Raw genomic sequence first — 56,549 nt, 5'->3', positions numbered from 1 at the left:
CGGCAGGAAGCGGCCGGGCAGGATCAGCCCCTCCTCCGGGTGGCGCCAGCGGATCAGCGCCTCCAGCCCGACGATCCGGCCGGTCAGGGTATCGACCTGCGGCTGATAGACCAGGAACAGCTGCCCCTCGCGGATGGCGTCGCGCAGGCTTCCCTCCAAATCCATGCGCTCGCGCGACCTGGCGCCCATCTCCTTGGTGACGAAGCGGAAGCCGTTCCGGCCATTTTCCTTGGCGTGGTACATGGCGATGTCGGCGCAGCGGATCAGCCCTTCCGGGTCGTCGGCGTCGTCGGGATACAGGCTGATGCCGATGCTGGGCGTCACCACGAAATTCTGGCCGCCGACGGTGAAGGGGCTGGCCAGATGCGCCACCACCTTCTCCGCCACGCGCGCCGCATCCTCCGGTTCGATCACCCGGCGCAGCACGATCAGGAACTCGTCGCCGCCCAGCCGGCCGACCGTGTCGGATTCGCGCAATCCCGACTGCAGCCGCCGCGCCACCGACCGCAGCACCTCGTCGCCGAAGCTGTGGCCCAGGCTGTCGTTGATCACCTTGAAGCGGTCGAGGTCGATGAACAGCACCGCCACCTTGCTGCCCTCGCGCCGCGCCTCGCGCAGGGCCTGGGAGATGCGGTCGAACAGCAGGACGCGGTTGGGCAGGCCGGTCAGCGCATCGAAATGCGCCAGATACTGGATGTGCTGTTCCGCCCGGCGCTTCTCGCCGATGTCCTCGGCGAAGGCCAGGACGAATTTCAGCTCTTCCGTCAGGGTGACGGGCTGGAAATGCAGGCTGAAATGGCTGCGCCGCCCGCCCAGCACCAGCGGCTGGTCGGACTCCAGCTTGCCGCTTTCCCCCTGCAGCGCCGCTTCCAGCGCGAAGACGGATGCCTGGTCGCCGAAGCGCAGCCGCAAGTCGGCGCCCAACAGTTCCTCCCGCACCAGCCCCGCGGCCGCGGCGAAGGCCGGGTTGCAGTCGGTCAGGAGGCCATTCGTGCCGACCAGCGCAATCCCCAGCGGCGCCTGGGTGAACAGCTGCTGCCGTTCCGCTTCCTGCAGGCGGAGCGAGGCCGTCATCTCCCCCGCCAGTTCAACCGCACGGGAATGGGTCGCCAGCATCATGCGCAGGACCAGCGACAGCGCGATGCTCAGCGCGATCCCGCCGGCCAGCAGCGCCCCCGGCACCCATTCATGGGCGGTCAGCACGCCATCGGGCAGGCTGTCGTAGCGCACGGTCCAGACCCGGCCGCCCACCGGCAGTTCCCGCATCAGGCTGATGGCGGCCGTGGTTTCCAGCGGACGCCGGCTGCGGTAGAGCGGGAATTCCGCCTCGGCCGGCGGCACGTCGTAGATCTCGATGCCGGTGTCCGGCCGCTTTTCGTCGACCAGCCCCTCCACCAGCGGACCGATCCGCACCGGGACCAGAACCACGCCGGTGAAGGAGGCCTGCCGCGCTTCCAGCGACGGCGGCAGCGGATCGCCGCGATAGGTCGCCTGATAAAGGATGAAGGCAGGCTTCGCCCCCGCCGCCTCGTCGATCTTCAGCGTGATCGCGCGGGTGGCGGCCGGCTCGCCGCCGTCGCGCGCCCGCTCGATGGTGGAGCGCCGCGTCGCTTCCGACATCATGTCGAAGCCGATCGCCCGCACATTCGCCTCGTCGACCGGGGCGGTGAAGATGTTGACCACCCGCTCCGCCCCCGCGCTCTCGGGCCAGATGCGGAAATTCGTCAGGCCGGCCGCCCGCATCGCCGCCACCAGTTCGCCGGAACGGGTCGCCGGAACGGCGCGGGCATAGGCGACGGAAATGATGCCGGGATAGCGCCGCGGCATGTCCAGCGCTTCGACGAAGCGGTTCCACTGCGTCCAATGCAGGTCGGGGAAGGTCATCACCAGCGACGCGGCGCTGCGGGCGACCTGCTGGTAGACCTGCAGCCGGTCGGCCAGCTGGCCGTGAATCTCCTCGGCCCGCGCGGCGAAGCGGTGCTCCTCCTCGCGGGTCAGCAGGCGGTCGGACTGGAGCATCGCCAGCACGGACAGGCCGCAGCCGGCAATCAATGCCAGAACGGGTATGACGGCCGGCAATGGCAGATTGCGCAGGAAGCGCCGGAAGGAGGGTTCCGGGCGGGAGGCCGGCGGGCGGTCCGCAGGTTGATCGACTGCGGGATCGGCTGCCGGTTCCGCCATCAGAACTCCTCTAGGATCTTGGGGCTGGTCAGCAGCAGCGTTTCGATCATGCCCAGGATCTGCTCGATCTTGGTGCGGGTCGCGTCGAGTTCGTCGGCGGTCTTGTCGTCGATGCCCGCTTCCATCAGCATCGTGTCGAAGGTGTGCAGGGTCTCGTTGAAGGCCTTCTGCTCCGCCACCAGCACGTCGAAGGCACCCAGCGAGGAGGTCAGCGCCAGCGGCGGATCGCTGACGAAGGAATGGCTGATGTCGGTGAAGATGGCGATGGCGCTCAGCTTCTGCCGGAGAACCCATTGCGGGAAATTCGGCGGCAGCTCCTTCCCGGCGGCCTCCAGCCTTTCCTGGATCGAGAAGATCAGCCCCTGGATGTCCAGATAGGCCGCGCGGATCTCGCGGAAGCGCGGAAAGGTCTTCGGCTTTCCCGCGGCGCGCAGCCGGCCCAGGGCGGCGATGTCTTCCGTCAGCTTCCGGGACATCCGAAGCACGACGTCCGTCACCTTCGACATCACACCCCTCCGCTCAACGGCCCGCCCTCGCGCATCCTTGCCGGGCCGCCCTTGCTCGCCCCGCCTATGGCGGCCAGCCTACACCAGAACCTGCCCCGATCGTTAGTGTTACCCGCCGGTCGGAAGCCGCCTTCAGAACCCGACCGCGGCGGCCGGCGTCGGGGCGTTCCCCAGCCCGGCCTTGTCGAGCGTGTCGAGCAGGTCGATGACGTCCTTGGACGCCCGCTCCACCTCCGCCACCTCGGCGAGGGCGCGGTCGATGTCGCCGGCCAGGAAGGCGCGGGCGGCGGCCTTGCCGTGGTCGTGGACCAGCCGGTGCGGGGTTTCCAGCCGGACGAAGGCGGAATGGGCGCGATAGGCCATCGAGGACGGGCCGTAGTACCATTTGCCCAGCCGGCAGGCCTCGTGGCTCGCCAGTTCATCCGGACGCAGGGTTTCCAGCCCGACCAGCATGTCGGCCAGCCGCTTCTTCCAGATGACGTGGTCGACCTTGGCGATCTTCACGATCTTGCCGGGGATGTCCTGCTCCATCAGCTGGGTCAACTGGTTGCCCAGCAGCGTCTCCACGCCGCGCGTCGCCTGGACGCTGCGCAGGATGGCGGCGCTGTTGGTCGCGCTGCTTTCGGCGATGCGTGCGGTTCCGGAAGCCACCTGGTTGGCGGCGGCGGACTGCTGGGTCAGGATGCTGGCGATGTCGGACATGCGCTGTTCGGTGCGGCCGATATGGTCGCCGATGTCGGCCATGCGCTCGCTGACTTCGCGGATCGCCTGCTGGCCGGCGGCGACGGCGCGGGTGCCATCCTCCATCGACGCGACGATGGCGCCCATTTCCGCCTTCAGCGCGTCGATGCGCAGGCGGATGTCCTCGGTCGCGCGGGCGGTCTGGTTGGACAGGTTCTTCACCTCGCTCGCCACCACGGCGAAGCCCTTGCCGGCCTCCCCCGCCCGCGCCGCCTCGATGGTCGCGTTCAGGGCCAGAAGGTTGGTCTGCTTGGCGATCGCCTCGATGGTGGAGACGATCTCCGCGATGCGTTCGGAGGCGACCGACAGCTCCCCGACCCGCGTCGCCGCCCCGTCCACCGCGGTGGCGATCTGTTCCATGCGGGCGACCGCCTGCTGAACGGTGTGGCCGCCGTCGGCGGTCACCGACCGCGCCTCCCCGGCAAGCGCCGCGACGTCGCGGCTGCGCGCCCAGATCTCCTGGATGCCGGTCACCGTCTCCTCGGTCGCGGCGGCGATGCCCTGGGACTCGTGATCGACCGCGCGCAACTGGCCCACCATCTGGGCGTTGGCGACTGCCGATTCGTTGATGGCCATCGCCACGTCGATGGTGCGGTCCATCAGCGCCGCGGCGAAGTCGCCCAGCGGCCGCCCGCATCCGGCACCACCGGCGGTTCCGGCCGTCGACAGGCCGTAGCCTGCCAGGGTCCGGTCCATGTCGAAGGACACCGCGCGGGCAACCGCCGCCACCGCCCGCCGCGCCGTGGCCGGGCGCCAGCGAAGCGCGCCCTGCACCAGGGCCAGCAGGTCGCTCAGCACAACGCCATAGGCGCCGATGTACCAGGACGGCTCCAGCCCGATGCGCAGATGCGCCTCCCCGGCAGCTCGGCAGCGGGCCTCGTGCGCCGGCGAACCGGCATCCTGGAACATCAGGCGCCAGTGATCGGCCTGCTGCCGCTTCAGCCGGGTGAGGTCGCCATGGGCGTCCAGCAGCTTGCGGGTCTCCGGCCATCGCGAGAGGTGGGCGTAGAAGCGCTCGGACAGGTCGGGCAGGCTGCGGTCGATCAGCCGCCCCATGCTCGCCAGCAGTCCGCGTTCCTCCGCCTCAAGTCCGAAGAAGCCCGCGTCCGCCCCAAGTCCCCGCCCATCAGCCGCCATGTCGCCCATCCACACCATTGATGCGGCATACGCACAATCAGCGCGAAGCCGCGATGCATCCGGCGACAGTTATATGACAATTATCGTAAATCGCAACCCAAGGCCGGCCTTAATGGATCAAAGGATCGGCAATGGGCTGCGCATAATGGTCGCACCTGCCTTCTCATCAGGCATCTATGCCACACCGGACCGTCTACAGAGGCCGCGTTCCGGGAGCCATCATTTGTCTGCGAATGATTGAATGGCTTCTGCGATCAGGCCGCTGAGGGACAAAGCGTTCGACGGATGCGGCACGCCATCGCAGGACAGCGGGTGGCCGAGCCCTTCCGCCGCGAAGCGTGCGGCGACGGTGTCGTTGAACAGGGCATGGACGCCGTACACCCGGACCGTGTCGGCCCCCAGCACACGCGCGGCCCGCGCGCAGGAGAAGATCGTCTCGCCTGAGCTGATGACATCGTCGACGATCACCACCGGGCGGCCATGGATCGGCGCATCGGGCGGCAGCGCCACCGTCACGTCGCGGTCGCCGCGTCGTTCCTTGCGCCCGACCACGCCGGTCAGGCCGAGCGGGCCGGCCACCGCCTCCACCAACGGGGCGGACTCCTCGTCGGGGCCGACGATCACCGTGCCGGGCACCACGCCGGCGGCGCGCAGGTGGTCGGCAATGGGCGCCGCCCCGCTCAGCGCGATGGAGGGGCGGCCGACGAACACCTCGTCCAGCGTGTTGGTGCGGTGCAGGTGCGGCTCGACGCAGACGAACCGGTCGAAGCAGCGGCCGAGCCACTCCCCGACCACCGTCTGGCTGACCGGCTCGCCCGGCCTGAAGATGGCGTCCTGGCGCATGTAGGCCATGTAGGGCGCCACCAGACAGAGGTCGGTCGCCCCCTGGCGCCGCAGCACGGAGGAGGCGAGCGTCAGTTCCACCAGCTTGTCGTTCGGGCGGTCGAGCGAGCGGTAGACGATGGCGCGCTCGACCGGCTCGGGCAGGCGGACGAGGCTCTCGCCGTCGGGAAAGCGGTGCAACTCGGCGATGTGGCAGGGAATGTCCAGTGCCTGGGCCAGCCGGCGCGCCGCGTCCGCCGACTCCGGAAACCCGTAGACGGCCGTGTAGTTGCCCGTATCGCGGGGCATGCCCCTTCTCCCTCTACCACCTTGGATGCCGGCAAGCTTGGCGCAGGCGGCATGGCCGGGTCAATGATGGCAAAAGGCGGACGCTCCGGCTTCGGCGTCCTGTCTTGTCGGCCTATGCCTTGGCGGTTTCGTCCTCTTCGCTTTGTTTGCCGTCCTCCGCCGCGTCCGCTTCGGAGGCGGCGGGATCGACATGGATGCTCTCGGCCTTGCGCGCCAGCCATTGGAAAGCACCAAGCCCGACCACCAGCAGCGTGACCACCCCCAGCAGCATCACCGGATAGACGATGGCGGAGATCTCGCTGGTGCGCGCTTCGAACACCAGGACAAGGCCCTCCAGGCTGGCGGCGATGATGATGGTGGTCAGGAACTTGGTCAGGGTGCGGCGGGCCTCGTCGGCGCGGCGCAGTTCGCGTTCGCGGACGATCTCCTCCTCGTAGAGGTATTTGGCGATCTCGAAGACGGCGATGGCCAGCACGATCATCCCGACCCCTTCCAGCATCGCCGAGGTCAGCGCGTGACTGTCCAGCGCCACCATCCCCTCCACGACGGTCAGGGCCGACAGGCCGATGAACAGCAGGGCGAACAGGCTGAGCGTCACCGCCGCCAGCAGATACATGCCGCGCGCCGCCGTTTGGAACATTACCTTTTCCTTCCCGATCCGAACTGGTCCTTGGCAGTGACAACGCGCGGGACGCCCGGTCCGCCCGGCCGGCACCATCGGAGTCGTCGACGCTGCCGGGGAACCTCTTTAGAGTGCGGCCACTCCGCCGCCCGCAGTCCGGTTTTCCGCACCATGACCTTGCCGCCCTCCCCCGTTCCCACCCACGACCCCGTCATGGCCAGCGCCGCCTATTGCGACGGCCGGCGCATCGCCGACGTGCCGATCGCGGAGGCGGGATCCTGGGCCGCGAAGGACGGGCATTTCGTCTGGATCGGCCTGTGGGAACCGGACGAGGCGCTGCTGATGGAGGTGAAGCGCCAGTTCGGCCTGCACGAGCTGGCGGTGGAGGACGCGCTGCACGCCCACCAGCGCCCGAAGGTGGAGGTCTATGGCGACAGCCTGTTCATGGTCCTGCGCACCGCCCGGCTGGAACAGGGGGAACTGGTGCTGGGCGAAACCCATGTCTTCGCCGGGCGCGGCTATGTCGTCACCGTGCGGCACGGTGCATCGACCAGCTATTCGCCGGTGCGCGTGCGGGCCGAAAGCGCGCCGCATCTGCTGAAGCATGGCGAGGACTTCGTCGTCTACACCGTGATGGACTATGTGGTGGACTGCTATGCTCCCGTCCTCGACCAGATGGCGGCGATGGTGGAGGAGCTGGACGCCCAGCTGATCGCCCGTCCGCCCGGAACGGCGGAGATCGAGCGCATCCACCAGCTGCGCCGCGACCTGGAGCGGATGCGCCGCAACGCCTCGCCCCTGCTGGAGGTCTGTTCGCGGCTGGAGCGCTTCGACCTGCCGATGATCGACCCGGCGATCCGCCCCTATTACCGCGACGTGCAGGACCATGTCATCCGCGTCAACGAACAGATCGGATCGATGCGCGAGGTGCTGTCCTTCGCCTTCGAAACCAGTATGATCCTGGCTGCCGCACGGCAGAACGACGTGACGCGCAAGCTGGCCGCCTGGGCCGCCATCCTCGCCGTGCCGACGGCCATCGCCGGCCTCTACGGCATGAACTTCGAGCATATGCCGGAGCTTCACTGGCGGTACGGCTACCCGGCGGTGCTCGCCGTGATCGCCGCCGTCTGCGCCGGCCTGTATATCCGTTTCCGGCGGACGGGTTGGCTTTGACGCTGCCGCGGCGGGGAACTTCCCGGCCAAGCTGCCCTTTAGGGATATTCGGACCATGAGCGACGCAAAGAACACGCTGCACGCCCTGCTGGACGCCTATCTGCGCTGCCCGGTGGATGCGGCGCGGAGCGAACTGGAGCAGGCGCTCCGCAGCTACCAGACCGACTGGATCCGCGCCCATGCCGGGGCCGACGCCCCACCTCTGCCGGCAGCCGTTCCCGCTTCGGCGGCGAAACCGCTGACGCCCAAGCCGCGCTTCCCCATCGCGTCGGCCGATCTCGAAGTGCTGAAGCGCCTTGCCGACGGCTGGCCCGGCACCACCGCCGAGGTGGCGCGCTGGGCGTGGTTCGAGAATCGGGAACTGGTGGCGCTGGAGACCAATCCGGCCGGCGAGGGACCGGAGATGCTGCGCCTGACCCCGCTGGGCTGGGCCGCCATCGGCCGCCTGCCGCCGGACTGAGCCGGCGGCCCCCGGTCGGTTCACCAGTCAGTTCACAGATCAATTCACCTGGGGCAGCGAGAAGATCTGGCCGGGATAGATCAGGTCCGGGTCGCGGATCTGCTCGCGGTTGGCGGTGTAGATGGTGGTGTAGAGCATGCCGTCGCCATAGGTGCGGCGGGCCAGCCGCCACAGGCTGTTGCCGGGCTGCACGACGATGCTGCGTCCGTCGGTGGCCCCGGTAGGCATGGCGGAAACCTGGACCGGCAGTTCGGCCCGCGCCACCACCTTGCCGGACTGGGTGACCTGATCGGCGCGCAGGGTGTAGACGCCGGGATCGATCAGCTTTTCCGGAATCAGGCGCCAGCCGCCCTTGGGATCGGTGTGGGCGCTGCCGACCAGGATGTTGTTGAGATAGAGCTGCACCGCGCTGTTGGGCGCCGCCCGCCCGCCCAGCGCCACGCGGCCGGCGGGATCATAGTCCATCGTCTCCACCGACACGCCGCCCGGCGGCGGCGGCGCCCCGTTGGCCGGGACCGGCGGAGCCTGCAGAACCGAACTGCCGCCCATGGATGCCGGCGCGCCGGACAGCCCGTCGCGCGGAACCGCCACGGCCACCGCCGTTCCTTGCGACACCGAGTCGGTCGCGGTGCCCTGGGTCGCAGTGATCTGTTCGGCCGTGGGCTTGGCCGCCGGTTCGGGCACCATCACCACGACCACCTTGTCGGCCGGCACCGGCGTGTCGGTCCCGGGACGGGCCTCCGTCAGGTTCAGTTCGCGCGTGCCGGGGGCCAGCGGCTTGTCAGGCAGCATCACCCATTCGCCGCGCTGGTCGGCCTTGGCGGTAGCGACCGGGGTGCCGCCGTCGGTGACCGTCACCTGCGATCCCGGCGCCGCGCGGCCGGCCATCACCGTCGCCCCGTCGGGCGCCACCCGCACCACGTCGAAGCTGGGCGCCGCGGGTGCTGCGGGAGCCGGTGCCGCCGCAGCTTTCGCGGGCGCCGCCGGCTGGCTCGTCGCCGGCAAGGCGGCGGGAGCCGACACCGCCGGGACCGGTGCCTGCACAGGACCCCCGGCCGGCCACAGGGCAACCGCCGACGCCCCACCCGTCAGGGCCACGCCCAAAGCTGCGAACAACGCGTTTCGTTTCACTGAGCACCCATCCGGCGGCCCGCCACCACGGCAGGATGAGCAATTATAGCAGAAGGACAGGTGCCAAAAGAATGGCGCCGTTGGAGCATTTCCATCGGCCAATCGGCATCGATTGCCCCATAAGATCACGATTCGGCCGGGAATCGGGTGGAGTCACTCCTTCGCCGGGACCGTCTTCAGATAGGCGGCGATGGCGGCGCGGTCCTCGGCCGTCAGTTTGGAGGTGCTGTTGCGCACGACCTCCCCCATCGCGCCGCCGACGACGTCGCCCTCCGGGGTCAGTCCGGTCTCCAGCAGCAGTGTCAGATCGCCGTCGGACCAGTCGCCGATCCCCTTGCCCTGGACGCCGGTGATTCCCGGCACCTTGTCGCCGTCCGGGCCGTCCGGGTTGCCGGCCAGATAGCGGTCGGCGTCCATGCCGCCCATCAGGGTGCGCGGGCTGTGGCATTCGCCGCAATGGCCGAGCGCGTCGACCAGATAGCGCCCGCGGTTCCAGGCGGGCGGCCTTGCCGGATCGTCGGGCACCGGGCCGGGGGTCAGGTACATCCACTGCCAGACCGGCAGCAGGAAGCGCCAGGAGAAGGGCGGCGTCAGGTCGTGCGGCTTGTTCGGGGCGGCGACCGCCGGCCGGCTGAACAGGTAGGCCTTCAGGTCCAGCAGGTCGCGGTCGGTCATCCGCGTGTAGCTGGCATAAGGAAAGGCGGGGAACAGCGCGGCGCCATCTGGCCGCACGCCCTCGCGGAAGGCGCGGATGAAGTCGGCATCGCTCCAGCGGCCGATGCCGGTCTCCGGATCCGGCGTGATGTTGGGGGTGTGGAAGGTGCCGAAGGGGGTCGCCAGCGCCCGCCCGCCGGCCAGCGGCGCACCGCCCTCCTTCTCGTTGCTGTGGCAGCCGAGGCAGCCCGCGGCATGGAAGATGTAGGCGCCCCGGGTCACCGAATCGCCGGTGGCCGCATCGCCCGCCGACGTCCCGTCCGCGGCCAGCGCACCGCCGCCCGCGACGGCGAGCGGCAACAGAATCGCGGCGGCGGTCGGGATGCGCCGCATCGGTCAGTTCTTCTTGACGCGGAAGTCCTCGTGGCAGCTTCCGCAGGCCTTGGAGGTCGCGCCCAGCGCCTGGGCGATCTGGGTGCGGTCACCGCTCTTCACCGCGGCGTCCAGCTTCTCGGCCACCGGCTGCAGGCCGCTCCAGTAGCGCTGCGCCTCGGCCCAGTTCTTCCACAGCTCCGGCTTGGCGGCGCTGTCGGTCACGCCCACCGCGGTGCCTTCGGGGAAGATCACCTTCGGGTCGATCTTCGAGACCGCCAGCACGGCCTCCGCCCCCTTGGCCGCATCCTCCAGGGTGGCGCCCTCGTTCTTCACATACTTGCCGACGGCGCCCATCCCGCCGCCGAGCTTCTTCATCGTCTGCTGCCGGTCCTTCACCTGCTCGGCCGGATCGGCGGCGCCGGCCTTGCCCGCCGACATGCCGAACAGCGCGAACATCAGACCGGCGACGGATGCTGCCGCAAGGACATTGACGACGCGGTTGCTCATGTGGTCCCTCCCGATGATGCCCTGGCTTAACGGTGCTTGTGCCGCTGTTGACGCGCCGCCCTCTCCCGATATTCCATGGCTTTCACCGGATTGTTTACGCCCCGCCCCTGGTGGGCGGTGGTGGCGAGAAAGGTTGACCCGCGATGAAGAGCCTGTCGTCCGTCTGCGTCTATTGCGGTGCATCCAGCCGCGTCGCCGATGTCTACAAGGAAGCCGCCCATGCGCTGGGCGACGGGCTGGCCCGCCGCGGCATCCGCATGGTCTATGGCGGCGGCCGGGTCGGGCTGATGGGCATCGCCGCCGACGCCGCGATCGCCGCCGGCGGCGAGGTGGTCGGCATCATCCCCGAACACATCCAGTCGGCGGAGATCGAGCACACCGGCCTGACCGAACTGCATGTCGTCGACAGCATGCACACCCGCAAGCGCATGATGGTGGAGCGCGCCGACGCGTTCGTCATCCTGCCGGGCGGACTCGGCACGCTGGACGAGGCCTTCGAGATCCTGACCTGGAAGCAGCTTCAACTGCACGACAAGCCGATCGTCATCGCCGATGTCGACGGCTACTGGCGTCCGCTGCTCGGCCTGATCGACCACATGGTCGCCCAGGGCTTCGCCCGCATCGACCGCTCCGCCCTCTACAGCGTCGCCGACCACATCGACGCCGTGTTCGAGGCGCTGGAGGTGATGCCGGATGCGGCCCATCCGGCCCAGCCTAAGAAGTTCTGAGGCCGGCTCGCCCCTTCCCCCGGTTATCCCCAAACTTCTCAGCCTGTGGATAACTTCTGTACACAGCTTTTGTGGAGGGTTCCCCACCCTTCGCAGAGCGTTCCCGTTCTGTTTCTGCTATTGTGTCCTTCATGAGCAACCAGACCTCATCGCTGTTCGATCCCCGCCCCTCCGCCGCGGTCAAGCCGACGGCCGAGTACCGCACGCCCCCCAACAACGAGGAGGCGGAGCAGGCGCTGCTGGGCGCGATCCTGGTCAACAACAAGGCCTACGAGAAGGTCGGCGAGTTCCTGCGGCCGGAGCATTTCTACGATCCGGCCCACCAGCGCATCTTCGCCGCCATCACCAAGATGATCGACCGCGGCCAGATCGCGAACCCGGTCACCCTGAAGTCCCTGTTCGACAACGATCCCGAACTGGCGGTGGAAGGCGGCAGCGCCTATCTGGCGGAACTGGCGGCCAACGTCGTCACCGTGGTCAACGCCGGCGATTACGGCAAGACCATCCACGACCTGTTCATCCGCCGGCAGCTGATCGAGGTCGGCACCGACATGGTGAACGAGGCGTACCGCCACGACCTCGACATCACGGCGCTCGACCAGATCGGCGAGGCGGAAAAGCAGCTGTTCGATCTCGCCTCGACGGGCGATGTCCAGGGCGGCTTCGTGGCGTTCGGCGAGTCGGTCAAGCACGCCATCACGACGGCGGAAGCGGCCTTCCGCCGCTCCAGCCACGTCACCGGCGTCACCACCGGCCTGATCGACATCGACCGCAAGCTGGGCGGCCTGCATCCGTCGGACCTGATCATCCTCGCCGGGCGTCCGTCCATGGGCAAGACGGCGCTGGCCACCAACATTGCCTTCAACGCCGCCAAGGCGCACATGCGCTCATCCGGCCAGGAAGGCGGCGTGGTCGGCTTCTTCTCGCTGGAAATGTCGGCGGAACAGCTGGCAACCCGTATCCTCGCCGACGAGGTGCAGGTGCCCGGCGACAAGATCCGCCGCGGCGAGATCCGCGACACCGATTTCCCGAAATTCGTCCAGGCCAGCCAGGATCTGGCCCGCTGCCCCTTCTATGTCGACGACACGCCGGCCCTGTCGGTCGCCGCGGTGCGCACCCGCTGCCGCCGGCTGAAGCGTACTTCCGGCCTCAGCATGGTGGTGGTCGACTATCTCCAGCTTCTGCGCGGCTCGTCGTCGCGCGGGTCGGAGAACCGGGTGCAGGAAATCTCGGAAATCACCCGCGGCCTGAAGGCCATCGCCAAGGAGCTGGACGTGCCGGTGGTGGCGCTGTCGCAGCTGAGCCGCGCGGTGGAGCTTCGCGAGGACAAGCGCCCGCAGCTGGCCGACCTTCGCGAATCGGGCTCGATCGAGCAGGACGCCGACGTCGTCATGTTCGTCTTCCGCGAACAGTATTACCTTGAGCGCGCCGAGCCTTCGCGCCGGCCCGACGAGAGCGACGACAAGTTCAACGACCGCTATCAGCGCTGGCAGCAGCGCCTGGGCGAGGTGCACAACACCGCCGAGGTGATCATCGCCAAGCAGCGTCACGGTCCGATCGGCACCGTCCGCCTCTACTTCGACGGCCAGTTCACCAAGTTCGGCGATCTCGACCAGCACCACCAGACCGACGAGTGACCAGAGTGACGAGCGACCTGAACCCGCGCGCCGGCGCCATCCTCACCGTGGATCTCGGCGCCGTCGTCGCCAACTGGACCCGGCTGCGCGACCGCGTCGCCCCGGCGGAATGCTCCGCCGTGGTCAAGGCCGACGCCTATGGGCTGGGGGTGGCGCGCGTCGTTCCGGCGCTGGCCACCGCCGGCTGCCGCACCTTCGTCGTCGCCCAGTTCGAGGAGGCGCTGGCCGTCCGCCGCGCGCTGGAGCCGGTCGCCCCGGAGGCACAGGTCTTCTCGCTGGGCGGCCTGCCGGCGGGGTGCGAGGGGGACTTCATCGCCAACCGCATCCTGCCGGTGCTGAACCATCTGGGCGAGATCGCGGCGTGGCGGGCCTTCGCCCAGTCGCGGGGAGAGGTTCTGCCGGCGGTGATCCACATCGACACCGGCATGAACCGCCTGGGCCTCGGTCCCGACGAGCTGGATACCCTTGCGGCGGAGCCGGATCGGCTTGCGGGCATCGACGTCCGCTATTGGATGACCCACCTCGCCTGCGCCGACGAGTTCGACAGCCCGATGACCGGGGAGCAGCTCGACCGCTTCCGCGCGGCGCTGGCCCGGCTGCCGAAGGCGAAGGCCAGTTTCGCCAATTCGTCCGGCATCTTCCACGGCAAGGACCATCATTTCGACCTCGCCCGGCCGGGCTGCGCGCTCTACGGCGTCAACCCGACGCCGCATCTGCCCAACCCGATGCTGGGCACCGTGCGTCTCGACGCCCGTCTGCTGCAGGTCCGCAACTGCGCGGTGCCGATGACGGTCGGCTATGGTGCGGCCCACAAGGTCACCGGCCCGGCGCGGATCGCGACCATTGGCGTCGGCTATGCCGACGGCTACCTGCGCTCGCTCAGCGGCAAGGGGCACATCTTCGTCGACGGCGTCGCCGCTCCCATCGTCGGCCGCATCTCGATGGACCTCATCACCATCGACGTCACCGGCTTGCCGGAGTCGGTGGCCCATGCCGGCCGCATGGTCGAGCTGATCGGGCCGCGCCGCCCCGTCGACACGGTGGCGGCGGAGGGTGGGACCATCGGCTACGAAATCCTGACCTCGCTCGGCCGGCGCTATCACCGGGTTTATGTCGGCGAGTGACCAGCTTCCCCTCTCTCCCCGCTCACGCGCAAACTTCGTTTGCGCTGACGCGACAGCCGGACCATTGGTCCGCCGAAAGTGGGAAGAGGGCGAGATCACCGCGACAGCCCGTCTCCCCTCCATTGCAAAGTCCAAGGATGACCGCGGGGTCCATCGGTGCTATGACCGCAGCGCCCAAATGAGTCTCAAACCAAGGATGCGGGCCGACTGATGGGTTTCCTCGCCGCCACCGGCCGGGCCTTCCTGATCTTCCTGGAAGCGACCGGACGCCTTGCCCTGTTCACCGGGTCCGCCCTGTCGCACTGCGTGCGTCCGCCGCTCTATCCCCGGCAGATCCTGCGGCAGATGATCGACATCGGCTATTATTCGCTGCCGGTGGTCGGGCTGACGGCGCTGTTCACCGGCATGGTGCTGGCCCTGCAGAGCTACAGCGGCTTCTCCCGCTTCCAGGCGGAGGGGGCGATCGCCACCGTCGTCGTGCTGTCGATCACGCGCGAGTTGGGACCGGTTCTGGCCGGCCTGATGGTCGCCGGCCGCATCGGCGCCGCCATGGCGGCGGAGATCGGCACCATGCGGGTCACCGAGCAGATCGACGCGCTGTCGACCCTGTCGACCAATCCGTACAAGTATCTGGTGGCCCCGCGCCTGATCGCCGGCCTGACCATGGTGCCGCTGCTGGTGATCGTCGCCGACATCATCGGCGTGTTCGGCGGCTTCCTGGTCGGCGTCTACCGGCTGGACTTCAACGCCGCCAGCTACATCAACCGCACCTGGGAATTCCTGGAACCGCTGGACGTCATCTCCGGCCTGGTGAAGGCGGCGATCTTCGGATTCCTGATCGCGCTGATGGGCTGCTACCACGGTTACCATTCCAAGGGCGGCGCCCAGGGCGTGGGTGCTGCGACCACCAACGCGGTGGTGTCCGCCTCCATCATGATCCTGGTGTGGAACTATCTGATCACCGGCCTCTTCTTCTCGACCAAGTGAGCGCCACTCCATGACCACTGTCCCAAAGATCGCGCTCAAAGACGTCACCAAGCATTTCGGCCCGAAGAAAGTGCTGAACGGCATCGACCTCGAGGTGGCGAAGGGCGAGTCGCTGGTGGTGATCGGCGGGTCGGGCACCGGCAAGTCGGTGATGCTGAAGAGCATCCTCGGCCTGCTGACTCCGGATTCCGGTTCCATCAAGGTCGACGGCGTCGAGACGACCCGCCTGCGCTCGCGCGAGCGGGAGAAGATGCTGCACAAGTTCGGCATGCTGTTCCAGGGCGCCGCGCTGTTCGACAGCCTGACGGTCTGGGAAAACGTCGCCTTCGGCCTGATCCAGGGCGCCCATATGTCCCGATCCCAGGCCAAGGAGATCGCCGTCGCCAAGCTGGGCGCCGTCGGCCTCACCCCCGACGTGGCGGAGCTGTCGCCGGCGGAGCTGTCGGGCGGCATGCAAAAGCGCGTCGGCCTTGCCCGTGCGATCGCCGACGAACCGGAGATCATCTTCTTCGACGAACCGACGACCGGCCTCGACCCGATCATGGCCGACGTCATCAACGAACTGATCGTGCAGTGCGTGAAGGACCTCGGCGCCACCGCCGTCACCATCACCCACGACATGGCCTCGGCCCGCAAGATCGCCGACCGTATCGCCATGATCTACCAGGGCCGCATCATCTGGACCGGCCACGCCCGCGACATCGACAATTCGGGCAACGCCTATGTCGACCAGTTCGTCCATGGCCGCGCGGACGGGCCGATCAAGATGCAGATCAAGGCACTCTGATCGGAGCGACCCGGCCGGAACAATCTGGCCGGAACAATCTGGAGGCTTGCCGGTTTTCGAACGGGGTGCCATCGCAGCCCGTTCCCCGGAGGTGGTTCTCCCGTGAGTTTGCAGCCCGCGACGTCCCAGGCCTTCGATATCGACGAAGCCTTCCGCCGCCTGCGGATCGCGGTCGCCCCCTACCCCAAGGCGGCGATGTTCGACCTGCGCGACCGCGGCTATGCCACGCCCTTCCAGCAGCTGGTCGCCAGCCTGATTTCCGCCCGCACGCGGGACGAAACGAGCCTGGTGGTCGCCGAACGGCTGTTCGCCGTGGCAGACACTCCGGCCGCCATGGCCGCCCTGCCGGAGGAGCGGCTGGTGGAGCTTCTGCACGGCGCCACCTTCCCGGAACCCAAGGCGCGTGACATCCGCGACCTCTCCCGCCGCATCGTCGAGGACCATGGCGGCGAAGTGCCGGACACGCCCGACGCGCTGATGCGCTTCCGCGGGGTCGGGCCGAAGATCGCGGCGCTGACGCTGGCGGTCGGCTTCGACATCCCGGCGCTGGCGGTCGACATCCATGTCCACCGCGTCACCAACCGCTGGGGCTATGTGTCGGCGCGCACGCCGGAAAAGACCATGGCGGCGCTGCTGGCGGTATTGCCCAAGCGGTATTGGGTGGAGATCAACGAGCGGCTGGTGCCCTTCGGCAAATGGATCTGCACCGGCGACCGGCCGCGCTGCTCCACCTGCCCGCTCTTGTCGATGTGCGCGCGGGTGGGCGTCACGGAGTCGCGCTGAGGCGCAGCGATTGATGCAGATCCTGGCGGGGCGGCGGGCGCTTGGCTAGAACGGCGGCCAAGATTCCGCTTTTCGAGGCTCCGCGATGATCGTCTACGCCCTGCACTGCGCCTGCGGCCATGATTTCGACCAGTGGTTCGACAACATGGCCGATTACGACGCCAAGAAGACCGCCGGCATCCCCTGCCCCTCCTGCGGCGGCACGGAGGTCACCAAGGCCATCATGGCACCGCGCGTCGGCAAGTCCCAGCCGGCGCCGGCACCCGCCTGCGCGACCGGCGGCTGCGGCGGGGGCGGCTGTCCGATGATGATGTGAGGGGAGGTTCGGCGTCGGGTTGCCCCCTCCCTCCCACGGCTGCGCCGCGGGTCCCTCCCTCCCCCGCTTCGCGGGAGAGGGGGAGATTTGCTTAGAGGCGGCAGTCCCCTCTCCCGCGATCGGACCGGCCGAGGGCGGGGGAGGGTTAGGGTGGGGGCAAAGCTCAGCGCCGCCGCGCCTCCGCCGTCAAGCGCGGTTCGATGGTCAGTTCCTCCCGGCGGCGGGGAGAGCCGAAGCTCGGCTCAACCCGCGACTCGCGCGGCCGGTCGTCGCCGGCGGGGGTGCGGCTCAGCGGATCGACACCGCGCCCGCTGCGCCACCAGGCGAAGCCGACGCCACCCAGCGTCACCGCGAGCAGTCCGGCCACACCGGCGCGCGCCGCGTTCGACTGCCACAGCGACGTGCCGCCGCCGACCGCCACCGGTTCCTCCACCGGGGCCGGCTTGCCATCCGGGGTCGTCGCCGCCACCGTCCCGCGGGGAGCCGCCTGCGGAGCCGGCCCTTCGGCGGCACCGGCCGACGGACGCGCCGCGCCCTGAGGCGCCGCACTGGGCGCGACCGCATTGGAAGCCGCCGCCGGTGCCGAGGGGCGCGGAGCCGCGGCCGGAGCGCTGTGGCCGGTGGAAGAGGAAGTCGACGGGGAGGACGGCGCCGAAACCGGCGCGCCGCCGAACTGGGCCATGCCGCCGACGCTCTCGCTGCCGGATTCGACCCGGCCGGTGGGGGCGGCGCGCGGCGCCACCTCCTTGTCCTGGCGGGTCTGGCCGACCTGGCTCTTGGACAGGCTGCCCATGGTGGGAGCGGCCTTCTTCTCGCGCTCGCCCATCATCTTGTTGATGGTGGCCTGATCGAGGTTGCCGGTGGCCGGCAGGCCGACCGACTTCTGATAGGCGCTGAGCGAGGACCGCGTTTCCGGCGTCATCTGGCCCTTGGCGCGGCCGCCGATGTTGTAGCCCTTGTCCTTCAGGAAGGTCTGCGCCCACTGGATATCGGCCGTCGATGCCTCCGCCCGTGCGGAACCCGGCGTTCCGAGCGCAAGACCCGACACCACCACTGCAACAGCCGCCACCGCGGCGCCACCACGCACCCGCCGCGAAATCTCAGACATCGCCTTATCCCTCCGTCCGTGACGCCAGACCGATTTCAGAGCCACGACACTTCCCCCGAATCGGGGACATGGATCGTGTTACCAGATTGCACCGCTTTTCCGGCGGCGATTTTTGTGCGTCTGCGTTGTCCGCCACGCAGCGTTGCCGAAAAGGCGCGTTCCCGGAAATGGTGTGCGAAAATGGATCGGAAAAGGCCGGACGTGGTAGCGTCAATTCGGGGGCAACACATGGAATGCAGGGGCGCCATGACCGGGTTCGAAAACGCATCTCCGTGGGTAGGACCGAGGGCAAGACCGGGGATCGGGCCGGCGGTCGCCGTCTGCGTCGTGACCACCGTCTTCCTGCTGTCGGGCTGCGGCAGCCCGCCGGCCTACCGCGAGTGGACCGCCAGCCCCGACGTGCCGACCATCGCCTACGACGAGTGCACCGAGCAGGTGGACCACACCATGCGCCTGCGCGGCTACCCCCTGCGCCCGCTGCCGGAAACGCCGCAGTACGGCTACCGCAAGGAAATCTTCGCGCTGTGCATGCGCCGCAAGGGCTACGCGACGGAGTGACCCTCCACCGTCCGCCCCTTTATCTCCCACCGGCGAAATGCAGGTAGGCCAGGGCGCCCGCCAACGTGCCGATCAGGATCACCGCAAGATAGACCCGCAGCGGCAAAGCCACCGGTTCCGCCGCCTTGCGCCTGCGCCCCGGTTTGGCGGCCGCCGCCGGCTTCGCCCCAGGACGGACGCGTCCTCCCTTTGCCGGCCCCTTGGTGGGGTCGTACAGCTCGATCAGCGTCCAGTTGAACTCCATGCCCTCATAGGCGGAGTCGGCGTTGTAATCGAGCTGGATCAGCCGGAAATAAGCCCGCGGGTTGATGCCCACCATCTGGTCGAAGCGTGCCTTGGCGTGGGCAAGCTCCTCCCCCACCTCCAGCGTCTTCCACCCCTTGCCGCGCGCCTTCTGGATAGCGAATCGGGTCGGCTGGGACGGGCGCGGGGTCGGCATGGGCGGCAGTCTATCGCCACACTCAGCGCAGCGGAACCGCGTTGTTGCGGATGACCGAGGCGTACCAGTCGTAGCTGGCCTTCGGCTTGCGGGCCATCGACTCCCGGTCGACCTGGACCAGCCCGAACTTGCGGCGGTAGCCCTCCGACCACTCGAAATTGTCCAACAGAGTCCAGGCCATATAGCCCTTCAGGTTGCAACCCTCGTCGATCGCCTTCGCCGCGGCCAGCAGATGGTCGCGCAGGTAGCCGATGCGGTCGCGGTCCTCCACCCGGCCGCTCGGGGCCACCGTATCGGGATAGTCGGCGCCGTTCTCCGCCACATAGACCGGCGGGTTGCCGTATTTCTCCTGCAGTTCGGCCAGGATCTCGGTCAGGCCGTCCGGCTCCACCGGCCATTCCATGCCGGTCTTGCGCGTGCCCTCGGGCGCCGAGCCGTATCCGGTGCCGAACAGCCCCTGCGGATCGGGCTGCTGGTGCATGCGGCTGTAATAGTTGACGCCGAGAAAGTCGACCGGCTGCTTGATGCGCTCCAGGTCGCCGGACTTGGCGATGCGGGCGAAATCCGCCTCCAGCTGTGCCGGGAAGCGGCCCTTGAACAGCGGGTCCAGGCAGGAGCGGTTCCACACCGCGTCCCACATCAGCGACGCCGGATAGTTCGAATCGAGTCCCCCCACCGGCCAGGACGGCTGCAGCGACAGAACGGTGCCGAGCTGCCAGTTCCGGCCGCCCACCTGCCGCAGCGCGGCCAGCGCGGTGCCCTGGGCGAGGTTCTGGTGATGGATGGCCTTCAGGCAGTTGTCGCGGCCGGTCAACCCCGGCGCATGGCCGCCGGTGCCGTGGCCGAAGATGGCGACCACCGACGGCTCGTTCAGCATCACCCAGTTCTTGGCGCGGTCGCCCAGCCGGGCGGTGACCGCCAGCGCATAGTCGGTGAACCAGCCGGCGATGTCGCGGTTGGTCCAGCCGCCGCGGTCCTGCAGGGCCTGGGGCAAATCCCAGTGGAACAGGCAGGGCCAGGGCTGGATGCCCTTCGCCAGCAGCGCGTCGGTCAGCCGGTCGTAGAAGTCGAGCCCCTTGGCATTCACGGCGCCCGTGCCCTGCGGCATCACCCGCGGCCAGGCGATGGAGAAGCGGTAGGCCTTCATGCCGGCCCGCGCCATCAACTCCACATCCTCGGCATAGCGGTGGTAGTGGTCGCAGGCGACGTCGCCGGTGTCGCCGTTGGCGATCCGCCCGAAGGAATGGCTGTAGGTGTCCCAGACGCTGGGGCCGCGCCCATCCTCCGCCACCGCCCCTTCGATCTGGTAGCTGGAGGTGGAGACGCCCCACAGGAACCCATCGGGGAAGGCGATCGTCCGGGGGGCCGAGTCGGGGGCCGCCTGCACGCCCTCGCGGGTCAGTGCAGCCATCGCGCCGCCGCCGGCCGCCGCGGCCGCCGTCACCTTCAGGGCCGTCTTCAGGAAACTCCGCCGCCGCATCGCCCGCATCTCCGCTCCGCCGCCCAACCGGGCTGTGGCCGTCCGTCGCCGCGCACTGTATGCGGTCCAACGGCTTTGGCAACCGGGTGATTACCCGCATCGCCGATTCTTCCGGGGCACCGCCCCCCGCGACATCACAACCCACACATCATATCCATGACATCGCATCCAAGGGCGGCCATAGGCGCGGCGCCCATCGCGGTCTATATTGGCGCCATGCACGATCTCTTCCCCATCCTGATGGTCCTGGCGATGCTGGCTGTGGTCGGCTCGCTCTTCGTCGGCCTCTTCTTCATGGCCCGCGGCGGCAGGGGCGACCCGCGCCGTTCCAACAAGGCTATGCGCCTGCGCGTGATCCTGCAGGGCGCAGCCTTGCTGCTGTTCGTTCTCGCCATCCTGACCAAAGGCTGACGGTTTCCATGGTAAAGCTGACCAAGATCTACACGCGCGGCGGCGATGCCGGCGAAACCTCGCTCGGCGACGGCAGCCGGGTGCCGAAGCACGACCGCCGCGTCGCCGCCTACGGCACGGTGGACGAGGCGAACGCCGTCATCGGCATGGCGCGCCTCCATACCAATGACTGGCCGGAGGCCGACGCGATGCTCGGCCGCATCCAGAACGACCTGTTCGACCTGGGCGCCGACCTCTGCACGCCGGAGGAGGAGGCGCCGAAATACCCGCCGCTGCGCATCGTGCAGGCCCAGGTCGACCGGTTGGAGGCGGAGATCGACGCGATGAACGCCGGTCTGGCGCCGCTGACCTCCTTCATCCTTCCCGGCGGCTCTGCGGCCGCCGCGCACCTGCATCTGGCGCGCACCGTGGTGCGGCGGGCGGAACGGTTGATGACCGATCTGGCGCGCCACGAACCGGTGACGCTTGCGGCGCTGAAATACGTCAACCGGCTGTCGGACCACCTGTTCGTCCTGAGCCGGGTGGTGAACCGCAACGGGGCGGACGACATCCTGTGGGTTCCCGGCGCCAACCGGTGAGAGCCGGCCACCTAATCCGGCCTGCGCCGCCGCCGGCGCTTCCGGGGCTTCTGGCGCGTCATTGACAGTGGTAATGCCAGATCCTATGGTCCGTTCGCAACCACAGCAATTTTCGCGGTGTTCGCCGTAATGGGCGCGCGCTCAGCAGCCAGGGTGAGTTATGAAAGTCCTCGTCCCCGTTAAGCGAGTGGTCGACTACAACGTGAAGATCCGCGTCAAGGCGGATGGCAGCGGCGTCGAGACCGCCAACGTGAAGATGAGCATGAACCCCTTCGACGAGATCGCCGTCGAAGAGGCGGTGCGCCTGAAGGAGGCCGGCAAGGCGACCGAGATCGTCGTCGTTTCCGTTGGCCCGACCCAGGCGCAGGAGACGCTGCGCACCGCTCTCGCCATGGGTGCCGACCGCGCCATCCTGGTGCAGACCGACGTGACGACCGAACCGCTGGCCGTCGCCAAGGTCCTCAAGGCCCTGGTCGAGAAGGAGGCCCCCGGCCTCGTCATCCTCGGCAAGCAGGCGATCGACGACGACTGCAACCAGACCGGCCAGATGCTGGCCGCCCTGCTCGGCTGGGGCCAGGGCACCTTCGCCTCGAAGGTCGTGGCCGGCGACGGCACGGTCGCGGTCACCCGCGAGATCGACGGCGGCCTGGAGACGGTGGAGCTGAAGCTTCCGGCGGTGGTCACCGCCGACCTGCGCCTCAACGAGCCGCGTTATGCTTCGCTGCCGAACATCATGAAGGCGAAGAAGAAGCCGCTGGAGACCATCACCCCGGACAGCCTGGGCGTCGACGTCGCCCCGCGCCTGAAGACGGTGAAGGTTGCCGAGCCGGCGAAGCGTCAGGCCGGCATCAAGGTGCCGGACGTCGCCGCACTGGTCGACAAGCTCAAGAACGATGCGCGCGTGATCTGAGGGGGATGAACTGACCATGGCCAACATTCTCGTCATCGCGGAACATGACGGCGCCTCGCTGAAGCCCGCCACGCTGAACGCCGTCACCGCCGCCTCCAAGATCGGTGGTGACATCCACATCCTGGTCGCCGGCAAGGGCGCGCAGGCTGCCGCCGAGGCAGCAGCGAAGGTCGCCGGCGTCGCCAAGGTGCTGCTGGCCGACGATGCGGCCTATGAGCACCAGCTGCCGGAAGACGTCGCCCCGCTGGTGGTTTCCGTTGCCAAAGGCGGCTACGGCCATGTGCTGGCCGGTGCCACCTCGGTCGGCAAGAACCTTCTGCCGCGCGTCGCCGCCTTGCTGGACGTCGCCGCCATCTCCGACATCACCGCCGTCGTCTCCGCCGATATTTTCGAGCGGCCGATCTATGCCGGCAACGCGATTGCCACCGTGCAGTCGGGCGATGCGGTGAAGGTCATCACCGTCCGCACCACCGCCTTCGAGACCGCCGCCGCCGAAGGCGGTTCGGCCTCGGTCGAGAAGGTCGCGGGCGCCGGTGCCGCCGGCCTGTCGAGCTTCGTCTCGGCCGAACTGACCAAGTCGGAGCGTCCGGAACTGACCGCCGCCCGCGTGGTGGTGTCGGGTGGCCGCGGCATGCAGTCGGGCGAGAATTTCCCCATGCTGGAGGCTCTGGCCGACAAGCTGGGTGCCGCGGTGGGCGCCAGCCGCGCCGCCGTGGACGCGGGCTTCGTGCCGAACGATTATCAGGTCGGGCAAACCGGCAAGATCGTGGCGCCCGAGCTGTACATCGCCGTCGGCATCTCCGGTGCGATCCAGCACCTCGCCGGCATGAAGGACAGCAAGGTGATCGTCGCGATCAACAAGGATGAGGAAGCGCCCATCTTCCAGGTCGCCGATTACGGCCTCGTCGCGGACCTGTTCAAGGCCGTGCCGGAGCTGACGGCCGAGTTGGACAAGGCGCGCTGATCCGGATCGCGGTCGAGGGGGAAGCTCCCCTCGACCGCGGCCTTTCTACCCACATCCTTCGCGGGACAGCCCCCATGACCACGATCAAGAAGATTGGCATCATCGGTGCCGGCCAGATGGGCAGCGGTATCGCCCAGGTCTGTGCCCAGGCCGGCTATGATGTCGTCCTGTCCGACATCAGCGACGCGGTCCTGGAAAAGGCGCTCGCCAACATCGGCCGGAATTACGACCGCCAGATCCAGAAGGGCAAGCTGGAAGAGGCGGAGAAGACCGCCGCCCTCGGCCGCATCGTCACCGGCACCGACCTGTCGGTGTTCGGCGAGTCCGATCTGGTGATCGAGGCCGCAACCGAGAACGAGGCGCTGAAGCGCGACCTGCTGAAGAAGCTGGTCCCGCATCTGAAGCCGGAGGCGCTGATCGCGACGAACACCTCGTCGATCTCGATCACACGCCTGGCCGCGGCGACCGACCGTCCGGCCAAGTTCATGGGCATGCACTTCATGAACCCGGTGCCGGTGATGCAGCTGGTCGAGCTGATCCGCGGCATCGCGACCGACGAGCCGACCTTCAACGCCATCAAGGAACTGACTCTCGCCATCGGCAAGACCGCCGCGGTGGCCGAGGATTTCCCGGCCTTCATCGTCAACCGCATCCTGCTGCCGATGATCAACGAAGCCGTCTACACCCTTTATGAGGGCGTCGGCGGCGTCGAGGCCATCGACACCGCGCTGAAGCTGGGCGCCAACCACCCGATGGGCCCGCTGGAACTGGCCGACTTCATCGGCCTTGATACCTGTCTGGCGGTGATGCAGGTGCTGTACGAAGGCCTTGCCGACAGCAAGTACCGCCCCTGCCCGCTGCTGGTGAAGTATGTCGAGGCCGGCTGGATCGGCAAGAAATACGGCCGCGGATTCTACGACTACTCGCAGACGCCGCCGGTCCCGACGCGCTGAGGACTGTTTGCGGGGGCTTCTTTGTTGAGAAGTGGCTGGCTGACGATGCCCCCACCCTGACCCTCCCCCGCTCTCAGCGGACCTACGGTCCGCCTGCCGCGTCAGCACAAAGCGGAGCTTTGTGCGAGAGCTGGGCGGGGGAGGGGATTGATGCTTATTCGGGAAGGTGGCGGCAGTCCCTCCCCCGCCCAGCGGGGGAGGTTAGGTGGGGGTCTAACGTCTCCGTAAAGACACTATCTCCCCCTCACTTCGGCAGCGCATAGGCGATCACCGAATCGCCTCCCTTGGTCCCCAGCGAGCCGTGCCCGCCGGCGACCACCAGCACATATTGCCGGCCGTCCTCGCCCCGGTAGGTCATCGGCGTCGCCTGGCCGCCGGCCGGGAGGCGGCTTTCCCACAGCTGCCTGCCGTTGGACACGTCATAGGCCCGCACATAATAGTCGATGGTGCCGGACAGGAAGGCCACGCCTCCCGCCGTCATGATCGGGCCGCCCAGGTTGGGCACGCCCATGCGGAAGGGCAGCGGGATCGGCGAGGCGTCGCGGGTCGTGCCGTTCTTGTGCTTCCACACGACCTTGCCGGTCGTCAGGTCGGCCGCGGCGACATAACCCCAGGGCGGCGCCTGGCAGGGCAGCCCCAGCACCGAAACGAAGGGTGCCAGCTTCACCGCATAGGGCGCGCCGAAATTCTCGTTCAGCGCCGGCAGGCTGAATTCCGGCCGCTCGCCGCCCTGGACATACAAATCCTTGTCGTTCCGGCGCGGCACCAGCTGCGAGACGAAGGCGAGATAGGTCGGAGTGGTGAAGGCGATCTGGCGCTGCGGATCGACCGCGACGCCGCCCCAGTTGAAGACGCCGAAATTGCCGGGATAGACCAGCGACCCCTGCAGTGACGGCGGCGTGTAGCGCCCCTCGTAGCGCAGCCGCTTCAGCGCGATGCGGCAGGCGAGCTGGTCGAACATCGTCGCCCCCCACATGTCCGCTCCGCCCAGCGGCGGCGGGTCGAAGGACAGGGCGGAAACCGGCTGGGTCGGGGCGGTGTGGTCGCCCTCCGCGGCACCTTGCGGCGCCGGCTTCTCGGTCACCGGCAACACCGGCTGGCCGGTGCGGCGGTCCAGCACGAACAGTTCTCCCTGCTTGGTCGGCTGGACCAGGGCCGGCACGGTCTGTCCGTTCACCGTCAGGTCGATCAGGCTGGGCTGGGCGGGCACGTCGTAGTCCCACAGATCGTGATGCACGGTCTGGAAGACCCAGCGCACCTGCCCCGTCGCCAGATCGAGCGCCACGACGGAGGAGGAGAAGCGCTCCACCTCCGGACTGCGGTTGCCGCCGAACTGGTCGGGCGGCTGGTTGCCCAGCGGCACATAGACCATGCCCAGCGCCTCGTCCACGCTGGAGATCGACCAGCTGTTGGGCGAATTGACGGTGTAGGTCTGTCCCTCCGCGATCGGCGCGGTCTGGTCGGGCCTGGCCGAGTCCCAGTTCCAAACCAGATGGCCATCATTCACGTCGAAGGCACGGATGACGCCCGACTGCTCCTTGGTCGACACATTGTCCAGCACCGTGCCGCCGACGATGATCAGGTTGGCCGTCACCACCGGCGGCGAGGTCGAATAATAGGCGCCGGGCCGGACATTCGGCATGTTGGCCCACAGGTTGATCTCGCCGCTCTGCCCGAAACCGGTGCAGATCGACCCGTCCTCCGGGTTCAGCGCCACCAGACGCCCATCGGCGGTCGGCATGAACAGCTTGGCGGCGCACGCACCCGCGGTTGCATTGGCGGACGCTTGCGGAGCCGGATGGTAGGACAGGCCGCGGCAGGTCAGGTGCTGCAACGCCAACTGCTTGGGATCGATCTGCAGGTCGCGGCGCCACACCTCCTTGCCTGTGGTCGCGTCCAGCGCGATGACGAGTTGGTGAGGCGAGCACAGGAACAGCCGGTTGCCGAACTTCAGCGGCGTCACCTCGAAGGTGGTTTCCTTCGGATCGCCGGGTCGGCCGCGAAGGTCGCCGGTTTGATAGGTCCAGGCGACCTCCAGCTTGTCGGCATTCTCCGGCGTGATGCCGGTCAGCGGCGAATAGCGCTGGCCGTAGCCGGTGCGGCCATAGGCATGCCATTCACCGTCGGGAATCGCCGGGCCGGGACCGGCAGCCGGAGTTCCGGCCGATGCGGTCTGCTGCCGCGCCGGCAAGGTTCCGTCGATGCGGTGCGGGTCGGTGAACCAGGACGCGACGGCGACCAGCAGCACGACCGCCAGCGACGCGGCCAGCGGAATGCCGGAACCGCGGAAGACCCCCACCGGATAGGCGCCGGGCGCGGGCACGCCGGCCATCGGTTGCCGTTCGCCCAGGTGGCGGGTGATCCAGGGCATCAGCAGCAGGAACCCGACCACCGCGATCACGTCGCCGCGCGCCGCCAGCGGCCACCAGTCCAGCCCCGCTTCCCACAAGGCCCATACCAGCGTGCCGATCACCAGCAGCGCGTAGACCGTCAACGCCGCGGGCGACCGCTTCACCAGCAGAAGGGCCGTGACCAGGAACAGGATGCCGGCGACGGCATAGTACCAGGACCCGCCCAGCAGGATCAGCCAAAGGCCGCCGCCCAGCGACCCGAGCCCCAATATTGCCAGCAGAATTGTCATCGCCCACAGGGCGACGCTTCGCTCGGTTTTTTTCATGGCACGTCCTCAACCAAAATCCTTTCCGATCCCAACGAACGGGGGCGGAGTTGGTTGCGACATGTCTAAGCGATGGGTGCCATTCGCTACGTATCGCTGCCCATCCGGCAAAGCTTCGGAACGCGGAGCGCGCCACTTTTGTTGAACGGCGAAAGATCCTGGAATCTGCCAAACGGAGGCCGCCATGCGCATGCACCGCCATCCCTGGAGCGAGGAGTTCGCCAAGATGAGCCCGGAGGCGCGTTACCGCGGCGTCGGCCCGCGCAATTACCGCCGGTCCGACGAACGCATTCTGGAAGACATCAACGAACGCCTGACCGACGATCACCACATCGACGCCTCCGACGTCGGGGTGAAGGTGGAGGGCGGCGAGGTGACTCTGTCCGGCACCGTCGCCGACCGCGCCGCCCGCCGCCGGGCGGAAGACATCGCGGAAAGCGTGTCGGGCGTCGGCCATGTGCAGAACGACCTGCGCGTCGCCAGCCGGAACGCGCCGGGCCAGACCACGACCGTCGGCCTCGGTGAGCGGGTCGAGCCGGCCGCTCCGCAGGGCGAGGGCAGCGTGACCGGCCCCGGCGCCCCGGCGCGGGACGCCATGGTGGCGGCGCTCGACAACAGTTCCATGGTGCTGGGCAAGCAGCCGCTGCCGGAGGATGACACGCTGCGCCGCAACGACGCCATGGCCGGCACCGCCGGGCGGGACCGCCGCTGAGCCATGACCGGATCAGGGTGGGCGTTTCCGCCCCCCTGCACCGGATGCGCTGCTGCCCTGCGCGGGCATTCGGATGACCTGGGAGGGTGCTTAACACTCGGTTAACCGGTGGGGATCATTGTCCCGCAGCAAATCGAGTATCCCCTCTCAAGCCTTCCTGAAACAGAGCAGCTGCCATCATGGGCAACAAGACCATCAAGCTTTCCGACAAGGGCGGTTACCGCGACGTCGCCCTGGAACAATTGCCGCGCAATGTCCGCGCCGCGGTGACCGACCTGTCGACCAAGAATCCGGTCGCCGACATCATCGTCGACCAGTCCGGCATGCTGTACCGCATCCACCTGTCGGCGCCGGCCAACATGTATGTAGACGTGCTGGCCGTCGCCTGAGGCGCCGCCGCACCATCCGGTTTTTCGGCCAATCGCTCCGGAAGGGCGGCCTGCAGCTATTGCAGCCGCCCTTCGTCGTTCCGGCCCTCCAGCCGCGCCAGCGCCCGGTTCAGCAGCCGGGGCGGCAGCATGGCCACCGCGCCGTCGCGCACCGCGCGCACATCCTCCGGGTCGAGCCCGGTGACGGCGGCCAGTTGCCGGTCATCCAGCCCGCGGTCTTCCGCCAGCAGCGTTATCCATCCCGCCAATGTGCGGGCCTGGGCCAATCCCGCCCGGTCGTTGAACCACAGGGCACCGCCCGGTCGGCCAATCGGCGTTGCGTTTTCGAAAGGCATATCGGGATCGAACGACGTCATGGACGCACCTCCCCTCAGCAGTTTCTTTCGCGGTCGCAGCAAATTCCCACCGCTTCGCAGCGGATCTTGTTTTCCTTCATTTATGAAGTCTGCCGATCTCTTCCAGAGGGTGGTAGGCAGTATTCGGCACCACCAACGCTCTTTTCTCCGTCTTTTTGCGTTGCAGTATGACCAAAAGTCGGTGACGGGTCGCCTTTCCGGGATTCTTTGAAACTGTCTTCGCGGGCCGGGGGCTAGGGCCGGGTGGCGGCTTCGGCGTATAACCGGTGCCATCATCCCGAATCCTCGGCCCGAACCCTCTGCAGTCCGGAATCCAGATGCCCGTCTCCCCGTCCTCCCCGTCGCCGCTGTCCGGGCCGGCCCTTCTCGAGCGCATCGACGCGCTGGCGGCGATCAGCGCGGAAGAGGGACGCCTGTCGCGCCTCTACCTGACGCCGGAACACCGCCGCGCCAACGATCTCGTCGCGCAGTGGATGACGGCGGCAGGGATGGCGGTGCGGGAGGATGCCGTCGGCAACATCATCGGCCGCTACGAGGGCGACCGGCCGGGCCTGCCGGCGCTGCTGATCGGCTCCCACCTCGACACCGTGCGGGATGCCGGGCGCTATGACGGCATGCTGGGCGTGCTGACCGGCATCGCCGTGGTGGCGGCTCTGCACACCCGCGGCCGCCGCCTTCCCTTCGCCGTCGAGGTGATCGGCTTCGGCGACGAGGAGGGCACGCGCTTCCAGTCCACGCTGATCGGCAGCCGCGCCATCGCCGGCACCTTCGACCCGGCGGTTCTGGAGACGCGCGATGCCGCCGGCATGCGGCTGGCCGATGCGATGACCGCCTTCGGGCTCGATCCCGCCGCCTGGGCCACTGCCGCCTATGAGCCGCAAGCCGTCCTGGCCTATGTGGAACTGCACATCGAACAGGGGCCGGTGCTGGAGGCGCTGGGCCGCCCGGTCGGCGTGGTCACCGCCATCGCCGGCGCCACCCGGCTGGCGGTGAGGGTGGAGGGCATGGCCGGGCATGCCGGCACCGTGCCGATGACCCTACGCCGCGACGCGCTGGCCGCTGCGGCCGAGATGATCCTGGCGGTGGAACAGCTCTGCTCGGGACAGGAACGGCTGGTCGGCACCGTCGGCCGGATCGAGGCGTCGCCCGGCGCCACCAACGTCATCCCCGGCAAGGTCCGCTTCACCATCGACCTGCGGGCCGACCGCGACCCCCTGCGGCTGGAGCGGGTCGGCGCCGTCCGCGCCCGGCTGGAGGCCATCGCCGATGCCCGCGGCGTCGCCATCGGCTTCGAGACCCTGCATGAAAGCCCGGCCGTCGCCTGCCACCCGGCGCTGATGGCGCAGTTCGCCGCCGCGGCATCCGCCGAAGGACTGGACGCGCCGGAACTGCCGAGCGGCGCCGGCCACGACGCCATGGCGGTGGCGGCGCTGACCGACATCGCCATGCTGTTCGTGCGCTGCGAACGCGGCATCTCGCACAATCCGGCCGAACGCATCACCGCCGCCGATGCCGAGGCTGGCGCCCGCGTGCTCGCCCGCTTCGTCGAAAACTTCCAGCCTGCAACCTCCCTTTCGTGACGGACCGCCTGCCATGACCGACCTGTCCCCCTCCCTCGCCGCCACCCTGGCCACCACACTGGCCACCACGCTGGACGAGGCGGTGAATGCCCGCTTCGACGAGGAGGTCCGTTTCCTGGCGGAGCTGGTGAAGGTGCCGTCCGACAATCCGCCCGGCGATTGCGCCCCCCACGCCGTCCGCGCCGCCGAACTGCTGGAGGCGATGGGCTTCACGGTCGAGCGCCATCCGGTGCCGGCCGAGTTGGTGCGGGCGAACGGCATGATCAGCGCCACCAATCTGGTCATCCGCCACCGCTTCGGCGACGGCCCTACCGTGGCGCTGAACGCCCATGGCGACGTGGTGCCGCCCGGCGAGGGCTGGTCGAGCGATCCCTATGGCGCGGAGATCCGCGACGGCGTGATGTATGGCCGCGGCGTGGCGGTATCGAAGTCGGACTTCGCCACCTATGCCTTCGCCCTGCAGGCCCTGATGGCGAGCAAGGCCGCGCTGAAGGGGACGGTCGAGCTGCACCTGACCTATGACGAGGAGGCCGGCGGCGAGATCGGTCCGAAATGGCTGCTCGACCAGGGCATTTCCAAGCCGGACTATGCAGTGTCGGCCAGCTTCGCATATTCGGTGGTGACCGGTCACAACGGCTGCCTGCATCTGGAGGTGCAGGTCGACGGCAAATCCGCCCATGCCGCCCGCCCCGACACCGGCCATGACGCGCTGGAGGCTGCGACCGGCATCCTGGCGGCCCTCTACGCCCACCGGCCGGAACTGGCGACCCGCCGCTCCAGCGTCGCCGGCATCACCCACCCGTCGCTGACCGTCGGGCTGATCCAGGGCGGCATCAACACCAACGTGGTCCCCGACCGCGTCACCTTCCGCCTCGACCGCCGCATGATCCCGGAAGAGAATCCGGCGGAGGTAGAGGCCGAACTGCGCGGATTGATCGAGCGCGCCGCCGCCGGGCGCGAGGGCATCCGGGTCACCATCCGCCGCATCCTGCTGGCCCGGCCCTTCCGCTCGGTCGGCGACGCGCCGCGGCTCGCCGCGCTGTTCGCGGCCCATGCGCAGGAGGTGTTGGGCGTTCCGGTCGGCCAGAACGGCATCCCGCTCTACACCGACGCCCGCCATTATTCGGAGGCCGGCATCCCCACCATCCTCTACGGCGCCGGCCCGCGCGACCTGCTGGAAGCCAACGGCCACCGCGCCGACGAAAAGCTGGTGCTGGAAGATCTGCGCAAGGCGACCCAGGTGGTTGCGCGGTCTCTGGCGGAACTGCTGGGGTGAATCGACGCCTGGTGCCGGGACGGCCGGAAGCTGGACAAATTCACGCGCGCTCTCTAACTTTCAGAGTCTACAGAGGGTGAATGACATGGACGCGATCAAGGTGTCCGACGCCGAATTCCAGCAGAACGTCGGCCGCTATCAGGACATTGCCTTGAGCCGGCCCGTCACCGTCACACGTGACGGACGGGAAAGCACGGTGCTGATCTCCACCGAGGAGTACCGCCGCCTGAAGCGCCGGGAGCGTCGGGTCATGGGGCCTGAGGACTTCACGGAAGCGGACATCGCTGCGCTCGAGGCCGCACGCGCCCCGGCCGATGCCGACGCATTTGACGACGAACTGACGCCGACATCGTAAAAGCCGTGCCTATTCCCAAATCCGGTCCCCGGCCTCGTCATCCGCTACAGCTATCTCTGGCGGGCAGAGTACCGACGTGGGCAGGAAGAAGGGGTCAAGAACCGTCCCTGCGCGGTGATCCTGACAACCATGACGGAGGAGGGGGATCGTTGCGTAACGGTACTGCCGATTACGCATTCCCCGCCGGCCGACCCGGCTCTGGCAATTGAGATCCCTGCGACGACGAAGTCCCGCCTCGGTCTCGACGCAGAACGGTCCTGGGTCGTGCTGGCGGAGGCCAACCGCTTTATCTGGCCCGGCCCCGACCTGCGTCCTGCCCGAGCGGACGATGCAGGAAGCGTAGCCTATGGGTTGCTGCCGACACGCTTCTTAAACGAACTCCGTCAGAAGTTCATCGCCCTCGTCAAGGCGCGCCGGGCGGGCATGGTGCAGCGGACGGAGTAAAGCCCGTCCCCCCTCTACCCCACCCGCTCCCCCGATGGCAGCCCTAGCCCCCAATCGGCCAAGCCGGAGGTGGCCGGATCGGTGGTGGCGGTGTCGAGGCTCGCCAGATGGCGGTCGATCAGCAGGTTCAGCCGGTCGCGCGCCTCCCACACCGTCAGGCTGTGGTCGGCGCGGTCGAGATAGACGAGTTCGATGCCGGCCAGGCCGTCCAGGGCGCGGCCGCCTTCGCCCAGATGCAGATAGAACTCGGCCAGGGTCATGTCGCCGCTGCTGTAGACCAGCAGAACCCGGCGGCCTTCCGCTGACAGGCGGCGGAACATGCGCAGCGCATGGCGGGTCAGGCCGGTACGGATCAGGACCTTGCGGACGAAGCGGCCGGCCAGACGCTTGGCCAGTCCCATCACCCGGGCGCGCTTGCGGAAGCTGGCGCGCAGCCGGGCCGGCTTCAGCGCCTCCAGCAGATATTCGGTGGTGGAGCGGAAGGCGACCGTCCGCATCAGCTCCGACACGGCGGTGCCGTCGCCCAGCTCGAACCGTCCGGGATTCAGCGCGATCTGCCCGACCACCCGGTTGTCGCCCAAACCGGCATGCAGGGCGGGTGTCCCGCCGGCACAGAGGCCGATGACGACGACCCGCGCATGCCCATGGGCTTGGAGCCAGTCCAGAGCCGCCCGCACGTCGCCGATCCCGTCCCGGTGGTAGAGCAGGTTGTCGGCGATGCCCGGCCGGCCGGGACTGTCGCCGATCCCCGCGGCGTCGATCCTGAGCGAGCAATAGCCGCGCGCCGCCAGACGGCGGGCCTGCACCACGGTCGCGCGTCCGGAGCCGACATGATGGGTGGCGCCGCTGTTCAGGAACAGGATGGCCGGCCGGCTGCCGGCCGGGTCGGCCAGGACCGGCGTGCAATAGATGCCGAACAGCTCCGGATCCTTGCCGAAGAAGACCGGCCGCTCCACCGCCGTCGTGGTCATCAGCCCGGCCGGGCGGTCCGGCGGCGGGGTCGCACCCATAGTGATCGGTCCGGCGGCGATCCAGCGCAGGACCGGGTCGAACACCGCGGCGGCCTGGGCGCGCTGCGGCTGCTGGACCATCTCCAACATGCCGCTGATGCCCATCGGCTCCGCCACCGCGCCCATCGCGCGCCAGCGGGCCGCCAGCTTCACCGGCGTCTTCGCATCCGGACGGTCGGCGATCAGGATGCGTGGAGCCGGCGGATTCGGCTGGTCGCAAGGGGCAAGACCGCTCAGCGCCAGTGCGGTCTCCGGTGTCAGCGGCATGCCGATCACGTTCAGCCAGGATGCGCGTTCCGGCGGTTCCGGGTTGCAGACCGGGCGCAGCACCATGGTGGCCAGCGTCTGCAACTCGCGCACCGCCTTGCGGCCGGAGGTGATCGGCGCCAGCAGCGCCAGCGCATCCACCCCCTGCCCCTCCTCCGCCAGTTCCAGCGCCGCAGCGGCGGCGAGCAGCGAGCCCAGGCGGAAGCCGACCAGGGCGAGTTCGGTGACGCCGGTATCCTCGCGCAGGCGGCGCACCGCCGCCTTGACGCCGTCCAGCCACGCGCGCACCCGGTCCGGCTCGCTGTCGTCACCGGCGGAATCGCCGGAGCCCGGATAGTCGAACCGCAAGGTCGGCAGCCCGGCGGCGGCCAGTTTCTCCGCAAAGGTCTTCCAGGCGCGGTGTACGCAGAGTTCCTCATGCCCGTAGGGGCCGCACAGCACCACCCCGCGCAGGCCCGGCGCCGGGTGTAGCCATCCGAAACAACCCTCGAACACCATCGGTGTCGGCTTCATGCGTCCCCCCTGTAACGGACGGGCGCCATCGCGTTCAGCGCATGGACCTCCCCATCCGGCACCCCATCGCCCGCGCCGGTACGCAGCCGCAGACGGACCACCCGCCCGACGCCGGGGGACAGGTGAAACCAGGCATCTTCCGCCCGGAACCGCCCGTCCTCCACATGCACCGAACAGGCAAGCCGCCGGGTCGCAAGCCGCAACGCCCAGTCGTCCCCCTGCCGCTCCACCACCGCAGTCAGGCCGAGATCCGCGCGCGGCAGCGAGCGACCCTTCGGGAAATAATGAGACTCATCAACTGGTTCCGCTTCCCTTTCGGCCAACAGCAATTGCGCCGACACCACATCGTGTGGGATCGGTCCAAACCTGTAGGTGTAAGTCGTGTCAAAAAAGCGGTCGGTCATCCCGGCGGCCGGCAGGGTGACCGCCGCCCGCGCCGGCAGCGTCACCGGCCGCTCCGCCTTCAGCACCGGAAGCGTCCCGTCGCGCCACGCCGTCAGCCGCAGCAGCGCCTCCACCGGCCGGGCGGTGTCGTTGATCAGATGCACGGCCAGCCCGTTCACCCCCTCGTCGGTCAGGATGACGCGCAACGGACGGAAGGCGCGTTTCAGCGCATACCAGGCCGGCTTCGGCGTGCCGTCGGCGGCGACGACGCCCCAGCCGGCGCCCGGCCAGGGGTCGCGCCATTGCCAGACCAGCCCGCCGGCGCAGCCGGACCCGGCACGCCGCCACTCGTCGAACACCGCCTGCATCACCTCCCCCGTCACCGCGCGGGACAGGCGGCGGTAGCGGTCGGGCTCCTCATGGCGCAGGCGTCGCGGATCGACGCCGTAGAGTGCCTCCAGATAATGCTCCCGCACATCCTCGAAGTCCCAGGAGGCGCCGGGATCGCGCGGCACCCGCTCCTTCCAGCGGGGATGATGGAGCGCCGGGACGCCGAGCGGGTCGTCCTCCGGCAGGTTGGCGAAAGCGAGGCATTCGCTGGCGAAGCGCACGTCGGCCCGCCGGGCATCCTCCAGCGGCCTCAGATAGGCGCCGACGCCGTAATAGTGGGTCACCCCGGCATTGGCGACGAAGGGCAGCGGCCCACCGCTGGGGGAGTTCGCAATCTGGATCAGGTCGGGCCGCCGCGCAGCCGTCTCCTCCGCAATCACTGCCGCCAGCGCTTCTTGCGTCCAGACGGCGCGGGGCAGGCCGAGCATGGCCGCCTGCTGTTCCATCTCGCTGCCGCCGCACAGCACGGCCAAGGAGGGGGAGGCCTGGGTGCGGTCGAGAAGCTGCGCCATCTCCGCCCGCACGCCGTCCAGGAAGGCCGGGTCGGTCGGGTAGTCGAAATTGGCGAGCATGGCATCCTGCCAGACCAGGATACCCAGTTCGTCGCACAGCTCGAAGAACGCGTCGCACTCATACAGCATGGTGCCGCCGACGCGGACCATGTTGGCGCCGGCCTCCCGCATCCGCCGCAGTTCGGGCTCATAGGCCGCGCGGTCGGCCGGCAGGCCGACCAGATCGACCGGCACCCAGCAGCCGCCGCGGCAGAACACCCGCTCGCCATTCACCAGCAGGGCGAAGCCGTTGCCGTCGGGTCCCCGGTCCACCGCCAGCGAACGGAAGCCGACGCGCCCCAGATCGACCTCCACGACGCCCCCCGGCGCGACGATGCGGGCGACCACGCCGTGCAGCACCGGTTCGCCATGGGTGTGCGGCCACCAGGGCTCCACCCCCGGCAAGGTCATGTCGGCGTGGAAGGCGTCGATGCCGTCGAACCGGAGCGGAGCCACCTGCCCGGCGACCTCCACCGAGCCGGTCATGCCTGCCCCATCCGCCTGCCGGGCGCCGTCCACCGTCAGGCGCAGCGACAGCCGACCGTCGCGCCCGTCATAGCCGCTGCGCAGGTCGGCGCCCAGCACACGGATGGGGCCGGTCTCCTCCACCAGCTCCACCGGGCGGTACGGGCCGACCGCATGGACCGGCGGGCACCAGCCCGGCATATGGCCCAGCAGGGTCGTGCGGACAAAGCGCAGCGTCGCCGGCTCGGCCAGCTTGGGCCGCCAGCGCGCACGGCCCTTCCTCGACGACGCCAGGGCTGCCAGCGCCGGATGCAGGGCGTGGAAGCGGATGGACAGCTCCGCCTCCCCGTTCAGCGTCACCGGCACCTCATGGGCGAGGAACATGCTGTCGGAGGTCAGGATACGCTCCCCGTCCAGCCGCACCTCCGCGATGGTGGCGAGGCCGTGGAAGCGCAAGTTGCGCGGACCCTGGCCGGTCAGCCGGGTGCGGTAGACGATATCCTTGTCATGCAGCGGAAGCGGATCGTCCAGCGACCACAGCCCGGCCGCCTGCAGGGCCTGCGCCGCGGTGCCGGGCACTGCGGCAGGCACTGTGGCCCCCACGGCGGCAGGCACGCCCTCCCCCGCGCTGCCGGGCGGCAGCAGGGTCAGGTCCCATCCCTCCGTCAGCGCGGTGATCCGCCGTCCCGTGACCGATCGGATGCGCGCCATCGCCGGTCACCCGTAATGCCGGGCCAGCGTGCCCAAGGCGGTGTCATAGGCCCGCTCCATCCGGTCGAAGCCGTCGGTCAGGTCGGGCGCCTTGCGCCGGGCCACCGTCCGGGCCAGCTGGAACTGCATCGCCTTGGCGCCCTCGGCGATAATCCGGCAGGCCTCCTCCGCCTCCGCGGGTCCGTCGAACCAGCGGGTGTGGGCGCCCAGCAGCTCGAAATTGGCGCCGAGCTGGCGCAGCAGGTTGAAGGCGTAGAGGTGGAAATACTCCATCGGCCGCGACAGCAGCCGGTCAAGATGCTCCGGGAAAGCGGCGCGGTAGGCCGCGATGGGGTTCGCCGCCGGCCGGCGCGCGAGGTGGCGGCGCAGAAGCGCCAGTGATGCGTCCATCAGCGCCCGGCCTTCCAGCGCCGGCTGGGCCGGTTTCACGAACTCCACATAGGGGAACAGCGGCCCGGCCGCCGCCGCTGCGACGCCGTCGTAATCGGCCCCATCCAGCCGGTGGAAACCGGCATTGTGGAAATAGTCCATCGTCCGCGCCGCCGGGTCGATGCGGACGATGCCGACCGTCGTCTTGACATGGGTGGTGCCATAGGAGGTGCCGCGGGTGTCCGGCAGATGGAAGCCATCGACCTCCACCAGAACCAGCCCGCCATCCGGACTGCGCCTCAGCTGCTCCGCCACATGGGCTTCGACGCTGTCGTAGATCGCCAGTTCCTGCACGCGCAGGCCGTACAGCGTCTCCAGATCCTCCAGCGGCACCTTGAAGAAGGTGAACTGGTCGCCTTCGAAATCCTGGGTGACGGTGAAGCCCAGCATAGCCAGCGGGTCGAGCCCGCGGGCGTGCAGCGCCTCGACCCACAGATCGACGTAGCAGTTGGTCTCCAGCCAGATCCGCTCGCCCAGATGCAGGGGATGGCGGTCGTGGCCGTCGGGCTGGTGCCGGGTCCACATGGCGCCCATCAGCCCCACAGCACCTTGCGGATCGCCGCCGGCCAGCCGGCCGGGTCGAAGCCGTGATGGCGGAACAGCGCAAGCGCCACGCGCTCCATCCCGAAGCCGACGCAGGCGGTGTGGGCAACGCCGCCGTCGGCGGTGCGGATGTCCCAGATATGGCCGAAATGGTCTTGGTGATAGTTGAAGCTGAGGCAGGCGGTCGGCTTCTCCGTGCTGGTGACGGGGATAAGCAACTCGAACTTCAGCTTCTGTTCGCGCTGGCTGCTCGACAGCATGGCGCCGGCCCGGCCGAAGAAGGGATCGTTGGCGACGTCGATGTCCAGCGGCACCTCCAGCGAGGCCATCATCGCGCGGCCGCGCTCCAGCCACCGCTCGCGGAACTCCACGACCTGCTCGGGCGTGCCGATGCGGATGTATTCGCGCATGCGGAACATCTGCATGCGGGCGGGGTCGATCGACGGCTCGTGCCGGAAGCAGTAGGAGAAGACGTCGATCAGCTTGCCGTCACCGGGCAGCGCGCCGCGCCGGGCGATGGTCGGATAGACAGGATAGCAGGCGGCCGGCGTCATCACCACGTCGGTCGCGACCTGATCCTCGGTCCAGTCCTGCCCCTCCTCCAGCCGGCGCAGCAGGGTGCGGTGCGCCTTCTCGTCGCCGCCGAAGCTGTGGATGGTGCCGGCCAGATGGGGAAAGCTCTTCAGATACTCGCTTTCCTCGAAATACCGGCGGTTCACGGCCGGCGGAAAACGCATCACCTCCGCACCGTCCTGCCCACCCCAGCGGGTGACCAGCGCGTCGAAGCGCTCCACCACCTCCTCGAACAGGCCGCTGCGGCCATAGAGGCCGTCCACGCCGGTGGGGATCAGCAGGCCGGCCGCCACCAGCTCGTCGCGATAGGCCGCCTGGGCCGCCCCGATGTCGACCATGTTCATTCGAATGGCCCCGACCCGTCCCGCTGGACGAGAAGCTGAGTGGCGATGTGCGACATGATGCGGTCGTTGCCGATCATGAGCGCGGCGGAATGGGCATCGCGCAGGTGGCGGCCCAGGCTGTAGGGCGTGTCGTTGCGGTAGCCGGCCAGCCCGCAGGTGCGGATCGCCGCCTCCACCACCTCGCGCACCAGTTCGGACGTGGTGACCTTCAGCGTTCCCATCGCGGTGGCGAAGGACAGGGTGGTGAGCAGTTCCGGCGAGCCGCAGGCCAGTTCGTACTGGCGGATGGCGGTCAGGATGACCGTCTTCATCTGCTGCAGCTTCGCCGTCGCCTCGGCCAGCCGCACCGCGCAGGCGGGGGTGGTGCCGGGCTTGCGCCTGGCCTCCGACCGGACGAAGGCGCGGGCGCGGCTGACCGCGTCGGCGGCGATGCCGAGCCAGGTGCTGCTCCACAGGATGTGGGTGACCGGCAGCATGGTCTGGGCCGACAGGTCGGCGTAGGGCAGCGGCAGGATCTGCTCGGTGACGCCCGACGCCTCCAGCCGGTAGCCGTCGGAGCAGGTGCCGCGCATCCCCATTGCATCCCACAGCGTGGTCTTCTCCAGCCGGTAATCGTCCCGGGTCAGCACCACCAGCACCTGATCCGACGACGGCGCCTCGGGATGGCGGCGGGCGGTGACCAGGATCACGTCCGACTGGTCGCCGTAGGAGATGACCGAGGCGTTCTTCGCCAAGGTGAAACGGCCGTCCCCGGCCCCCCGATCCGCCTCGACGGCGCAGACGCTGTTGCGGATGTCGCCGCCGGTCTCGGCCTCGGTCGTGGCGGAGCCGAGAAGCAGCTGTTCGGCCGCCATGCGCGCCATCAGCTCACGGTGCCAGCCGTTGCTGCCGTGATTGACCAGACAGGCGACCTGGATCTGGTGCATGGCATAGATCATGCCCGTGGCGGCGCAGCCCCGGGCCAGCGCATGGCAGGCCGCCGCCACCTCGAACAGCGAGGCGCCGCCGCCGCCGAGATCGGCCGGCACCATGGCGCCCAGCAACCGGTCCCGGCGCAAGGCGTCGAAGGCCTCGGCGGGGAAGCGGCTCTCCCGGTCCACCGCGTCGGCATGGCGCGCGGCGATCTCCGCCCCGATGGCGCGCGCGCGGGCCGAAAGGCTCGGAGCCGCGCCGGCCGGGGCGGCGTTCACGCCTCGCCCCCGTCGATCAGGCCACGCACCGCGTCGCGGATCGCCGCGATGCTCTCGAAGGTGCGGCGGTTCAGGAGCTTTTCCGGAAACTCGACGTCGAACTGCTCCTCCAGCCCCAGCATCAGACCGACACAACCATGAGAGGTAAGACCGGCGGCATAGAGATCGTCATCGACGGCGAGCCTGCCGGCATCGACCGCCAGTCCGCCACATTCGGCCAGGACCGAACGGATAGCGGCGATCATCCCGTCATCTGCACCGCCACCGGCGGTGGGGGGAAGCCCGGCACCCCCGGCCGCTTGGAGCGACGGGTTGGGGAAAGGCGGGCTGGCGTCCTGCGGCATTCTCGAAATCCCTCGGAAACTTGCTGATCCCAAGCTAGCCACGCCACCCCGGTGCTTCCACTCGGCATCGGTATGGCCGTCGGGCTATCCAAGTGATCGCTTTTTCTCCGGTAGGGGTAAGCACAGGGATAGCGTTGGTCGATGGTCCCGATGCCTTTGGTGTTGCCAGTTCGGACCATGACCCACCGGCCTAGGCCTGGGCTTGGCCGGCGGGGGATTTATGCAGCCGACGCCATCCCGACGGCGGTTGCCGAGTCCGAACGGATATATGACCCACGGGCAATACACTTTCTCGCCTGCGAAATTTTTCCACTACGGCCGCGCCGACATTCCATCTGATGGAATGACCTGTAATCTCTTTTCCTGTCAGTGGAAATTTAATTGACGGGAAATCCTCCGCTCGAAAACCATGCAGGAGCCGGTGTGACCGATCGCCGCAAGAACCTCTCGGTACTTGCAGAACCAAGATTGCATTCAATGCAGGCTTGCGGCCGATGGGAGCCGCCGGCGCCCGGGTGGAGCGCAGCCGCCGCCTCCGGGTGACAGCGATCACACCCGCCCCCACACTCGCCCCGAGGGGACCCGACGCCATGTCCACCACCGCATCTGCCCTCCCCCAGCACGTTTCAGGACCGTCCGGCAGCAATCCAAGCCTGGGCAACCGGCGCCGCCTCGGCGTCCGGGCGAAGCTGCTGCTGGCCTTCGCCGGCATGGCGGCGATGACGGTGGCGGCCAGCGCCGTCGGGCTGATGTCCTTTTCCGCCGTCGAACGGCCGATGGCGCAAATCGCCGACACCAGCCTGCCGGAAATGGAACTGGCGACCCGGCTGGCCGGCGAAAGCAGCCGCATCGCCACCGCCGCCCCGACCCTGGACGGCGCCGGAAGCCAGGAGGAACGCGAGCGCATCCAGGCCGACACGCGCGAACGCTCCCACGCCTTCCTGGCGCTGGTCGACGAGCTGGCCGGGCGCCGCCCGCAGGACCCGCTGCTGTCGGAGGTGCGGGATACCGGCAACGCCCTGATCGCCACGCTGGACCGCGTCAACGACGGGGTCGCCGCCCGCCTGTCCCTGCGCGACCGGCGCGAGGCTGCGTCGGCCCGGCTAGCCCAGGCCTATGACGGCTTCCTCAAGACGCTGGCGCCGCTGGTGGAGGGCGCCGGACAGTCCCTGCAGGACAAGGGCATGGCGCTGGACGGCGGAACCGACAGCGACATGGGGGCGCTGTCGGACGCGGTGCGGTCGATGATCGCGCTCTACGACCTGCGGGGCGGCATCGCCGCTGCGCTCGACGCCATGAACCGGTCCGGCACCGCGCCGGACGCCAAGACCATCGGCGAGCTGCAGCAGGCCTATCTGGAAGCCTCCTCCCAGGTGACGGGCACGCTCGGCACGCTGGGCGACCGGCTGCCAGTCGACATGGCCGGCAAGATCGACACGCTGTTCCTCTTCGGCTACGGCAAGGACAATGTCTTCGAACTGCGCCGGGCGGCGCTGGACGGCCCCAGCAACAGCGGCGGGAACAGCGGCGAGAACAGCGCCGGGGCGATTAACCGGCGGCTGGATGAAAGGCTGGGCGCGGCGCGGGCGCAGGCGGCCGGCCTGCTGGACGGGCTGAAGGCGCCGCTGCGCAAGGTGCAGAGCGACATCAAGCGCGCCAATTTCGACGTCCGCTCCCGCATCCAGGAGTCCACGCAGGATCTGCTGGGCCCCGGCCTGGACCGTTTCCGCACCTATCTGGAACTGTCGACCCACGGCACCGCCCTGGCCGGCGCGCTGAACGAAGCGGCGCAGGCCGCCGACGCCACCCGCCTGGCCCTGCTGGAAAAGCGCTTCATCACCGAGGCCATCGCGCTCGACCAGCGCATCGTCAAGCTCGCCGATACCGATAAGGGCGAAGGCGCCGAGGATGCCGCCGGCAACGAGGTCATCAGCGCCCTGGCCAAGGCGCTGGCCGCCTTCGGCCGGGGGGAAGACGGCATCGTTGCCCTGCGCCGGGCCGAACTGGCGGCCGTGGCCGACACAGGCCGGGTCCTGGCGGAGAACCGCCTGCTGTCCCAGAGCTTCGCCGCCACCGTCGACCGCCAGATCGCCGCCATGCGGGACGAGGCCAAGGCCGCCGTCGCCGGTACCGACGGCACCATCGCCGCCGGCCGAAACATGCTGATCCTGTTCGCCGTCGGCAGTCTGGTCGGCGCCGCGGCGCTGGCCTGGCTGGTGGTGGGACGCCACATCGTCGCCCGGCTCAGCGCGCTGTCCGACGCCATGCGGGCCATCGCGGCCGGCGACCTGAACGCATCAATCCCCGCCGCCGGCACCGACGAGATCGGCGACATGACCCGCGCGCTGATGGTCTTCCGCGACACCGCCAACGCCGCCCGCGAAGCCAACGCCCGCGCCGAGGCCGAACGCGGCCGTGCCGCCGGCGAGCGCCGCCGCGCCATGGTCGAGATGGCGGAGAATTTCGAGACCAGCGTCCGCGGCGTGCTGGACCGCGTGGCCCAGGCCGCCAGCGAGATGCAGGACATGGCCGAACGCATGACCCGCAGCGCCGACCTGACCGCCGGGGAGGCGACGACCGCCGCCGGCAGCTCCCAGCAGGCCGAAGGCAACGTCAAGGCGGTCGCCGCCGCGACGGAGGAGCTGTCGGCCTCCATCCAGGAGATCGGCAGCCAAGTCCACGCCTCCAGCCAGATCGCCCGCAAGGCGGCGGAAGAGGCCGAGCGCACCGACCGCACGGTGGAAGGGCTGGCCCAGACCGCCGGCCGCATCGGCGAGGTGATCGGGCTGATCCAGTCCATCGCCGGCCAGACCAACCTGCTGGCGCTGAACGCCACCATCGAAGCCGCCCGCGCCGGCGAGGCGGGAAAAGGCTTCGCCGTCGTCGCCAGCGAGGTGAAGGGGCTCGCCACCCAGACCGCGAAGGCGACGGAGGACATCTCCGCCCAAATCGCCGCGATGCAGTCGGTGACGCAGGAGGCTGTGGATGCCATCCGCTCCATCGCCGGCACCATCCGCGAGGTGAACGAGATCGCCGTCACCATCGCCGCCGCGGTGGAACAGCAGAGCGCGGCCACCCGCGAGATCGCCCGCAATGTGGGAGAGGCGGCGGACAGCACCCAGCATGTCCGCGGCAACATCGACTCCGTCGCCGACGCCGCGCGGGAGTCGGGCGAATCCGCCAACCGGGTGCTGTCGGCCTCCTCAACCGTGCAGGGCCAGCTGCGGACCCTGTCCGGCCAGGTCGATGCGCTGGTGGGAGAGATGCGGGCGGCCTGATGCGGGTACGGATGCCGAGGACGGGCTACGGCCCGTCCGCCAGCTCCCGCAGGGCGTCCACGTCGCAGTGGAAGCGGTTGGGCCGCATCTCGTTCAGCAGGCCCTGCCGCTTCAGTTCGGCGACGACGCGGCTTGCGGTCTCGGTGGTGATGCCCAGCACGGCGCCGACATCCTCCCGCCCGAAGAAATCGCATTCGCCCTGGTCGTCCACCAGGGTCAGGAACAGCCGTGCGACCCGCGCCCGCGCGCTGCCGGTGCCGAGTTCGACCAGGAAGGCGTCGGCGCGTTCCACCGCCTGATGCCAGCGCCGCATCAACTGCTGGTGCAGGTGCTGCGTCTCCTCCGACAGGCGCTGGATCACGGCGCGGGGGATGCGGCAGGTCAGGACCGGGTGGATGGCGATGGCGGTGTGGCGATAGGGTTCGCCCAGCGCCGCCTCGAGCCCGGCGGTGTCGCCGGTGCGTAAGAGCCGGACGATGCGCTGGCCGCCGTTGGGCAGATACTGCACCAGCTTCACCAGCCCGCCGCGCACGGTGAAGAGGGCCGTCGGCTCGTCGCCGACATGGTAGAGCGCCGCCCCCGGCGCCACCGTCATTTCGTCGATGGGCAGATGAATCAGGTTGAAATCGGATTCCGTCAGATCGGCGAAAAGCGCGGATTCCCTGATGCCGCACCCCCGGCAGTTCGCCAGCCCCCGCCACGCCGCGTTGATGCTGGTCTTCTTCACGTTCATGTCCATGGTTTTGCGGGGCGACGATGCTGTGGGTACGAACGGTGGTCGCCGGGCAGTGTGGCAGCTTTTTGGATGCGTTCCAAGGATGCGGCGATCAACGCCCGCATGAGGGAACCATCACGCCACGCTCTCCGTCACCGGCCGGGCTTCGCGCACCTCCTCGCGCAGGGTCACGGCGCCGTTGGTGCGTTCCAGGACCAGCTTGCGGCTGTGGTGGGCGCCGAGCCCCGCATGATGGCCGATGGTCAGCAGGGTGGCGTTCGGCAACTCCCGCTCCATCAGGGTCAGCAACTCCTCCTCGGCCGGGGGATCGAGGCTGTCGGTGGCGTCCTCCAGGAAAATCCAGTCCGGGCGGCGGATCAGCAGCCGGGCGAAGCCCAGCCGCTGGCGGTCGGGCACCGACAGCACCTCGTCCCAGCGGTCGGTGCTGTCCAGCCGGTCGACCAGATCGGGCAGACCGACGCTGACCAGCGCCTCCGACGCCCGGTCGTCCGCCACCGACGAGGCCGGGCCGGGATAGGCCAGCACCGCGCGCAGGCTGTCGTGCGGCAGATAGGGGCGTTCCGGCATGAAGAAGACGCGGGTGTGGGCCGGCAGGGTGATGCGCCCGCTGCCCCACGGCCACACGCCGGCCACGGCACGGAACAGGCGGATGGTCGCCGTCGCATCACCGCCGATCAGCACCCGGTCGCCCGGACGGACCTCCAGGTCGAAGGCATGGACGACGGCCGTGCCGTTCGGTTCGTCGATGGACACGCCGCTGAAGACCAGCGTGTGGTGCTCTTCGGAGCGCACGACCTGGATGTGGCCGTCCGGCACGTCGCAGACATCGCGGTCCAGCCGCACCAGCGCGTCGTGCAGGTTCAGCACGCGCTCCACCGAGGCCCGCCATTCGGCGACGCGCGGCAGGTTGTCGATCGGCCAGGACAGGGCGCCCACCGTCTGCTGGAAGGCCTGCGCTGTCTGCATCAGCACGCCGAGCGAGATGGTCCCGGCGATGTAGCGCGGGGCGGCGACCAGGATCGGGAAGGCGGCGGACAGCACCGAATAGCTGGCACTGAACACCATCATGTGGCTTAGCGCGCGGGTCTGCCCGGTCCAGCCGCGCACCACCCCGCCGAACAGCGAGGCGAGATGCCCGCGCTCCGCCGATTCCCCGTGCAGCAGCGCGATGGTCTGGCCGTTCTCGCGGATGCGGGCGAGCGCGAAGCGGAAATCCGCCTCATAGCCCTGGCGCCGGTTGACGGCATTGACCAGCGGCTGTCCGATCAGCATGGCGATGGTCGTGCCCATGGCGGCATAGAGCAGCGCCACGAACAGCAGATGACCCGGCACCGACAGCTCGGTTCCGAACAGCGTGAGCGACAGCGTGCCGGACAGCATCCACAGGATGTTGGTGAAGCTGATCAGAAGCAGCGCGCAATAGGTCAGTGAATGGCCGAGGTCGATCGCCATCTCCGCGGTGATGCGGATGTCCTCGGCGATGCGGCCGTCGGGGTTGTCATGCTCGCCCGGCATATAGGCGATCTGGTGGTGGCGGCCGCGGCGCAGCCAATCCTCCAGCAGCTTGCGGGTCAGCCAGTCGCGCCAGCCCATCTGCAGCCGGCGCTTCACCCGCAGGTGCAGCACGACGATGACGATGTTGTAGACGATGATCAGCCCGACCAGTCCGATCATGGTCAGGAACCGGTCCATGGAGCGCTGTTCGAGCGCGTCGAACAGCCGCTCGCTCCACAGATTGATCAGGACCGGGACCGACACCTGTCCGATCGTCAGCACGAACAGCGCCACGGTCAGCGCCCAGACGGTCACCCGTGACCGCCCGCGCCAGTAACCGCCCGCCAGGCGGAGGAAGCGGCGGGCGAAGCCGGGCGCACCGTCGCCGGTATTGGCATTCCCGGTTTTGCCGCCGCTGGTTTTGGCGCCTCTATCGTCGGTCATGTCGGCCATCCCGGGCCTCCGCCCTCAATCCCTTACCGTCCGTATTACTAACGAATAGGACGTGCTTGGACAAAAGTACAGGGGCAGGGGCGAAGAAAGGCTTAAAGCCTCCCCGTTCTCACAACCTCGGCGAGGAAGCGGTAGCTGTCCTTCGGCGTGCGTTCCAGCGTGTCGTAATCGACCCGCACGATGCCGAACCGCTTCGACAGGCCGAAGGCCCATTCGAAATTGTCGAGCAGGCTCCAGCACAGGTAGCCCTTGACGTTGCAGCCGTCCGCCAGCGCCTGCGCCACAGATTCCAGATGCTCGCGGTAATACAGCACCCGCTCCGCGTCATGGATCTGGCCGTCTGGCGTCACTACGTCGTCATAGGCGCAGCCGTTTTCCGCGATGTAGACGGCGGGGTTGCCGTAACCGGTGCGGAGCTCGGTCAGCAGGTCGTACAGCCCCTCCGGCTGCACCGGCCACGCCATGCCGGTCCAGCGCTGGCACTGCGCCTCGCCCCAGCCGACGTCGAAGGGCCGCCCCTCCTCATGCTTCATCGTCATGCGGGAGTAGTAGTTGATGCCCAGAAGGTCGATGGGATAGCGGATCGCCTCCTCGTCGCCGGGAAGCACGAAGTCCGCCATCTTGTCCGCCAGCAGCGCCGGGATCTGCCCGCGCATCAGCCCGTCCAGCGTCACCCGGTTCCACACCGCGTCCCAGCGGGCGGCGGCGGCCACATCCTCCGGCCGGTCGCTGTCGGGAACGGCGGGCTGCAGGTTCAGCACGGTGCCCAGCGTCAGGCCGGAATGCTCCGCCGCGATGGCGCGCAACGCCGCCCCCTGGGCCAGATTCTGGTGGTGCAGAGCGCGCAGGATGCCCTGCTCGCCCAGCTTGTGGCCGGGGGCATGCTCCCCCACCCCATAGCCGAAGATGGCGACCACGTTCGGCTCGTTCAGCATCATCCAGGTCTTGACCCGGTCGGCCAGCCGCGCGGTGACGATGCGGGCATAATCGGCGAAGGGACCGACGATCTCCCGCCCCTGCCAGCCGCCGGCATCCTCCAGCGGCTGCGGCAGGTCCCAATGGTAGAGGCAGGCCATCGGCGTGATCCCCGCCTCCAGCAGCCCATCGACCAGCCGGTCGTAGAAATCGAGGCCGCGCGTCTCCACCGCCCCGGTTCCCGTCGGCAGGATGCGGGGCCAGGCGATGGAGAAGCGGTAGCTGTCGAAGCCCGCCGCCTTCATCAGCGCGATGTCTTCCGGGAAGCGGTGATAGTGGTCGCAGGCGACGGCGGCGCTGCTGCCGTCCATGATGCGTCCATCAGCGGTGAAGGTATCCCACACGCAAGGGCCACGCCCGTCGGCATTGACCGCCCCTTCGATCTGGTAGGATGCGGTGGACGCACCCCAGCGGAAATCCGGCGGAAAACTCAGCGGCTTGGCATCGGCGGCCTGGGACACGGGCTGGCTGAAGCTGTCCATTCTTATCCTCCCACGGGGATGGTCGTTTTCCCCAGCATGCCCCAGCCGGCCGCCCTTCGCCATGGGACAAGCACGCGATCGGGCATAGCGCGACGCGGTGGCGCAGCAGCGGGCGGTTGCACGCAGGCACTGTGCGGACCCGTCCGAAAGGCGTAGCCTGTTGCGATAAGACGGCGGTCAGCCGCTCCGCTCACGGAGGAACCCCACCATGCCGAACACCACCAAGATCGTCTTCATCGGTGCGGGCAGCGCCGCCTTCGGGCTCAGCCTGTTCCAGGACCTGTTCTCCACCACCGAACTGGCCGGCAGCACCCTGACCCTGGTCGACACCAACGCGGAGGCGCTCGACCGCATGGCGGCGCTGGCCGAGGTGATGAACCGCCATGGGGACGCCGGCATCACCATCGAGAAGACCACCGACCGCAAGGCGGCCCTGCAGGGCGCCGGCTTCGTGCTGTGCGCCATCGCCATCGACCGCAACCGGCTGTGGAAGCTGGATTTCGAGGTGCCGAAGAAGCACGGCATCCGCCACACGCTGGGCGAGAACGGCGGCCCCGGCGGGCTGTTCTTCACGCTGCGCACCCTGCCGCTGATCGTCGACATCGTCCGCGATGTCGAGGCGATCTGCCCGGACGCGCTGTTCATCAACCTGTCCAACCCGGAAAGCCGCATCGTCCTGGGCCTGTCGCGCTGCACGTCGGTGCGGACGCTGGGGCTCTGCCACGGCATCTTCCTGGCGCGCTGGTTCATCTGCCAGATCCTGGGCATGGCGGAGAAGGAGGTGGATGTCTGGGGCGCCGGGCTGAACCATTTCCAATGGCTGACCGCGATCCGCGAGAAGGCGACGGGGCGCGACCTCTACCCCCTGCTGCGCGAACGCGAAGCGGTCCATGACCCGGCCTTCACCCCGCTGGCGCGGCGCCTGTTCCACGCCTTCGGCCTGTGGGTGACGCCCAGCGACGACCACACCGGCGAGTTCCTGCCCTATGGCTGGGAAGCCGGGGAGCACGGCTTCGACTTCAAGCACGATGAAGAGGGCCGCGTCATCCTGCGCGACCTGATGTACGGCGTCATCGACGGCAGCAAGCCGATCCCCGACGACTGGACCAAGCCGTCCTGGGGCGAACGGGCGGTGGCGGTGATCGCCGGGCAACTGCACAACCAGAAGCGCTTCATCGAATCGGGCATCGTCATCAACCGCGGCGTCATCCCCGGCCTGCCCGACGAGCTGGCGGTGGAGGTTCCGCTGGTGGCGGACGCCGCCGGCATCCACCCGATCTCGCTCGGACGCCTGCCCGACGGCATTGTCAAACTGCTGTCGGTCCAGGCCAACGTGCAGCAATTGTCGGTGGAGGCGGCGCTGCACGGATCGAAGGAACTGGCGCTGCAGGCCCTGCTGATCGACCCGGTCATCAACTCCAGCACCGCCGCCGTCGCCATCTTGGACGAGCTGTGGGAGGCGAACCGGCCCTATATCCGGGCTTGTCTCTGAGGAATGCCTACGCCCGTCCCCGCCGGATCAGCCGGGCCGAGGCGAAGCCCAGCCCGGCGGTCAGCGCGCCGACGCCGAGGAACAGCGGACCGAAGCCGGTATGGGTGGAGATGTAGCCGTAGAGAACCGGCCCGATCCCCTGGCCGATGAAGAAGCAGGAAGCGAACAGGGCCAGCGCCGACCCGCGGGCGGTCGGCGCCAGCTCCGTCGCCTGGGTCTGCATGGTGTTGTGCAGCATGTAAAAGCCGAAGCCGGCGACCAGGAAGGCGAGGCTCACCACCGGCCAGGGCACCGGGAAGGCGATGACGAGATAGGCGAGACCGGCCGCCAGACCGCCGGCCTTCATCATGCCCCACTGGCCGAGCGAGGCGATCAGCCGCCGCACCACCGCGCTGTAGGCCACGCCGCCGATGGCGAAGGCGGCGATGGTCAGCCCGGCCTGGAAGGCGCCGGCCGCGCCATGTTCGATCAGCACCGGCGCCACGAAGGGGAAGACGCCGAAGATCAGCAGCCCTTCCGCCGCCACCGTGGCGAAGACGATCAGCGAGGCCGGGTTGGTCAGCACGGTGGCGTAGCGCCGCTGCGCGTCCGCGACCGACAGGCGGGAGCGGGTCTCCACCTCCCGTGCCAGCCCGATCAGGGTGGCGACGCAGATCAGCGCGGTCAGGCCGGTGGACAGGCCGAACACCGCGCGCCAGCCGAAGGCCTCGGCCAGCGCACCCGACACCGCCGACCCCGACATCTGCCCCAGGATCACCGCCAGCAGGAAGCGGCTGATGGCGATCTGGCGCTCCTCATAGGGCACGCGGTCGCCGATCAGCGCCATGGAGGCCGGAATGATGCCGCCGGCAAAGGCGCCGGCCAGGATGCGCCCGGCCATCACCGTGCCGTAGGTCGGCGCGATGCTGGACAGCGCCAGCCCCACCGTCAGCACGGCCAGCGCCAGCCGCACCAGCCGCGACTTGCCGATGGCGTCGCCGACCGGCCCCAGCACGATCTGCATCAGCGCATAGGGCAGCGTGTAGGCGGAAGCCAGCAGCGCCGCCTGCCGGACCGTAACGCCGAGGTCGTCGGCGATCAGCGTCAGCATCGGATCGGTGGTGCGCAGGGAAAAGGCGCTGGCGAACCCGGCGAGGCCGAGCAGGAAGATAAGACGCATGGATGGCCCGAACGGCGACGACAGAGGTTCAGGACCTTAACCGGATCGGCCGCGGGCGTACCGCAGTGCGACGGTGATGGCAGGCATGCGCATGCCGCGGGGAGGTTCGTGGCCGCCGTTACCTGCCAAGTAATCGATTCGGCTCCCTCCGCCGGGCGATCCTGGGTTCGCCGGGACAATCCGGCGGGTCGGCAAGGGAGGAAGGACATCATGGGGTTCATTCAGACCGATGACGGCGTGCGCCTGTTCTATCGCGATTGGGGCAACCAGGAGGGCGGCCCGAAGGGAGGGCACCCCATCGTCTTCGTGTCGAGCTGGTCGCTGACCTCCGACGCCTGGGCCTACCAGATGGCGCCGCTGTCCGAGCAGGGATGCCGCTGCATCGCCTTCGACCGCCGCGGCCATGGCAAGTCGGACGAGTCGCCGTCCGGCTACGGCTTCGACCGGCTGGCAGACGACGTCGCCGCCCTGCTGGAGGCGCTGGACCTTCGCGGCGTAACGCTGGTCGGCCACTCGATGGCGACGGGCGAGATCGTGCGCTATCTGACCCGCCACGGCGCCGGGCGGGTGAAGGGAGTGGTGATGGTGGGCACCATCACGCCGCTGATGGCGAGGACCGACGACAACCCCGACGGCGTCGATCCGGCATTGTTCGAAACCTTCCGGTCGGAACAGCTGCTGCGCGACTTCCCCAAATGGCTCGGCGACAACATCGATCCATTCGTGACCGGGGAAACATCGGCGGAAATGAAGGGCTGGGTCACCGGAATGGCGCTGCAATCCTCGTTGAAGGCTTTGCTGGAGTGCCACCGCGCCATCACCTCTGCCGATTTCCGGGATGAATTGCCGGCCATCGCCGTGCCCACCCTGGTCGTGAATGGCGACCGCGACGTGACCACCCCGCTCGCACTCGCCGAGCGCACGGTGGCGCTGATGCCGAATGCCACCCTGTCGCTTTACCAGGGGGCTCCGCACGGCCTGTTCCTCACCCACCGCGACCGCTTCAACGCGGAACTGCTGGCCTTCGCCGGCCGATAACGGCAACGATAGCCGTCGATATGGGTTCGGAGCAGGTTCCATGCCCCATGGCACTCCTCAAGCCGCCACCCGCACCGGCAGGACGCCGGCCGGGCCGCCGGTCGGCGCCCTGCTGCGGTCCTGGCGCCAGCGCCGCGGCCTCAGCCAACTGGATCTCGCCTGCGAGGCCGACATCTCCACCCGGCATGTCAGCTTCCTGGAGACCGGTCGCTCGCAGCCCAGCCGCAGCATGCTGATCCATCTGGCCGAACGGCTGGACGTGCCGCTGCGGGACCGCAACGCCCTGCTGGTCGCCGCCGGCTTCGCCCCGGTCTACAGCGAACACAGCCTGGACAACCCGGCGATGGAGGCGGCGCGCAAGGCGGTCGACCTCGTGCTGACCGGGCACGAGCCCTTCCCGGCGCTGGCGGTGGACCGGCATTGGCAGCTGATTGCAGCGAACCGGGCGGTGGCGCCGCTGCTGAAGGGAGTGTCGGCGGAGTTGCTGACACCGCCGGTCAATGTCCTGCGTCTCAGCCTGCATCCCGACGGGTTGGCCGGCCGCATCGGCAATTGGGCGCAATGGCGCGAGCATGTGCAGTCCCGCCTGACCCGCCAGATCGAGGCGAGCGCCGACCCGGCGCTGGTGGCCTTGCGCAACGAGTTGCAGGGCTATCCCGACCCGCCCTCTTCTTCGAACGATAGCGGCTGCGAGGCCGGGCACCATCCCGACGTGGTCGTTCCGCTGCGCCTGCACACGTCCCTCGGCCTGTTGAGCCTGTTCAGCACGACCACGGTCTTCGGGACGGCGGTGGACGTCACCCTGTCTGAATTGGCGATCGAGGCCTTCTTCCCAGCCGATGCAGAGACGGCGGAGAGGTTGCGCCGGACACTTGTCGAAACGGCGAGGGATCCCCTCTCCCCCCGGGGAGAGGGTTAGGGTGAGGGGGTGCACTACGGGACCTTCGTGGAAATCCTGCGGTGCATCCCCCTCACCCCGACCCTCTCCCCAGGGGGGAGAGGGGGATTTCCCCCTCCCGCCCTCAGCTCATCGCCACAAGGCTGGCGTTGCCGCCGGCCGCGGTGGTGTTGGTGCTGAGCGAGCGCTCGTTCATCAGCCAGGCGATCTCCACCCCCTCGCCGCCGGCCGGCACGCCTTGGGTCAGGACGATGGGGCCGGGCAGTTCGGCGATGCGGCGGGTGGCGGCCAGCAGGCGGGCGGCATCGCCCTCCACCAGCGCACCGGCCAGGGCACCGAAGGACAGCCAGTTCGCCGTCACCCGGACACGGGCGGCAAGCTCCGCCGGCAGGCTCGCCAGGCAGGCGGTGACGGCGCTATCGCCGTCGACCACCACCTCGTTGCCGGTGGCGAGTGCCGCTCCCAGCAGCCGGTACAGCCCGTCCTCCGTCTGCGGCAGCAGCAGGATGCGGCCGCGCGGGATCAGGCTGTAGACGTTGCTTTCACCCACCGGACCGGCCAGTTCGACGCTGCCGCCGACGGGCGAGCGCTTCGCCAGCGACCGTATGTCGGTGGCGATCTCCGCCTTGCCCTGGTCGGCCAGCCAGCCGGCGAAGGCATGGGCCGGCGCACGTACGGCGTCATTTCCGCGCAAGCCCAGGTCAAGGGCCGGACGTACGGACAGCAGGCGCGACAGGTACAGCGGGCCGCCGGCCTTCGGGCCGGTGCCGGACAGGCCGTGGCCGCCGAAGGGCTGTACGCCGACCACCGCGCCGATGGTGTTGCGGTTGACGTACAGGTTGCCGGCCTCGATCCGGCTGGTCACCCGGTCGATGGTGGCATCGATGCGGGTGTGCAGGCCAAAGGTCAGGCCATAGCCGGTGCCGTTGATGGCATTGACCAGCCGGTCCAGATCGTCGCGGCGGAAGCGCAGGACGTGCAGGACCGGGCCGAACACCTCGCGCTCCAGGTCGGCGATGCGGTCGATCTCGATGATCGTCGGCGCGACGAAGGTACCGTTGGCGGTCTCCGCCGGCAGCGGCAGCAACTCCACACGGCAGCCCTTGGCCCGCATCGCCTCGATGTGGCGGGTGATGCCGTCGCGTGCCTCGGCGGTGATGACCGGACCGACGTCGATGGCCAGCCGGTCGGGACTGCCGAGGCGCAGTTCGCGCATTGCGCCCTTCAGCATGGTCAGCGTACGGTCGGCCACATCCTCCTGCAGGCAGAGGATGCGCAGGGCCGAGCAGCGCTGCCCCGCACTGTCGAAAGCGGAGGCGATCACGTCGCCGACCACCTGCTCCGCCAGGGCGGAGCTGTCGACGATCATGGCGTTCTGGCCGCCGGTCTCGGCGATCAGCGGGATCGGCGCGCCTTCCGGCGACAGCCGCTCGGCCAGCTGGCGCTGGATCAGCCGGGCCACCTCGGTGGAGCCGGTGAACATCACCGCGCGGGTGCCGGCATGGCCGACCAGCGCCGCGCCAACCTGACCGGCACCGGGCAGCAGCTGCACCGCACCGGCCGGCACGCCGGCAGCGCGGAGGATGCGAACCGCTTCCGCCGCGACCAGCGGGGTTTCCTCCGCCGGCTTGGCCAGCACCGGGTTGCCGGCGGCCAGCGCCGCGGCGACTTGCCCGGAGAAGATGGCGAGTGGGAAGTTCCACGGGCTGATGCAAACCACCGGTCCCAGCGGAAGGTGGGTGTCGGTGTCGAAGCCGTCCCGCACCCGGGCGCCGTAATAGCGCAGGAAGTCGATGGCCTCGCGCACTTCGGCGATGGCGTTGGCGGTGGACTTGCCGGCCTCGCGGATGATCAGGCCCAGCAGGGTCGGCATGCGCGCCTGCATCTCGTCGGCGGCACGGAACAGGCAGGCGGCGCGCTGGGCCGGCGGGGTGGCGGCCCAGACCGGGGCGGCCGCGTCGGCGAACAGGAAGGCGTCGGCGATGTCGGCCGGGGCGGCATCGACGCAGTGCCCGACGACGTCCCGGTGATCGGCCGGGTTCAGCACCGGCTGGGCGCTTCCGCGGCGCTCGCCGTCCGCCAGCAGCGGGGCGGCGGTCCAGGCGATGGCGGCGCTGTCGCGCAGCGCGGCGGACAGGTCGGCGAGCGTGGTTTCGTTCGACAGGTCCAGGCCGGCGGAATTCGCCCGCTCCACCCCGAAAAGGTCCTTCGGCAGGGCGATCAGCGGGTTCTTTTCGCCCACCGGCAGGGCGGCACGGGCCTGCGCCACCGGGTCGGCGACCAGATCGTCGATCGACACGCTCTTGTCGGCGATGCGGTTGACGAAGGAGCTGTTGGCGCCGTTCTCCAGCAGGCGGCGGACGAGATAGGCCAGCAGGGTTTCATGGGTGCCGACGGGGGCATAGACGCGGCAGGGCCGCTTCAGCGGACCGACCACCTCCTTGTATAGCGGCTCGCCCATCCCGTGCAGGCACTGGAACTCGTACTGGCCGACCTGGAAGCCGGCGGGGTTCATCTGCTCGGCCATCCGGTAGATGGTCGCCAGCGTCTGGGCGTTGTGGGTGGCGAACTGCGGGAACACCGCGTCGGGCGCGCCCAGCAGCCGGCGGGCGCAGGCGACATAGGACACGTCGGTGTGCAGCTTGCGGGTGTAGACCGGGAAATCCTCCAGCCCGTCCACCTGGGCGCGCTTGATCTCGCTGTCCCAATAGGCGCCCTTGACCAGTCGCACCATCAGCCGGTGGCCGCTGCGCCGGGCGAGATCGATGATGAAGTCGATGACGTAGGGGCAGCGCTTGCCATAGGCCTGCACGACGAAGCCGATGCCGTTCCAGCCCTTCAGATCCGGGTCGAAGCACAGCGATTCCAGCAGGTCGAGCGACAGCTCCAGCCGGTCGGCCTCCTCGGCGTCGATGTTCAGGCCGATATCGTAGCGGCGGGCGAGCCGGGCCAGCTCGGTGACGCGCGGCAGCAGCTCCGCCATCGCGCGGTCGGCTTGGGTGCGGGAATAGCGCGGGTGCAGGGCCGACAGCTTGATCGAGATGCCGGGACCGTCATAGATGCCGCGCCCGGCCGACGCCTTGCCGATGGCGTGGATCGCCTTTTCATAGTCGGCGTAGTAGCGGTCGGCGTCGGCGGCGGTCGTCGCCGCCTCCCCCAGCATGTCGTAGGAATAGCGGAAGCCCTCCGCCTCCATCTTGCGGCTATTGGACAGCGCCTCGTCGATGGTCTGGCCGGTAACGAACTGCTCGCCCATCATCCGCATGGCGAAATCGACGCCGCGGCGGATCAGCGGCTCGCCGCCGCGCAGGATCAGCTTGGTCAGAGCGGAGGACAGCGCCTGCTCGCCGCCGAAAGTATCGCCCAGCACGCCCGTCACCTTGCCCGTGACCAGCAGCCCCCAGGTCGCGGCGTTGACGAACAGCGACGGGCTATTGCCGAGATGGGCGCGCCAGTCGCCGCCGGAGATCTTGTCGCGGATCAGCGCATCGCGGGTGGCGCGGTCGGGGATGCGCAGCAGCGCCTCCGCCAGGCACATCAGCGCCACGCCTTCCTGACTCGACAGGCTGTATTCGTGGATCAGCCCTTCCACCCCGCGCCCCTGCGGCTTGGCGCGCAGCGCCGAGATCAGCGTCCGCGCGGTCTGGGCCGCCGCCGCGGTCACCTCGGCCGGCAGCGTCGCCTGCTCCACCAGCCACGCCACGCAGTCCGGCTCCGGCCGGCGATAGGCGGCGGTGATCGCCTGACGCAGCGGACTGGCCGGACGAACGACGGGTGCGAAAGCGGCGAAGGGGCCGGCACCGGTGGAGAGGGACGGCTCGAAGGCGGGGGCAACGCTCGGGTCGATCATCTGGTTCATCGCGTGGCTGGCTCTGGTCGGGGGCGGGGGGCGAGAGCTGGAAAAAGCTCGTGGCCGGCGTTGCGCAAGGGCCGGTCCGATGCCTGTCAGGCTAACCGATTTTCCCGAATCCATGCCATCTGGTATTTTGCCAATTTTTCCGATTAACATCTCGTAATACGTCCTCGATGCCGAACAGAATTTTGGTTCTGCGGCAAAATCTCAGAACATACTGCCTGTTTGCGATCGCAATCCGAGCGCTTGTGCGAGTTGGCGGAACGAAATTCGGAAATTCCTACTCGCCGCCGCATGTCTCTTGAGAGCGGCGACGGAAACCGAACTTTCATCGGCGATGGAGCAAAAGCGCGGGAATGGGCGGCGCTCAGCCCTTCAGCGGCTTCGTGCGGCTGCTTTCGGGCGGCTTGCGCACAGGCACGGGGGGTGCGGACTTCTCGCCGCCCTCCCCCAGATAGGTCTGCGCCGCGGCGACGACGGACCGCCAGGGGCGCTCAAGGGGGAACTGCGGCCAGCCGCCGGCGAACAGGCCGGAGATCATCCAGCCCGCCATCAGCGTCACCGCCAACTGTTCGGAAAATCCGCCCGTCTTCAGCACCGGCAGGGCGAAGTTGCGCCGCCGCTTGATCGGCCACAGCAGCGGCAGCCCGGCGGGGGTCAGCAGGTCGCCGGCCAGATGGGTGAGATAGCCGACGATGAAGGGAATCAGCAGATGCTGGTAGGCTGCATGCTCATGCAGAACCCACAGGCATCCGGCGATGGCAAGGGCCGAATGGGTGACTCCGCGATGTCCGAAGATGTTGGAGA

At 68.9% G+C, this 56,549-nt stretch carries 50 protein-coding genes (2 of these 50 running past the window's edge); 25 read left to right on the top strand and 25 right to left on the bottom strand.

Features of this window, described 5'->3' with window-relative positions; translation table 11 throughout:
* The 5 genes from ACWPKK_RS28090 to ACWPKK_RS28070 form a co-directional block, all read right to left on the bottom strand.
* A protein-coding gene (locus ACWPKK_RS28090) for a bifunctional diguanylate cyclase/phosphodiesterase (RefSeq protein ID WP_452011070.1) crosses the window boundary here: on the bottom strand, nt 1-2,181 show its 5' portion. Its footprint begins 624 nt before the window's first position; the window shows 2,181 of its 2,805 coding nt (coding positions 1-2,181); the start codon lies at nt 2,179-2,181; its stop codon lies beyond the left edge, outside the window.
* Complete coding sequence (locus ACWPKK_RS28085) at nt 2,181-2,687, bottom strand: hypothetical protein (RefSeq protein ID WP_324869820.1); 507 nt, start codon at nt 2,685-2,687, stop codon at nt 2,181-2,183. Before ACWPKK_RS28085 ends, ACWPKK_RS28090 begins: the two co-directional genes overlap by 1 nt.
* Nucleotides 2,688-2,819: 132 nt before the next feature.
* Nucleotides 2,820-4,565, bottom strand: a complete 1,746-nt coding sequence (locus tag ACWPKK_RS28080; protein ID WP_452011067.1) for a methyl-accepting chemotaxis protein — start codon at nt 4,563-4,565, stop codon at nt 2,820-2,822.
* Nucleotides 4,566-4,784: 219 nt separating this feature from the next.
* Nucleotides 4,785-5,696, bottom strand: coding sequence for a ribose-phosphate diphosphokinase (locus ACWPKK_RS28075; RefSeq protein WP_452011065.1), 912 nt, complete (start codon nt 5,694-5,696; stop codon nt 4,785-4,787).
* Nucleotides 5,697-5,808: 112 nt separating this feature from the next.
* On the bottom strand, nt 5,809-6,336 hold the full coding sequence (locus ACWPKK_RS28070) for a hypothetical protein (protein ID WP_452011063.1): 528 nt from the start codon (nt 6,334-6,336) through the stop codon (nt 5,809-5,811).
* A 153-nt stretch (nt 6,337-6,489) separates the two neighbouring features.
* Here ACWPKK_RS28070 and corA point away from each other — a divergent pair, with 153 nt between their 5' ends.
* Nucleotides 6,490-7,491 carry a magnesium/cobalt transporter CorA gene (gene corA, locus ACWPKK_RS28065; RefSeq protein ID WP_452011061.1) on the top strand — a complete coding sequence of 334 codons (1,002 nt, stop codon included), beginning with the start codon at nt 6,490-6,492 and terminating at the stop codon, nt 7,489-7,491.
* Nucleotides 7,492-7,546: 55 nt separating this feature from the next.
* Nucleotides 7,547-7,951: a hypothetical protein gene (locus tag ACWPKK_RS28060; protein WP_324869825.1), complete on the top strand. Its 405-nt coding sequence runs from the start codon at nt 7,547-7,549 to the stop codon at nt 7,949-7,951.
* A 39-nt stretch (nt 7,952-7,990) separates the two neighbouring features.
* Here the strand turns inward: ACWPKK_RS28060 and ACWPKK_RS28055 are convergent, their stop codons facing one another.
* From ACWPKK_RS28055 to ACWPKK_RS28045, 3 genes are all read right to left on the bottom strand, one after another.
* Nucleotides 7,991-8,995: a LysM peptidoglycan-binding domain-containing protein gene (locus ACWPKK_RS28055; RefSeq protein ID WP_452011057.1), complete on the bottom strand. Its 1,005-nt coding sequence runs from the start codon at nt 8,993-8,995 to the stop codon at nt 7,991-7,993.
* Nucleotides 8,996-9,235: 240 nt separating this feature from the next.
* The gene (locus ACWPKK_RS28050; protein ID WP_452011055.1) at nt 9,236-10,129 is read right to left on the bottom strand and encodes a c-type cytochrome; all 894 of its coding nucleotides are present in this window, start codon (nt 10,127-10,129) and stop codon (nt 9,236-9,238) included.
* 3 nt (nt 10,130-10,132) lie between these two features.
* On the bottom strand, nt 10,133-10,618 hold the full coding sequence (locus ACWPKK_RS28045; RefSeq protein ID WP_324869828.1) for a c-type cytochrome: 486 nt from the start codon (nt 10,616-10,618) through the stop codon (nt 10,133-10,135).
* Between the two features lie 143 nt (nt 10,619-10,761).
* Here ACWPKK_RS28045 and ACWPKK_RS28040 point away from each other — a divergent pair, with 143 nt between their 5' ends.
* The 7 genes from ACWPKK_RS28040 (at nt 10,762) to ACWPKK_RS28010 (ending at nt 16,980) form a co-directional block, all read left to right on the top strand.
* Nucleotides 10,762-11,346, top strand: a complete 585-nt coding sequence (locus ACWPKK_RS28040; RefSeq protein ID WP_452011053.1) for an LOG family protein — start codon at nt 10,762-10,764, stop codon at nt 11,344-11,346.
* A gap of 131 nt (nt 11,347-11,477) precedes the next feature.
* Nucleotides 11,478-12,983, top strand: coding sequence for a replicative DNA helicase (locus ACWPKK_RS28035; RefSeq protein ID WP_149222595.1), 1,506 nt, complete (start codon nt 11,478-11,480; stop codon nt 12,981-12,983).
* A 5-nt stretch (nt 12,984-12,988) separates the two neighbouring features.
* Nucleotides 12,989-14,107, top strand: coding sequence for an alanine racemase (gene alr, locus ACWPKK_RS28030; RefSeq protein ID WP_452011050.1), 1,119 nt, complete (start codon nt 12,989-12,991; stop codon nt 14,105-14,107).
* 210 nt (nt 14,108-14,317) lie between these two features.
* On the top strand, nt 14,318-15,094 hold the full coding sequence (locus ACWPKK_RS28025; protein ID WP_014250103.1) for an MlaE family ABC transporter permease: 777 nt from the start codon (nt 14,318-14,320) through the stop codon (nt 15,092-15,094).
* A gap of 10 nt (nt 15,095-15,104) precedes the next feature.
* Nucleotides 15,105-15,881, top strand: a complete 777-nt coding sequence (locus ACWPKK_RS28020) for an ABC transporter ATP-binding protein (protein WP_324869834.1) — start codon at nt 15,105-15,107, stop codon at nt 15,879-15,881.
* Between the two features lie 102 nt (nt 15,882-15,983).
* A complete protein-coding gene (locus tag ACWPKK_RS28015; RefSeq protein WP_452011047.1) occupies nt 15,984-16,664 on the top strand; it encodes an endonuclease III domain-containing protein in 681 nt (226 codons plus the stop codon).
* Nucleotides 16,665-16,749: 85 nt separating this feature from the next.
* Nucleotides 16,750-16,980: a DUF1178 family protein gene (locus ACWPKK_RS28010; protein ID WP_452011045.1), complete on the top strand. Its 231-nt coding sequence runs from the start codon at nt 16,750-16,752 to the stop codon at nt 16,978-16,980.
* A 163-nt stretch (nt 16,981-17,143) separates the two neighbouring features.
* Here the strand turns inward: ACWPKK_RS28010 and ACWPKK_RS28005 are convergent, their stop codons facing one another.
* A complete protein-coding gene (locus ACWPKK_RS28005; RefSeq protein ID WP_452011043.1) occupies nt 17,144-18,088 on the bottom strand; it encodes a peptidoglycan-binding protein in 945 nt (314 codons plus the stop codon).
* Between the two features lie 246 nt (nt 18,089-18,334).
* Between ACWPKK_RS28005 and ACWPKK_RS28000 the strand changes: the two genes are divergently transcribed.
* Nucleotides 18,335-18,646, top strand: a complete 312-nt coding sequence (locus ACWPKK_RS28000) for a hypothetical protein (RefSeq protein ID WP_452011041.1) — start codon at nt 18,335-18,337, stop codon at nt 18,644-18,646.
* Nucleotides 18,647-18,665: 19 nt separating this feature from the next.
* Here ACWPKK_RS28000 and ACWPKK_RS27995 read toward each other — a convergent pair whose 3' ends face one another.
* Together ACWPKK_RS27995 and ACWPKK_RS27990 are read right to left on the bottom strand one after the other, a co-directional pair.
* On the bottom strand, nt 18,666-19,085 hold the full coding sequence (locus ACWPKK_RS27995; protein WP_452011038.1) for a hypothetical protein: 420 nt from the start codon (nt 19,083-19,085) through the stop codon (nt 18,666-18,668).
* 22 nt (nt 19,086-19,107) lie between these two features.
* Nucleotides 19,108-20,565 carry a GH1 family beta-glucosidase gene (locus ACWPKK_RS27990; protein ID WP_452011036.1) on the bottom strand — a complete coding sequence of 486 codons (1,458 nt, stop codon included), beginning with the start codon at nt 20,563-20,565 and terminating at the stop codon, nt 19,108-19,110.
* 216 nt (nt 20,566-20,781) lie between these two features.
* On the opposite strand from ACWPKK_RS27990, the gene ACWPKK_RS27985 reads away from it, so the two are divergent.
* From ACWPKK_RS27985 to ACWPKK_RS27965, 5 genes are all read left to right on the top strand, one after another.
* Complete coding sequence (locus tag ACWPKK_RS27985; protein WP_063635925.1) at nt 20,782-20,976, top strand: twin transmembrane helix small protein; 195 nt, start codon at nt 20,782-20,784, stop codon at nt 20,974-20,976.
* Between the two features lie 8 nt (nt 20,977-20,984).
* Nucleotides 20,985-21,554, top strand: a complete 570-nt coding sequence (locus ACWPKK_RS27980; protein WP_452011034.1) for a cob(I)yrinic acid a,c-diamide adenosyltransferase — start codon at nt 20,985-20,987, stop codon at nt 21,552-21,554.
* 160 nt (nt 21,555-21,714) lie between these two features.
* Nucleotides 21,715-22,464: an electron transfer flavoprotein subunit beta/FixA family protein gene (locus ACWPKK_RS27975; RefSeq protein ID WP_452011031.1), complete on the top strand. Its 750-nt coding sequence runs from the start codon at nt 21,715-21,717 to the stop codon at nt 22,462-22,464.
* Nucleotides 22,465-22,480: 16 nt separating this feature from the next.
* The gene (locus tag ACWPKK_RS27970; RefSeq protein ID WP_452011029.1) at nt 22,481-23,428 is read left to right on the top strand and encodes an FAD-binding protein; all 948 of its coding nucleotides are present in this window, start codon (nt 22,481-22,483) and stop codon (nt 23,426-23,428) included.
* Between the two features lie 74 nt (nt 23,429-23,502).
* The gene (locus ACWPKK_RS27965; protein WP_324869845.1) at nt 23,503-24,381 is read left to right on the top strand and encodes a 3-hydroxybutyryl-CoA dehydrogenase; all 879 of its coding nucleotides are present in this window, start codon (nt 23,503-23,505) and stop codon (nt 24,379-24,381) included.
* 244 nt (nt 24,382-24,625) lie between these two features.
* Here ACWPKK_RS27965 and ACWPKK_RS27960 read toward each other — a convergent pair whose 3' ends face one another.
* Nucleotides 24,626-27,058 (bottom strand): glucose/quinate/shikimate family membrane-bound PQQ-dependent dehydrogenase, encoded by a 2,433-nt coding sequence (locus tag ACWPKK_RS27960; protein WP_452011026.1) that lies wholly within the window; start codon nt 27,056-27,058, stop codon nt 24,626-24,628.
* A gap of 184 nt (nt 27,059-27,242) precedes the next feature.
* On the opposite strand from ACWPKK_RS27960, the gene ACWPKK_RS27955 reads away from it, so the two are divergent.
* Both ACWPKK_RS27955 and ACWPKK_RS27950 read left to right on the top strand, forming a co-directional pair.
* Complete coding sequence (locus tag ACWPKK_RS27955) at nt 27,243-27,770, top strand: BON domain-containing protein (protein WP_452011024.1); 528 nt, start codon at nt 27,243-27,245, stop codon at nt 27,768-27,770.
* Between the two features lie 179 nt (nt 27,771-27,949).
* A complete protein-coding gene (locus ACWPKK_RS27950) occupies nt 27,950-28,159 on the top strand; it encodes a hypothetical protein (protein ID WP_014250120.1) in 210 nt (69 codons plus the stop codon).
* Nucleotides 28,160-28,215: 56 nt separating this feature from the next.
* Here the strand turns inward: ACWPKK_RS27950 and ACWPKK_RS27945 are convergent, their stop codons facing one another.
* Nucleotides 28,216-28,515, bottom strand: a complete 300-nt coding sequence (locus tag ACWPKK_RS27945; RefSeq protein ID WP_149222581.1) for a hypothetical protein — start codon at nt 28,513-28,515, stop codon at nt 28,216-28,218.
* Between the two features lie 317 nt (nt 28,516-28,832).
* Here ACWPKK_RS27945 and ACWPKK_RS27940 point away from each other — a divergent pair, with 317 nt between their 5' ends.
* The 4 genes from ACWPKK_RS27940 (at nt 28,833) to ACWPKK_RS27925 (ending at nt 32,170) form a co-directional block, all read left to right on the top strand.
* A complete protein-coding gene (locus tag ACWPKK_RS27940) occupies nt 28,833-30,095 on the top strand; it encodes an allantoate amidohydrolase (protein ID WP_452011021.1) in 1,263 nt (420 codons plus the stop codon).
* 13 nt (nt 30,096-30,108) lie between these two features.
* Nucleotides 30,109-31,371 (top strand): M20/M25/M40 family metallo-hydrolase, encoded by a 1,263-nt coding sequence (locus ACWPKK_RS27935; RefSeq protein WP_452011019.1) that lies wholly within the window; start codon nt 30,109-30,111, stop codon nt 31,369-31,371.
* A gap of 85 nt (nt 31,372-31,456) precedes the next feature.
* A complete protein-coding gene (locus ACWPKK_RS27930; protein ID WP_452011017.1) occupies nt 31,457-31,726 on the top strand; it encodes a type II toxin-antitoxin system prevent-host-death family antitoxin in 270 nt (89 codons plus the stop codon).
* A gap of 114 nt (nt 31,727-31,840) precedes the next feature.
* The gene (locus ACWPKK_RS27925; protein WP_452011014.1) at nt 31,841-32,170 is read left to right on the top strand and encodes a hypothetical protein; all 330 of its coding nucleotides are present in this window, start codon (nt 31,841-31,843) and stop codon (nt 32,168-32,170) included.
* A gap of 14 nt (nt 32,171-32,184) precedes the next feature.
* On the opposite strand, the gene ACWPKK_RS27920 is transcribed toward ACWPKK_RS27925, so the two are convergent.
* Genes ACWPKK_RS27920 through ACWPKK_RS27895 form a run of 6 tightly spaced genes read right to left on the bottom strand, consistent with a single transcriptional unit; the run spans nt 32,185 to nt 39,785 of the window.
* A complete protein-coding gene (locus tag ACWPKK_RS27920) occupies nt 32,185-33,960 on the bottom strand; it encodes an alpha/beta fold hydrolase (protein WP_452011012.1) in 1,776 nt (591 codons plus the stop codon).
* Nucleotides 33,957-36,461, bottom strand: a complete 2,505-nt coding sequence (locus ACWPKK_RS27915; RefSeq protein WP_452011010.1) for a glycoside hydrolase family 2 protein — start codon at nt 36,459-36,461, stop codon at nt 33,957-33,959. Before ACWPKK_RS27915 ends, ACWPKK_RS27920 begins: the two co-directional genes overlap by 4 nt.
* Nucleotides 36,462-36,467: 6 nt before the next feature.
* Entirely contained in the window at nt 36,468-37,415 is a 948-nt protein-coding gene (locus ACWPKK_RS27910) for a DUF1839 family protein (protein WP_452011564.1), read from the bottom strand.
* An 8-nt stretch (nt 37,416-37,423) separates the two neighbouring features.
* Nucleotides 37,424-38,350 (bottom strand): amino acid--[acyl-carrier-protein] ligase, encoded by a 927-nt coding sequence (locus ACWPKK_RS27905; RefSeq protein ID WP_452011008.1) that lies wholly within the window; start codon nt 38,348-38,350, stop codon nt 37,424-37,426.
* Nucleotides 38,347-39,540, bottom strand: coding sequence for an acyl-CoA dehydrogenase family protein (locus tag ACWPKK_RS27900; protein ID WP_452011005.1), 1,194 nt, complete (start codon nt 39,538-39,540; stop codon nt 38,347-38,349). The genes ACWPKK_RS27905 and ACWPKK_RS27900 overlap by 4 nt, the downstream gene beginning before the upstream one ends.
* Nucleotides 39,537-39,785: an acyl carrier protein gene (locus tag ACWPKK_RS27895; protein ID WP_452011561.1), complete on the bottom strand. Its 249-nt coding sequence runs from the start codon at nt 39,783-39,785 to the stop codon at nt 39,537-39,539. The genes ACWPKK_RS27900 and ACWPKK_RS27895 overlap by 4 nt, the downstream gene beginning before the upstream one ends.
* 689 nt (nt 39,786-40,474) lie before the next feature.
* On the opposite strand from ACWPKK_RS27895, the gene ACWPKK_RS27890 reads away from it, so the two are divergent.
* A complete protein-coding gene (locus ACWPKK_RS27890; RefSeq protein WP_452011003.1) occupies nt 40,475-43,162 on the top strand; it encodes a methyl-accepting chemotaxis protein in 2,688 nt (895 codons plus the stop codon).
* A gap of 25 nt (nt 43,163-43,187) precedes the next feature.
* Here ACWPKK_RS27890 and ACWPKK_RS27885 read toward each other — a convergent pair whose 3' ends face one another.
* The 3 genes from ACWPKK_RS27885 to ACWPKK_RS27875 form a co-directional block, all read right to left on the bottom strand.
* Nucleotides 43,188-43,895: a Crp/Fnr family transcriptional regulator gene (locus ACWPKK_RS27885; protein WP_452011000.1), complete on the bottom strand. Its 708-nt coding sequence runs from the start codon at nt 43,893-43,895 to the stop codon at nt 43,188-43,190.
* 117 nt (nt 43,896-44,012) lie between these two features.
* A complete protein-coding gene (locus ACWPKK_RS27880; protein ID WP_452010998.1) occupies nt 44,013-45,836 on the bottom strand; it encodes an ABC transporter ATP-binding protein/permease in 1,824 nt (607 codons plus the stop codon).
* A 101-nt stretch (nt 45,837-45,937) separates the two neighbouring features.
* Nucleotides 45,938-47,302 (bottom strand): GH1 family beta-glucosidase, encoded by a 1,365-nt coding sequence (locus ACWPKK_RS27875; protein ID WP_452010995.1) that lies wholly within the window; start codon nt 47,300-47,302, stop codon nt 45,938-45,940.
* Nucleotides 47,303-47,510: 208 nt separating this feature from the next.
* Here ACWPKK_RS27875 and ACWPKK_RS27870 point away from each other — a divergent pair, with 208 nt between their 5' ends.
* The gene (locus ACWPKK_RS27870; RefSeq protein WP_452010994.1) at nt 47,511-48,794 is read left to right on the top strand and encodes a family 4 glycosyl hydrolase; all 1,284 of its coding nucleotides are present in this window, start codon (nt 47,511-47,513) and stop codon (nt 48,792-48,794) included.
* A gap of 7 nt (nt 48,795-48,801) precedes the next feature.
* Here the strand turns inward: ACWPKK_RS27870 and ACWPKK_RS27865 are convergent, their stop codons facing one another.
* Nucleotides 48,802-49,953: an MFS transporter gene (locus ACWPKK_RS27865; protein ID WP_452010993.1), complete on the bottom strand. Its 1,152-nt coding sequence runs from the start codon at nt 49,951-49,953 to the stop codon at nt 48,802-48,804.
* A 210-nt stretch (nt 49,954-50,163) separates the two neighbouring features.
* Here ACWPKK_RS27865 and ACWPKK_RS27860 point away from each other — a divergent pair, with 210 nt between their 5' ends.
* Nucleotides 50,164-50,991: an alpha/beta fold hydrolase gene (locus tag ACWPKK_RS27860; RefSeq protein WP_452010991.1), complete on the top strand. Its 828-nt coding sequence runs from the start codon at nt 50,164-50,166 to the stop codon at nt 50,989-50,991.
* A gap of 40 nt (nt 50,992-51,031) precedes the next feature.
* Nucleotides 51,032-51,910 (top strand): helix-turn-helix domain-containing protein, encoded by an 879-nt coding sequence (locus tag ACWPKK_RS27855; protein ID WP_452010989.1) that lies wholly within the window; start codon nt 51,032-51,034, stop codon nt 51,908-51,910.
* Nucleotides 51,911-52,013: 103 nt separating this feature from the next.
* Here ACWPKK_RS27855 and putA read toward each other — a convergent pair whose 3' ends face one another.
* Nucleotides 52,014-55,739, bottom strand: a complete 3,726-nt coding sequence (putA, locus tag ACWPKK_RS27850; protein WP_452010987.1) for a trifunctional transcriptional regulator/proline dehydrogenase/L-glutamate gamma-semialdehyde dehydrogenase — start codon at nt 55,737-55,739, stop codon at nt 52,014-52,016.
* 370 nt (nt 55,740-56,109) lie between these two features.
* Nucleotides 56,110-56,549 carry the 3' portion of a metal-dependent hydrolase gene (locus tag ACWPKK_RS27845; RefSeq protein WP_452010985.1) on the bottom strand. The gene runs 175 nt beyond the window's last position, so 440 of the gene's 615 nt are visible here — the last part of the coding sequence; the start codon falls outside the window, past its right edge — the gene reads right to left on this strand; its stop codon occupies nt 56,110-56,112.

The organism is Azospirillum largimobile (genome assembly GCF_977007025.2).
Note: the sequence above shows the minus strand (reverse complement) of the source record. Positions and strands in the feature narration are given on the sequence as shown.

Bases quoted from the DNA above. Each gene is read 5' to 3' on its own strand.
- ACWPKK_RS28085 (WP_324869820.1), bottom strand. From the start codon at position 2,687: ATGTCGAAGGTGACGGACGTCGTGCTTCGGATGTCCCGGAAGCTGACG.
- ACWPKK_RS28080 (WP_452011067.1), bottom strand. From the start codon at position 4,565: ATGGCGGCTGATGGGCGGGGACTTGGGGCGGACGCGGGCTTCTTCGGA.
- ACWPKK_RS28075 (WP_452011065.1), bottom strand. From the start codon at position 5,696: ATGCCCCGCGATACGGGCAACTACACGGCCGTCTACGGGTTTCCGGAG.
- ACWPKK_RS28070 (WP_452011063.1), bottom strand. From the start codon at position 6,336: ATGTTCCAAACGGCGGCGCGCGGCATGTATCTGCTGGCGGCGGTGACG.
- corA (WP_452011061.1), top strand. From the start codon at position 6,490: ATGACCTTGCCGCCCTCCCCCGTTCCCACCCACGACCCCGTCATGGCC.
- ACWPKK_RS28060 (WP_324869825.1), top strand. From the start codon at position 7,547: ATGAGCGACGCAAAGAACACGCTGCACGCCCTGCTGGACGCCTATCTG.
- ACWPKK_RS28050 (WP_452011055.1), bottom strand. From the start codon at position 10,129: ATGCGGCGCATCCCGACCGCCGCCGCGATTCTGTTGCCGCTCGCCGTC.
- ACWPKK_RS28045 (WP_324869828.1), bottom strand. From the start codon at position 10,618: ATGAGCAACCGCGTCGTCAATGTCCTTGCGGCAGCATCCGTCGCCGGT.
- ACWPKK_RS28040 (WP_452011053.1), top strand. From the start codon at position 10,762: ATGAAGAGCCTGTCGTCCGTCTGCGTCTATTGCGGTGCATCCAGCCGC.
- ACWPKK_RS28035 (WP_149222595.1), top strand. From the start codon at position 11,478: ATGAGCAACCAGACCTCATCGCTGTTCGATCCCCGCCCCTCCGCCGCG.
- ACWPKK_RS28025 (WP_014250103.1), top strand. From the start codon at position 14,318: ATGGGTTTCCTCGCCGCCACCGGCCGGGCCTTCCTGATCTTCCTGGAA.
- ACWPKK_RS28020 (WP_324869834.1), top strand. From the start codon at position 15,105: ATGACCACTGTCCCAAAGATCGCGCTCAAAGACGTCACCAAGCATTTC.
- ACWPKK_RS28010 (WP_452011045.1), top strand. From the start codon at position 16,750: ATGATCGTCTACGCCCTGCACTGCGCCTGCGGCCATGATTTCGACCAG.
- ACWPKK_RS28005 (WP_452011043.1), bottom strand. From the start codon at position 18,088: ATGTCTGAGATTTCGCGGCGGGTGCGTGGTGGCGCCGCGGTGGCGGCT.
- ACWPKK_RS28000 (WP_452011041.1), top strand. From the start codon at position 18,335: ATGACCGGGTTCGAAAACGCATCTCCGTGGGTAGGACCGAGGGCAAGA.
- ACWPKK_RS27995 (WP_452011038.1), bottom strand. From the start codon at position 19,085: ATGCCGACCCCGCGCCCGTCCCAGCCGACCCGATTCGCTATCCAGAAG.
- ACWPKK_RS27990 (WP_452011036.1), bottom strand. From the start codon at position 20,565: ATGCGGCGGCGGAGTTTCCTGAAGACGGCCCTGAAGGTGACGGCGGCC.
- ACWPKK_RS27985 (WP_063635925.1), top strand. From the start codon at position 20,782: ATGCACGATCTCTTCCCCATCCTGATGGTCCTGGCGATGCTGGCTGTG.
- ACWPKK_RS27980 (WP_452011034.1), top strand. From the start codon at position 20,985: ATGGTAAAGCTGACCAAGATCTACACGCGCGGCGGCGATGCCGGCGAA.
- ACWPKK_RS27975 (WP_452011031.1), top strand. From the start codon at position 21,715: ATGAAAGTCCTCGTCCCCGTTAAGCGAGTGGTCGACTACAACGTGAAG.
- ACWPKK_RS27970 (WP_452011029.1), top strand. From the start codon at position 22,481: ATGGCCAACATTCTCGTCATCGCGGAACATGACGGCGCCTCGCTGAAG.
- ACWPKK_RS27965 (WP_324869845.1), top strand. From the start codon at position 23,503: ATGACCACGATCAAGAAGATTGGCATCATCGGTGCCGGCCAGATGGGC.
- ACWPKK_RS27960 (WP_452011026.1), bottom strand. From the start codon at position 27,058: ATGAAAAAAACCGAGCGAAGCGTCGCCCTGTGGGCGATGACAATTCTG.
- ACWPKK_RS27955 (WP_452011024.1), top strand. From the start codon at position 27,243: ATGCGCATGCACCGCCATCCCTGGAGCGAGGAGTTCGCCAAGATGAGC.
- ACWPKK_RS27950 (WP_014250120.1), top strand. From the start codon at position 27,950: ATGGGCAACAAGACCATCAAGCTTTCCGACAAGGGCGGTTACCGCGAC.
- ACWPKK_RS27945 (WP_149222581.1), bottom strand. From the start codon at position 28,515: ATGACGTCGTTCGATCCCGATATGCCTTTCGAAAACGCAACGCCGATT.
- ACWPKK_RS27940 (WP_452011021.1), top strand. From the start codon at position 28,833: ATGCCCGTCTCCCCGTCCTCCCCGTCGCCGCTGTCCGGGCCGGCCCTT.
- ACWPKK_RS27935 (WP_452011019.1), top strand. From the start codon at position 30,109: ATGACCGACCTGTCCCCCTCCCTCGCCGCCACCCTGGCCACCACACTG.
- ACWPKK_RS27930 (WP_452011017.1), top strand. From the start codon at position 31,457: ATGGACGCGATCAAGGTGTCCGACGCCGAATTCCAGCAGAACGTCGGC.
- ACWPKK_RS27920 (WP_452011012.1), bottom strand. From the start codon at position 33,960: ATGAAGCCGACACCGATGGTGTTCGAGGGTTGTTTCGGATGGCTACAC.
- ACWPKK_RS27915 (WP_452011010.1), bottom strand. From the start codon at position 36,461: ATGGCGCGCATCCGATCGGTCACGGGACGGCGGATCACCGCGCTGACG.
- ACWPKK_RS27910 (WP_452011564.1), bottom strand. From the start codon at position 37,415: ATGTGGACCCGGCACCAGCCCGACGGCCACGACCGCCATCCCCTGCAT.
- ACWPKK_RS27905 (WP_452011008.1), bottom strand. From the start codon at position 38,350: ATGAACATGGTCGACATCGGGGCGGCCCAGGCGGCCTATCGCGACGAG.
- ACWPKK_RS27895 (WP_452011561.1), bottom strand. From the start codon at position 39,785: ATGATCGCCGCTATCCGTTCGGTCCTGGCCGAATGTGGCGGACTGGCG.
- ACWPKK_RS27890 (WP_452011003.1), top strand. From the start codon at position 40,475: ATGTCCACCACCGCATCTGCCCTCCCCCAGCACGTTTCAGGACCGTCC.
- ACWPKK_RS27885 (WP_452011000.1), bottom strand. From the start codon at position 43,895: ATGAACGTGAAGAAGACCAGCATCAACGCGGCGTGGCGGGGGCTGGCG.
- ACWPKK_RS27880 (WP_452010998.1), bottom strand. From the start codon at position 45,836: ATGACCGACGATAGAGGCGCCAAAACCAGCGGCGGCAAAACCGGGAAT.
- ACWPKK_RS27875 (WP_452010995.1), bottom strand. From the start codon at position 47,302: ATGGACAGCTTCAGCCAGCCCGTGTCCCAGGCCGCCGATGCCAAGCCG.
- ACWPKK_RS27870 (WP_452010994.1), top strand. From the start codon at position 47,511: ATGCCGAACACCACCAAGATCGTCTTCATCGGTGCGGGCAGCGCCGCC.
- ACWPKK_RS27865 (WP_452010993.1), bottom strand. From the start codon at position 49,953: ATGCGTCTTATCTTCCTGCTCGGCCTCGCCGGGTTCGCCAGCGCCTTT.
- ACWPKK_RS27860 (WP_452010991.1), top strand. From the start codon at position 50,164: ATGGGGTTCATTCAGACCGATGACGGCGTGCGCCTGTTCTATCGCGAT.
- ACWPKK_RS27855 (WP_452010989.1), top strand. From the start codon at position 51,032: ATGCCCCATGGCACTCCTCAAGCCGCCACCCGCACCGGCAGGACGCCG.
- putA (WP_452010987.1), bottom strand. From the start codon at position 55,739: ATGATCGACCCGAGCGTTGCCCCCGCCTTCGAGCCGTCCCTCTCCACC.